The organism is Pseudomonas sp. BIC9C, assembly GCF_034541995.1.
Classification (GTDB): domain Bacteria; phylum Pseudomonadota; class Gammaproteobacteria; order Pseudomonadales; family Pseudomonadaceae; genus Aquipseudomonas; species Aquipseudomonas fluorescens_CC.
Genome location: NZ_JAWDGM010000001.1, coordinates 1,326,161 through 1,383,831 on the forward strand (window position 1 = coordinate 1,326,161; position 57,671 = coordinate 1,383,831).

Consider the following 57,671-nt stretch of genomic DNA (forward strand, 5'->3'; position numbering starts at 1 on the left):
ACCGAGGACATGAACAGCACCGTGATCAATGGCACACCGCGCCAGAACTCGATGAAGGTCACGCAGACCACGCGAATCGCCGGCAGGTTCGAACGACGCCCCAGGGCCAGGACAATCCCCAGCGGCAGCGCACCGGCGATGCCGACGGTGGCGATCACCAGGGTCAGCATCAGGCCGCCCCATTGGCTGGTCGCGACGTTGGTCAGGCCGAAGATGCCGCCATGCAACAGGAAGTAGGCAAAGATCGGGTACAGCACCAGGAAGCCCAGCCCGTACACCGCTTTATGGTGAAAGCGCGAGATGAACAACGGCGCCACGCCGACAATCGCCAACCACACCGTCAGGTCCACACGCCAGCGCAGTTCCGGCGGGTAATAGCCGTACATGAACTGGCCGAAACGCTGCTGGATGAACACCCAGCAGGCGCCTGACTGGGTGCAGTCGGCGCGGGTCGTGCCCACCCAGTTGGCGTCGAGGATGGCCCAGTGCAGGATCGGCGGCACCACCAGGTAGATGAGGTAGAACGCAAACAGGGTCAGCAGGGTGTTGAGCCAGCTGGAGAACATGTTCGCGCGCATCCACGCCACCACACCGATGCTGCTGCTCGGTGGAGGCATGTCAGGTTTGAAAGTATGAGTACTCATGCGCTTTTCCTTACCGCTCGATCAGCGCAATGCGCTTGTTGTACCAGTTCATCAGCAGGGAAATGCTGATACTGATCGCCAGGTACACGCTCATGGTGATGGCAATCACCTCGATCGCCTGACCGGTCTGGTTGAGCACGGTCCCGGCGAACAGCGAGACCATTTCCGGATAACCGATACCGGCCGCCAGCGAAGAGTTCTTCGCCAGGTTCAGGTATTGGCTGGTCAGCGGTGGAATAATCACGCGCAGGGCCTGCGGGATGATCACCTTGCGCAGGGTCGGACCGTTGCGCAGGCCGAGGGAATGCGCCGCCTCGGTCTGGCCATGGCTGACCGACTTGATGCCCGAACGCACGATCTCGGCGATGAACGCCGCGGTGTACACGGTGAGGGCCAGCGTCAGCGCCAGCAGTTCCGGGATCAGCACCCAGCCGCCGACGAAGTTGAAGCCTTGCAGCTTTGGCATTTCCCAATGCAGGGGGGCGCCGAAGATCAGTGCGCACAAGGCCGGGATCACCAGGAACAGCGCCAGGCCGACCCAGAACTTGTGGAACGGTACACCCGTCTCTTCGAAGCGCTTGGTGGCCCAACGGCTCATCAGCACGATGGCGACGATGGCCACCACGACGCTGACCACGAATGGCCAGAAACCATCCGCCATCAGAGCGGCGGGCATGTTCAGGCCGCGGGCGCTGACGAAGAAGGTGTCGCCGAAGTTATGGCTGTTGCGCGGCCCCGGCATGGTCAGGAACACCGCGAAATACCAGAACAGGATCTGCAGCAATGGCGGAATGTTGCGGAAGACTTCCACGTACACCGTCGCCAGCTTGGCGATGATCCAGTTCTTCGACAGCCGCGCCACACCGACGATGAAGCCGAGGATTGTCGCCAGGATCACGCCGATGAAGGTCACCAGCAAGGTGTTGAGCAGGCCGATGACAAACACCCGGGCGTAAGTGTCCGCTTCGGTGTAGTCGATCAGGTGCTGAGCGATGCCGAAACCGGCACTACGCTCCAGAAAGTCGAAACCGGAAGTAATGCCCCGGTGTTGAAGGTTGGTTTGCGTGTTGTCGAACAGAAACCAGCCTAACGAGACCACCCCGATAATCGTGATGATCTGGAATACCCACGCACGCACTCGTGGATCGCTGAGGCTGAGCCTCTGCTTTGGTGCGCCGATTGAATTTTGCATGAAGTGCCCCGGAAATAATGGAACAGAACATCACCCGGTGGTTGGCCCACCGGGTGATAGAACCATCAGCGCACTGGTGGTGCGTATTGAATGCCGCCAGCGTTCCACAGAGCGTTCAGCCCGCGGTCGATTTCCAGCGGAGTGCTCTTGCCGAGGTTTTTCTCGAACACTTCGCCGTAGTTACCCACTTGCTTGATGATCTGCACGACCCAGTCTTTCTTCACTTTCAGGTCTTTGCCGTATTCACCGTCGGTACCCAGCAGACGGGCAACGTCAGGGTTCTTGGTGCCCTTGGCTTCGGCTTCGACGTTCTTCGAAGTGATGCCGGCTTCTTCAGCGTTGAGCATCGCATAGCCAGTCCAGCGCACGATGGCCAGCCACTCGTCGTCGCCATTACGCACGACCGGGCCCAGAGGTTCCTTGGAAATGGTTTCCGGCAGAACCACGTAGTCCTTCGGCGAAGCCAGCTTGCTGCGCTGGGCGAACAGCTGGGACTTGTCGGAGGTCAGTACGTCGCAACGACCGGATTCCAGCGACTTGGCGCTTTCGTCGGAGGTGTCGAAGGTGATTGGGGTGTACTTCAGGCCATTGCCGCGGAAGTAGTCGGAAACGTTCAGCTCGGTAGTGGTACCGGCCTGGATGCAGATGGTTGCACCGTCCAGCTCTTTAGCGCTTTTCACGCCCAGCTTGTTGTTTACCAGGAAGCCGATGCCGTCGTAGTAGGTGATGAAGCCTGGAAACTTCAGGCCCATGCCCGCGTCACGGGAGCTGGTCATGGTGGTGTTGCGCGACAGGATGTCGATTTCGCCGGATTGCAGCGCGGTGAAGCGCTCCTTGGCGTTCAACTGGCTGAACTTGACCTTGGTCGCGTCGCCGAAGACAGCAGCCGCTACTGCACGGCAGTAGTCAGCATCGATACCCACGATCTTGCCGGTGGAATCCGGAACCGAGAAGCCTGGCAGGCCATCGCTGACGCCACACTGCACGAAACCTTTCTTCATCACTGCATCCAGGGTTGCGCCCGCCTGGGCAAACCCGCTGACACCGAGTACTGCGGCTGCAGTCACGATAGCCAGGGTGGATTTCAACATCTTCATTCAAACCTCCAGTTTTGCTCTTGTTGTGTCGGAGCGTGAGTCCTGTCGCACCCTTTTGAGGCGTAGTCGACCCGTGTTGGCTTGTTTTGGGGTCAACCGACGTAAGACGTTAGCTATGAGTCTAGTAGGAGAAAATCCACATCATGGAAAACTCACTCTCACCAGTCGGCCGAACGGGCTGTAGCCCTTTCACGTTCGCGAAGCCCCGTAGCGGCCTTTGGCGAACATCCATCACCGGATTCATTGCTATCCCACAGTCGGCAGTACACTGATAGTGTTACCGCCGGGCGCGAGATGAGTTGCACGGTTTCCCCATAGCAAAGCCCGTACCACACCGCCCGCGGAAGCGGTTCAGCTGCAGGTCAATAGCAAAACTTGTACCCTTGCGACACTTTCTTAACGGATCAACCTGACGCGCACTTGGATCACGCACTTAATGAGCGCGCACGCACAACATTGGAGCAGCCATGACCAACCCCTTGATTCTAGAACCCGTCAAGACCGCAGACGCCTGCGTCATCTGGCTGCATGGCCTGGGCGCCGACCGCTATGACTTCCTGCCGGTGGCCGAAGCGCTACAGGAAAGCCTGCTGAGCACCCGCTTCGTTTTGCCCCAGGCACCGAGCCGCGCCGTGACCATCAATGGCGGTTACGAAATGCCGAGCTGGTACGACATATTGGCCATGAGCCCGGCGCGCGCGATCAATCGCGAACAACTGGAAGAGTCGGCCAACTGGATCATCGAATTGGTTGAAACGCAGCGAGCCAGCGGAATAGACGCCTCGCGGATTTTCCTGGCCGGTTTTTCCCAGGGTGGTGCCGTGGTGTTACACACCGCTTTTCTGAAATGGCAGGGACCACTGGGTGGCGTAGTTGCCCTCTCTACTTATGCACCCACCTTCAGCGAGGAACTGGAATTGTCCGCGAGCCAGCAACGCATCCCGGTGCTATCGCTGCATGGTCAGTACGATGACGTGGTGCAAAATTCGATGGGACGTACCGCTTACGAGTATCTGAAGCAACATGGTGTCACCGTGACATGGCAGGAGTACCCAATGGCCCACGAAGTGTTACCCGAAGAAATTCGCGACATCGGCACCTGGCTCGCCGAGCGCTTGCGTTAAACGTTTTATGCGGCTCTTTTTGTTTAAAGGGCGCCCTTTGATCCATCCCCCTACGCCGCGCCCGATTCTTGCATTACACTGCCCGGCGTACATTCCTTAACCAATTGATGAGATGACCGTGCTCAAAGCACTCAAGAAAATGTTCGGTAAAAGCGAGACTGAGCAACTCGCGCCAGTCCCCAGCGCTCCGTCTCACGCTCCCGGCCACCGCACCGATGGCAATCAGTCTGAACGAGCCGCCACCACGACGGCACCCAAGCATGAGCCGAAGACCCTAGAAGCAGCCCAACCTGCGGCGGTCACAGCCCCGGAGCAGCCGCGCAGCGACACGCCGAAACCCGCCAAACCGCGCCGCGAACCCAAGCCCAAGGCGCCGGTCATCCCATGGAAACTCGAAGACTTCGTCGTCGAACCCCAGGAAGGTAAAACCCGCTTCCACGATTTCAAGCTCGCCCCTGAACTGATGCACGCCATCCAGGACCTGGGTTTCCCGTATTGCACGCCGATCCAGGCACAGGTGCTGGGCTTCACCCTCGCGGGCAAGGACGCCATTGGCCGCGCCCAGACCGGTACCGGCAAAACCGCTGCGTTCCTGATCTCGATCATCACCCAGTTGCTGCAAACGCCGCCGCCGAAAGAGCGCTACATGGGTGAGCCACGGGCGCTGATCATCGCGCCGACCCGCGAACTGGTGGTGCAGATCGCCAAGGACGCCGCCGACCTGACCAAGTACACCGGTCTCAACGTCATGACGTTCGTCGGCGGCATGGACTTCGACAAGCAGCTCAAGCACCTCGAAGCCCGCCACTGCGACATCCTCGTGGCCACGCCGGGCCGTCTGCTGGACTTCAACCAGCGCGGTGACGTACATCTGGACATGGTCGAAGTGATGGTGCTGGACGAAGCCGACCGCATGCTCGACATGGGCTTCATCCCGCAAGTGCGCCAGATCATTCGCCAGACGCCACCGAAGTCCGAGCGTCAGACGCTGCTGTTCTCCGCGACCTTCACCGAAGACGTGATGAACCTGGCCAAGCAATGGACCACCGACCCTGCCATCGTCGAAATCGAAGTCACCAACGTGGCCAACGAAAACGTCGAGCAGCACATCTACGCGGTGGCCGCTGCCGACAAATACAAACTGCTCTACAACCTGGTCAACGACAATGGTTGGGAGCGGGTCATCGTCTTCGCCAACCGCAAGGATGAAGTGCGGCGCATCGAAGAACGCCTGGTGCGCGATGGCATCAACGCCGCGCAACTGTCCGGCGACGTGCCGCAGCACAAGCGCATCAAGACCCTGGAAGGCTTCCGCGAAGGCAAGATCCGCGTGCTGGTCGCCACCGACGTGGCGGGTCGCGGCATCCACATCGACGGCATCAGCCACGTGATCAACTTCACCCTGCCGGAAGTGCCGGACGATTACGTGCACCGCATCGGCCGTACCGGACGTGCCGGCGCCGACGGCGTATCCATCAGCTTTGCCGGTGAAGACGACTCCTACCAGCTACCGTCCATCGAGGAAAAGCTGGGGCGCAAGATCAGCTGTGAAACACCACCGACGCATCTGTTGCGGGCGGTTGAGCGCAAACGTCCGCATTGAGTGACGTTGCAGGAACAAGCGCAGCCGGAAACGGACTGCGCTTTTTTTTCGCCCGGATATTGCCCGACAGAACTAAAAGTCCATAATGGACAAATTAGTTTAATTAAAATCCCGGAGCCGACCATGTCCAGTACGCCCCAAGTGATCACCCAAGCCCAGGCCCGCGAGTATTTGGCGCGAGTCGATGTGCCGCAGATCCTGCGCAAACTGTTCCGCGACCTGGCCGCCGGGCAAGCGGTGCAACCGGCGCAGCAACTGGTGGAGTTCCCGCAGGGCGCCGGCGACTTCATCAATTACCTGGGCGTGCTGGCCGAAGACGGCGTGTACGGGATCAAGACTTCGCCGTACATCGTCCGCGAACAAGGGCCATTGGTGACGGCGTGGACGCTGCTGATGTCGATGCAAACCGGGCAACCGCTGTTGCTGTGCGATGCCGGAGAACTGACCACGGCCCGCACCGCCGCAACCACCGCAGTGGCGGTCGATGCCCTCGCACCGCTCACCGCCAATCGCCTGGCCATCATCGGCAGCGGCAAAGTGGCCCAGGCGCACCTGCATTACGTGAAAGGCCTGCGCGACTGGCAGAGCATCAGCCTGTACTCGCCGAGCCTGAACGAAGATGCCGAAACCGTGAGCCTGCTGAAAAACTTCGAGCCACGCCTGAACATCGTCGACAGCCGCGAAGCGGCGGTTCAGGACGCCGACGTGATCATGCTCTGTACCTCGTCCGCCGGTCCGGTGATCAACCCGTCAAGCCTGAGCAAACCGGCGCTGATCACCTCCATCAGCACCAACGCGCCGCGTGCCCACGAAGTGCCGCCACAGAGCCTCAAAGACATGCAGGTGTTCTGCGACTATCGTCTGACCACCCCGGGCTCTGCCGGTGAAATGCTGATCGCCGTCGAACAGCACGGCTGGGACAGGAGCGCGATTGTCGGCGACCTGCCGGACCTGCTCAGTGAGAAGGTGCAGCGCCCCGACTACGACCGTCACGTGTTCTTCCGCTCCATCGGCCTGGGCCTGGAAGACATTGCACTGGCCAATGCCATTTATCGCCAGCAGCAGTGACAACTCAGACCCTGTGGGAGCGGGCTTGCTCGCGAAAGCGGTTTGTCAGACGCCATCCTGGCTGAATGTCAGACCCTATTCGCGAGCAAACCCGCTCCCACAGGTGACCACTACAATTTCGGCATTGTGCTTCACAGGAGACATTCATGAGCCAGGCAGATTTCATCATCATCGGCGGCGGGATTGCCGGTGCTTCCACCGGTTTCTGGCTGTCGCAGCACGGCCGCGTGATCGTGCTCGAACGCGAATCCCATCCGGCCTATCACTCCACCGGCCGGTCGGCGGCGCTGTACAGCGCGGCCTACGGCACCCCGCAAGTGCGGGCGTTGACCCTGGCCAGCCGGGATTTTTTCGACAACCCGCCCAGCGGTTTCAGCGAACACCCGCTGCTGACCCCGCGCGGCGAAATGACCGTGGACTTGACCGGTGACCCGGACGAATTGAACCGGCAGTACCAGAGCGCAAAAACCACGGTACCGGAGATGCAATTGCTCGGCATCGACGAGGCTTGCGCGTTGGTGCCGATCCTGCGCCGGGAAAAGGTCCACGGTGCCATCTACGATCCGACTGCCAGCGACATCGACACCGATGCCCTGCATCAGGGATACCTGCGCGGCATCCGTCGCAACCAGGGCGAAGTGCATACCGACAGCGAAGTCATCAGCCTGAGCCGCGACGGCCAAGGTGTATGGCACGTCCAGACCGGCACCCGGACCTTCAGCGCCCCGATCATCATCAACGCCGCTGGCGCCTGGGCCGACAAGATCGGCGAACTGGCCGGTGCGAAGCCGCTGGGCCTGCAACCGAAACGCCGTGCCGCGTTCATCTTCGCCGGCCCGGAAGGCGTGGACATCCACCATTGGCCGATGCTGGTCAGCCTCGACGAATCCTTCTACATGAAACCCGACGCCGGGATGTTTCTTGGCTCGCCGGCCAACGCCGATTCGGTCGAACCCCACGATGTGCAGCCCGAGGAGCTGGACATTGCCATGGGCATCTACCAGATCGAAGAGGCCACGACCCTGACCATTCGCCGCCCGACCCGGACCTGGGCCGGCCTGCGCAGCTTCGTCAGCGACGGCGACCTGCTGTCCGGTTTCGATCCACAGGTGCCGGGGCTGTTCTGGGTCGCGGCACAAGGTGGTTATGGCATCCAGACGTCGCCGGCCATGGGCCAGGCCAGCGCGGCACTGGTGCGCGGTGCGGCGTTGCCCGAGTCGCTCGGCCGTTTTGGCCTGAACGCCGAAATGCTCTCCCCCGCCCGCCTCGGCCGATCCTGATCCTGATCCTCAGGTGACGTGCCCACACGATTACGGCACACTTTCAGCGCCCCTTTGATGGGGCGTTGACGCTGCCTGGAGTTCCATCAAATGAACGCCCCCGAAAAAGACTCGGCCCTGGACGACACGTCCCTGGATAACTTCCACGCGATCGCCGACGCCATTGCCACGTTGTTTTTCCCCCACGCCGAAGTGGTGCTGCACGACCTGCGCACGCAAAAGGTCGACTACATCGCCAACAACCTGTCCAAGCGGGAAATCGGCGACGACTCGGCGCTGGAAGACATGCTCAGCGACGATGTCAGTGAACGAAACATCGGGCCGTACGAAAAGCTCAATTGGGATGGTCAGAAGATTCGCAGTCTCAGCACCGTCCTGCGCGACAGCGAGGGGCATCCGCTGGCCGTGCTGTGCATCAACCTGAATATTTCGCTGTTCGAGAATGCCAAGGCCGCCCTGGATCTGTTCCTGTCACCGACCAAGCTGATCCCGCAACCGGATGCCCTGTTCCGCGATGACTGGCAGGAGCGGATCAACACCTTCCTCCACGCCTGGCTGCGAGAGCGCCAGTTGAGCCTGAACCTGCTGACCCGATCACAAACGTGAGCTGGTGCTGGCGTTGCACGCCGAAGGCGCGTTCAAGGGCAAAAGCGCCTCGAACTACGTGGCCAATGTGCTGAACATGGGCCGGGCGACGGTGTACAAGCATTTGAAGGAATTGAAGGGTTAAGGCCCCGAGATTTGTATTGCTTGATCTGGCCTCTTCGCGAGCAAGCCCGCTCCCACATTAGACCTGCGAACACAGAACCATTGTGGGAGCGGGCTTGCCCGCGAAGACGGACTATCAGTCGCCGTAGATGTCGGACTTGAAGTACTTCTCGGAAATCTTCTGGTACTCACCATTGGCACGAATGCCATCAATGGCCGTGTTCAGCTCGCTGACCAGTTCGGTGTTGCCCTTGCGCACGGCAATCCCGGCTCCCTCGCCTACATATTTCGGATCTTTCAGCTCCGGCCCGACAAAGGCATAACCCTGGCCACGCGGCATCGACAGAAAATCATTGAGCGGAATGGTGTCGGCAAAAATCGCGTCGAGGCGACCGGCTGCCAGGTCCATGTAGATTTCTTCGTTGTTGCTGTAGCGCTTGACGTTGATGCCCTTGGGCTCGAACACCTCGGTGGCGTAACGGTCGGTAGTGGTGGCACGCTGCACGCCGACGGTCTTGCCCTTGAGGCTGGCGTACTGGTCATCCACCACCGCGCCGTCCTTCATGACCAGGCGCGACGAGGTGAAATAGTACTTGTGGGTGAAGTCCACCGACTTCTTGCGGTCTTCGTTGATGGTCATGGACGACAGCGCCATGTCGATTTTCTTCACCTTCAGGGAAGGAATCAGACCGTCGAACTCGCCTTCGACCCACACACACTTGACCTTCATCTGCGCGCACAGGGCATTGCCGATGTCATAGTCGAAACCGACGATTTCGCCTTTGTCGGTTTTCGAGGCGAACGGTGGGTAAGCGGCTTCGATGCCGATGCGCAGGGTTTTCTCGGCGGCAAACACAGAACTGCACGCCAACAGGCTCAGGGCCAGACCGGTGATGAGGGGGAACTTCTTCATGTTCGTTTCTCGCGGGTTGTTGTTGGTTTGGCAAGACAGAAGAAAAAGCCGAAACGGGTGGAAACCTTTTTTGTACTTATAATTCCATATTGGACTTTTATGTATTGTCCGTCAATGAGGCAAATGCAGCCCGTGCCGGCCGATGGTCGGGTGGTGAATCAAGAGGTTCATGGGTGAAGCAGATGGCCTCTTCGCGGGCAAGCCCGCTCCCACAGGGATTTTCAGTGAATACCGATTCTGTGTACGACACATAACCTGTGGGAGCGGGCTTGCCCGCGATGACTGATTTTTCAAGAACGCAGCAGAAATTACTGCTTCCAGCGATCCGCCGCCGCATGATCGCTGTCACGGCCCTCGACCCAACGCGGCCCGTCGCTGGTGTTTTCTTTCTTCCAGAACGGTGCGCGGGTTTTCAGGTAATCCATGACAAAGGCGCAGGCGTCGAATGCCGCCTGACGATGGGCGCTGGCCGCGCCGACGAAGACGATCGGTTCGCCCGGTTCCAGGGCGCCGATACGGTGCAGCACTTCCAGCTTGAGCAGCGGCCAGCGCTGTTCGGCCTCGAGGGCGATCTTGCCGAGAGCCTTTTCAGTCATCCCGGGATAGTGCTCGAGGAACATCCCGGCCACGTCGAGGCCGTCATTGAAGTCGCGCACGTAGCCGACAAAACTCACCACAGCCCCGACGCCAACATTGGCATCGTGCATGGCGTTGACTTCGGCACCCGGATCGAACGCGGTGGACTGCACGCGAATCGCCATGCCTCAGCCTCCGGTCACGGTCGGAAAGAACGCCACTTCATCGCCATCGCTCACCGGCTCGTCGAGCTGGCAGAGGTCTTCGTTGCGGGCACACATCAGGTTTTGCTCGCTCAATACCTCGGCACCGTCACGCTGGGCCAACAGTGCGCGGACGTCGTCGACGGTGGCGAAATCGCCTTGGACCTTCACCGAGTCCAGCCCCAGCGCTTCACGATAACGGGCGAAAAACTTCACGGTCACGTTCATGGCTGCTCCGCCTGGAAATCTCCGCTCTTGCCGCCGACCTTCTCCAGCAGACGCACGCTTTCGATGGTCATGCCGCGGTCCACGGCCTTGCACATGTCGTAGATGGTCAGCGCGGCGACGCTGGCGGCGGTGAGGGCTTCCATTTCGACACCGGTTTGCCCGGACAGCTTGCAGCGCGCCACGATACGCACCGAGTCATCGCCTTCGGCACTGAGCTCGACCTTGACGCCGGTCAGCATCAGCGGATGGCACAGGGGAATCAGATCGCTGGTTTTCTTCGCCGCCTGGATACCGGCAATGCGCGCCACGGCAAACACATCACCCTTGGGGTGACCGCCGCTGACGATCATCTGCAGGGTCTCGGGCAGCATGCGCACCAGCGCTTGGGCCGTCGCCTCACGGAATGTCACGGCTTTTTCAGTGACGTCGACCATGTTGGCGCGACCTTGGGAATCGAGATGAGTCAGCACGGGATTACTCCTGATCAGGAGCATCGATTGTAAACCTGCGGGTCAAATTTTCGCACGCACGATTATCGGCCCACAAACCAATGTGGGAGCGAGGCTTGCTCGCGAAAACGGTGCTCCAGTCAGCATATATGTCGACTGATCCACCGTTTTCGCGAGCAAGCCCGCTCCCACAGTTTTTTCATACGCCCATAAAAAACGGGCGGCTGTAGAGCCGCCCGGTTTCGATGAAGCGATTACAGATGCGATTCGGCGTATTCGGCCAGGATCGAACGTGGCACCCCTTGCAGGGTGATGTGCACCCCGTTCGGGAAGTCCTTGAAGCGTTCAGTGAGGTAGGTCAGCCCGGAGCTGGTCGCGGACAGGTAAGGGGTATCGATCTGCGCCAGGTTGCCCAGGCACACCACTTTGGAACCGGCGCCGGCACGGGTGATGATGGTTTTCATCTGGTGCGGCGTGAGGTTCTGGCATTCGTCGATCAGGATCAGGCTCTGCTGGAAGCTGCGGCCCCGGATGTAGTTGAGGGATTTGAACTGCAATGGCACTTTGCTGAGGATGTAGTCGACGCTGCCATGGGTGCTTTCGTCATCCATGTGCAAGGCTTCGAGGTTGTCGGTGATGGCGCCCAGCCAAGGCTCCATTTTTTCTGCTTCGGTACCGGGCAGGAAGCCGATTTCCTGGTCCAGACCCTGCACGCTACGGGTGGCGATGATACGGCGATAGCGCTTGCTGACCATGGTCTGCTCAATCGCAGCGGCCAGCGCCAGGATGGTTTTACCCGAGCCTGCGGCACCCGACAGGTTGACCAGGTGGATGTCCGGATCGAGCAAGGCGTACAACGCCAGGCTCTGATAGATATCACGCGGCTTCAGGCCCCAGGCCTCCTGGTGCAGCAGCGGTTCCTGGTGCAGGTCGAGGATCAGCAAACGGTCTTCTTCAATCTCCTTGATCCAGCCGACAAAGCCCTGCTCATCGATGATGAATTCATTGATGTGCACCGCCGGCAGGTTGTCGATCAACTGCACCTGGTGCCAGGTGCGGCCGTGGTCCTGACGGGTTTCGACCTTGCTTACGCGGTCCCAGAACGAGCCGGTCATGTTGTGGTAGCCATTGGGCAGCAAGGACACGTCGTCGACCAGTTGGTCGGTGCTGTAGTCCTCGGCCTCGATCCCGCAGGCCCGCGCCTTGAGGCGCATGTTGATGTCTTTGGTGACCAGCACCACGGGCTTCTTCGGGTCGCGCGCGTGCAGGTCGATCAGTTGGTTGATGATTTTGTTGTCATTGAGGTGCTCGGGCAGAATCAGGTTCGGCTCGGCATTCCTGATCATCAGAATTGACAGCAAACCCTTGGGTCCGCTTTTGCCACGCTGGATCGGCACACCCTGCTCGACGTCCTCGGGTGAGGCATCGCCCAGTGTCTTGTCGATCAGCCGGATGGCCTGGCGGCATTCTGCGGCAACGCTGTGAGGCCCGCTCTTGAGCTTGTCGAGCTCTTCAAGCACGGTCATCGGGATCGCGACGTGGTGTTCTTCGAAGTTGAGCAGCGCGTTTGGATCGTGAATCAATACGTTGGTATCGAGTACATAAAGGATTGGCTGGTTGGAAGAAGAGCTACGTCCGTGATCATCCATACTCGGTCACCTTTGTGGGAGCCAGTCGACGCAATACCTTGACGGTGCTGCGCCTCGAAGTGACTGCCGAATACACCTGCGGGGACTCAAGTGTTCTGCATACATGCGGGGTCTTGGAAGACGCCACCTGTGTTGCAGGTTTCGGCGGTCTGTCTTCGTAATACTCCAAAACGTGTGACAGAAAAAAGTACTTTGACGCTTTTTTGAAGTTTATTTTTCAGAGTGACCAATAACACTTGGCGGACTGCCATCACCCGTTTAAAGTCGGAAGTCCCCTGCAACGAATCCCCTTCCAAAATCGCCATAAACCCAATGTTTACGGGCTTTCGCCGCTTTCAGCGAAACGCATCCTGGCAATCTTCCCAGCCGATCCCGACAGGCGCCGTTTGCGTGACCAGCCACGGCAACGCCGTTTTCACTCCATCCTGCTTCGCATTGAAATTGATCACCCCATGCCGCCACAGCAGCATCAGGGTCAGCACCCGTTGCGCACTCTGGTTGCCCTTGAGTCTGCCGGCGCCGTCCTGGGCGTCGATGTCCCATAGGGCTACTTGCAAACCCTGAGCCTTGAAGAAGCCTTCGGCATCGGAACGGCGCTGACCATCGGGCGGCCGAAACAGTGGCACGTAGCTCTCCGGCAATTTGCTCTTGACCAGTTCGGCGCTGCGGCGCACTGAGTCCTGCCAGTCCTGCCAGTGGCTGTGGGAACGGAACTCCCAGCCTTGCACGCCGATGCATTGGGTCGAGTAGGTTGCTTGCAGGTTACTCACCGAATGCTCTGCCAAACGGGCCTGAATGTCCTTGCCGAGGACGAAGAACGTCCCGTTCATATTCGACTTGCGCAGGTACTCGGTGACCCAGGCCGTATTGTCCGGCGCGGCGTTGGCGGCGCTGTCGAAGGTCAGAAGAAACAGCCGGTCATGCATCTCGTCGCCGGTGCGCTCATAGTCGCCAAAACGATCGACTTCGCTGCTGGTTTGCGGGAACAGCGCAGCCTTGCGCAACTGTTCGTCCAGGTACTGGGTGTGAAACACACGGCTCGGCTCGGCCCACTTGATGTAGTAGCTGTCTGCGCTGACCTGGAACTTGGTGGCCTGTTCGCGCAGGGTAGGCATGTCCTCGACCAGAAAACAGAAAGAGGCATCCTGGTCGCAACTCTGTTGGGCGTAGTTGTAGTTGGTCAGCAGCCGTTGCCACATGCGCTGGCGAACCCGGTTGACCGACTCCAGATTGATCGTGCGCAGGCCCAGGCGCTGGGCCAGGGCGACTTCATCCAGCGATTCGCTGGCCAACAGAACACTGGAAAACATGAGGATCTCGGCCCTCGACGCCACGTCGAACAGCGTCGGGTTGCCGAGTTTTTCCGGCCAGGTGCTGCGATCGAGCGTCGCCACATCGCCCGGCGCCGCGATGGCGCCGAAGCTCAGTAGCCAGACCGAGATGAGAAAAGCGATACGCAATGGGATGTCTCCATAACAAAACCCGCGCGGCACTATAGCTGATCCAGATACAACTCCCGCAGCAACAACAAACCATTGTGGGAGCGGGCTTGCTCGCGAATGCGGTATGACATTCACCGAAAATGTCGACTGATACACCGCTTTCGCGAGCAAGCCCGCTCCCACAGGGTTTTGTGCAAGACCGCCGATCATCACCTATGGACGCGATAGCTGGAGTCAACGCCGGCAACCCCCTAGAATCGCCGCCACGATTAAAGGAGACGACTTCATGCTGATGGTGATTTCACCCGCCAAGACCCTCGACTATGAAACACCGCCGGCGACCCAGCGCTTCACCCAGCCGCAGTACCTCGACCATTCCCAGGAGTTGATCCTGCAATTGCGCGAGCTGTCCCCGGCGCAGATCAGCGAATTGATGCACGTTTCCGACAAGATCGGCGGGCTCAACGCCGCGCGTTTCGGCAGCTGGACGCCCGCGTTCACCCCGGAAAACGCCAAGCAGGCGCTGCTGGCCTTCAAGGGCGACGTCTACACCGGGCTCGATGCGCAAACCTTCAGCGAAGCCGATTTCGACTATGCCCAGCAGCATTTGCGCATGTTGTCCGGCCTGTACGGACTGCTGCGCCCGCTGGACCTGATGCAACCCTATCGCCTGGAAATGGGTACCAGACTGGCCAACGCCCGGGGCAAGGACTTGTATGCTTTCTGGGGCACGCGCATCAGCGAATGGCTCAACGAAGCCCTGGCCGATCAGGGCGATGACGTGCTGCTCAACCTGGCGTCCAACGAGTACTTCTCGGTGGTCAAACGCAACGCCTTGAACGCACGAATCATCAATACCGAATTCAAGGACCTGAAGAACGGCCAGTACAAGATCATCAGCTTCTACGCGAAAAAGGCCCGCGGCATGATGAGCCGCTTCGTCATCGAAGAACGCATCAACGATCCGGCGACCCTCAAGCAATTCGACGTTCAAGGCTATCGCTACAGCGCCGAACATTCCAAACCGGACAATCTGGTGTTCCTGCGCGATCACGCACCAGAGTGATGCATCCAGTCGGCGCACGACTTCCCCAACCCTCGTGCGCCGACCCTGGATTCACTTCAGACTTTCCCGCCATCTTCGCCATTTTTATGGCGCCAGAAATACACCACTCAGTTTCTTAACTTTAGTTTCACTCGACTTCAATCATTTTTTTGCGTAGTGGCACTGACTTTTTTTAACAGTAGTGGCAAAAAACTATCCACCCCAATTATCCGCCTATATATAAAGGGCGAAACGGCAAGTGCTATCAGTTTGAGAGCAGTGCCATCTTTCTCAATATTTCAAAAAATTTCAGATTTCGCGTCAGGTGGACTGGAACTATGTCCAAACTCACCGCTCATACCACCGGTAACGATTCTCGCCGAGCGTGTACGAGATAACTTACGCAGATAAGCGATTCGTGTAGCGAAGTTGTAATAATAACTTGAGCCGACTAATCACTGATTTGGACAACAGCTAGCGGACAGGAGATAACGCGATATGACTATCCCCTACAAGGCCAAGGCAGCGCCCCTACAAACGTGCTCACCCGAGCACCAGACCGCTTGATCCACGGGCTTTCGGCCTGAGATCAAGCGTGCATGACCTTTGCACCTGGATCTTTTGAAAAGAGGATCGGCTGCATAACAGGGCAAATCACAAGAACAAGGCCTAGTTGCGCACATCTTGAGTGCATTTATTTAGACACTCGTAACTTATATGCCAGCACACGGCATCGTTGCGCCTGCAAGGCGCACTTGCGAGTGCACTTTCACCGCTGAACACCATTAACTCCGGCCATTTTAATGGCTTGATCAATACAGAGGTAATTGCGATGCGCATCAGCATTTTTGGTTTGGGTTACGTCGGCGCAGTATGTGCCGGTTGCCTGTCTGCACGGGGTCATGACGTCGTTGGCGTCGATGTGGCCAAAGACAAGATCGACATGATCAATGCCGGCAAATCGCCGATTGTTGAACCCGGCCTGGGCGAACTTCTGGCCCAGGGCATCCAGACCGGTCGCCTGCGTGGCACCACCAACTTCGCCGAGGCGATTCGCGACACCGACCTGTCGATGATCTGCGTGGGCACGCCGAGCAAAAAGAACGGCGACCTGGAGTTGAACTACATCGAGGCGGTGTGCCGCGAAATCGGTTTTGTCCTGCGTGACAAAGCCACCCGCCACACCATCGTCGTGCGCAGCACCGTGCTGCCGGGTACCGTGGCCAACGTGGTCATCCCGATTCTCGAAGACTGCTCCGGCAAGAAGGCCGGTGTTGATTTCGGCGTGGCCGTGAACCCTGAGTTCCTGCGCGAAAGCACCGCCATCGCCGACTACGACCAGCCGCCAATGACCGTCATCGGCGAATTCGACAAAGCGTCCGGCGACGTTCTGCAATCGCTGTACGAAGAGCTCGACGCCCCGATCATCCGCAAGGACATCGCGGTCGCCGAGATGATCAAGTACACCTGCAACGTGTGGCACGCCACCAAGGTCACCTTCGCCAACGAAATCGGCAACATCGCCAAGGCAGTCGGCGTCGACGGTCGCGAAGTGATGGACGTGGTCTGCCAGGACAAGACCCTCAACCTGTCCCAGTACTACATGCGCCCGGGCTTCGCCTTCGGCGGCTCGTGCCTGCCGAAAGACGTGCGTGCCCTTACCTACCGCGCCGGTTCCCTGGACGTGGAAGCCCCGTTGCTCAACTCGCTGATGCGCAGCAACGAATCCCAGGTGCAGAACGCTTTCGACATCGTTTCCAGCCACGACAAACGCAAAGTCGCCCTGCTGGGCCTGAGCTTCAAGGCCGGCACCGACGACCTGCGCGAAAGCCCGCTGGTCGACCTGGCGGAAATGCTGATCGGCAAGGGCTATGACCTGAGCATCTACGACAGCAACGTCGAGTACGCCCGCGTTCACGGTGCCAACAAGGACTACATCGAGTCGAAGATCCCTCACGTTTCGTCCTTGCTCAATTCCGACTTCGACGCAGTCATCAACAACTCCGACGTGATCATCCTCGGCAACCGCGACGAGAAATTCCGCGCGCTGGTGCAGGACGTTCCGCACGGCAAGCAAGTGATCGACCTGGTCGGCTTCATGTCCAAGGCCACCAGCACCACTGGCCGCGCCGAAGGTATCTGCTGGTAAAGCAGCCGCAAGCTTCAAGCTCCAAGCCGCAAGTTCAAAGCTCCTCGCTTGGGGCTTGAAGCTTGGGGCTTGCAACTGACTTTAGGATTCCGATTATGCACAGGCTAAAACACGGCCTACTCCAGGCCGCCGGTTGGCTGTTCTACCTGAGTTTACTGATGGGCCTCGCCATGGCGTTGCCCGTGTCCACGTTCGACTCCGAGTCGAAGGACTTCATTTTCCTGATTGGCGCCGTGGGTATCTGGCGCTACTCGATGGGTGCCACCCACTTTGTGCGCGGCATGATTTTTCTGTACATCGTCTACCCGCACCTGCGGCGCAAAGTGCGCAAGCTGGGCAAAGCGGCTGACCCGTCCCACGTGTTTCTGATGGTCACCAGTTTCCGCATCGACGCCCTGACCACTGCGCAGGTCTACAGCTCGGTGATCCGCGAAGCCATCGACTGCGGACTGCCGACCACCGTGGTCTGCTCCATCGTGGAAATGTCCGATGAGCTGTTGGTGAAAAGCCTGTGGAACCGGATGAACCCGCCGTCCCGGGTCAAGCTCGACTTCGTGCGCATTCCCGGTACCGGCAAACGCGATGGCCTGGCCTTCGGTTTCCGCGCCATCTCCCGGCACCTGCCGGACGACCGTGCCGTGGTGGCCGTGATCGATGGCGACACCGTGCTCGGCGAAGGCGTGGTGCGCAAGACCGTGCCGTGGTTCCAGCTGTTCGGCAATGTCGGCGGCCTGACCACCAACGAGTTCTGCGAAGTGCGTGGCGGCTACATCATGAGCGAATGGCACAAGCTGCGTTTCGCCCAGCGTCACATCAACATGTGCTCGATGGCCCTGTCCAAGCGCGTGCTGACCATGACCGGGCGGATGTCGGTGTTCCGCGCCACCGTGGTCACCAACCCGGAATTCATCGCCGATGTGGAAAGCGACTCGCTGCAACACTGGCGCCTGGGTCGCTTCAAGTTTCTCACCGGTGACGACAAGTCGAGCTGGTTCAGCCTGATGCGCCTGGGCTACGACACGTTCTACGTGCCCGACGCGGCGATCAACACCGTTGAACACCCGCCGGAAAAGAGCTTCATCAAGGCCAGCCGCAAACTGATGTTCCGCTGGTACGGCAACAACCTGCGGCAGAACTCTCGCGCCCTGGGCCTGGGGATCAAACGCCTCGGCGTGTTCACTTCGGTGGTGCTGTTCGACCAGCGCGTGTCGATGTGGACCTCGCTGTTGGGCCTGACCGTGGCACTGATCGCCAGCTTCAAGTACGGCACCGCGTTCATCCTCGTGTACCTGCTGTGGATCGGCATTACCCGCCTGATCCTGACCGTGCTGCTGTCCTGCTCCGGACACCGGATCGGCCCGGCCTACCCGGCGATTCTCTATTACAACCAGATCGTCGGCGCGCTGGTGAAGATCTACGTGTTCTTCCGCCTCGACCAACAGTCCTGGACTCGCCAGCCCACTTCCCTGACCCGTGATCTCGCCAGCTTTCAACGTTGGTTCAACACCTGGTCGTCTCGGACCATGACCTTCTCTGCCGGCAGCATCTTTGTCGCCGTGCTGCTGTTGATGGTCTGACCGCCCCCTTATTGAATTAACCAGGAAATCGTCCTTATGAATACCGCCGTCAACGCCAACGTAGTGCATGAATCCGAAGCCCAGCGCCAACACGCCCGCGTGAAAATCCCGGCCAAGTTGCGTTTCTTCGGCCCTGACCGGACACCGGTCGAAGCGCGAGTGATCGACCTCTCCGCCGGTGGCCTGGCCTTCAATGCCGGTCAACTGCCGCTCAAGACCGGTGACGTGTACAAGGCCCGCCTGCAATTCGTTATCGACAACCTCGGCCTGGCCATGGACGTCGAGTTGCAGGTCCGCTCCTTCGATCGCGAGACCGGACGCGCCGGCTGCCAGTTCCAGAACCTCGAGCCGCAGGACATTTCGACCCTGCGTCACCTGATCACTTCGCACCTGGCCGGCGACATTGTCAGCATCGGTGAAGTGCTGGCGACCCTGCAGCGCGACAACTTCACCAAGGCGCGCAAGGTCAAGGACGGCGGCCATGGCATGACCGCGTTCGGACGCATGAAAGCCGTGACCTTCAGCCTGGGGGTCTTCGTGGTTGGCCTGGCCGCGTTCGGCTTTGTTTTCAAATCGGTGTACGGCATGTACTTCGTCAGCCATGCCCAGGCCGGCCTGGTCAGCGTGCCCGGCGTGAACATCACCATGCCTCGCGACGGTACCGTGCAGAGCCTGGTGAAAGCCGACGGCGTGGCCGCCAAAGGCGCACCGCTGGCGACCTTCAGCACCAGCATGCTCGACGTGCTCAAGGGCCATCTGGACGAAGACCAACTGCAACCGGCCAAGGTTGAAGAGCTGTTCGGCAAACAAATGACCGGCACGCTGACCTCGCCTTGCGACTGCACCGTGGCCCAGCAAATGGTTGCCAACGGCCAGTACGCCAGCAAGGGCGACGTGATCTTCCAACTGGTGCCGCGCAACAGCGAAGCCAACGTAGAAGCGCGTTTCTCCTATCGCCAGTTCAGCGACGTGCGCCCGGGTACTTCGGTGCGCTTCCAGATCGCCGGCGAAGACCACACCCGCACCGGCAAGATCGTCAGCAGCACCAGCCTGAAAAGCGCCGACCTGTCCTCCGACATCCGCGTGCTGATCCAGCCGGACGAAACCCTGGACAGCTCCCTGGCCGGTCGGCCGGTGGAAGTGAACAGCGACCGTGGCCCGAACCTGAACTGGCTGATCGACAAAGCCATGGCTGTTGGTCTTTAAGCCGAGGACATGCCTGTGACTACTCCACCTATCCTGAACACACCGCAGCCCCTGTGGGAGCGGGCTTGCTCGCGAATGCGTTCTGACATTCAACATCAGTGCCGACTGACACACCGCTTTCGCGAGCAAGCCCGCTCCCACATGGGTTCTCTGTGTGCCGTTGCATTGGCGGTGAGCCTTGCCGGTTGCGCCGGCCTCCCCGACCAGCGCCTGGCCAATGAAGCGCTCAAACGCGGTGATACCGTCACCGCGGCGCAAAATTACCGGCAACTGGCCGACCTGGGCTACAGCGAAGCCCAGGTCGGTCTGGCCGACATCCAGGTCGACAGCCGTGACCCGGCGCAGGTGAAACAGGCCGAGGCGACTTACCGCGCCGCGGCCAGCGTTTCGCCGCGCGCCCAGGCACGCCTCGGTCGTCTGCTGGTGGCCAAGCCCGGCTCCACCGAAGCCGAGCAGCACGAAGCCGAAACCCTGTTGAAAAAAGCCGCCGCCGCGGGCGAAGGCAACACGCTGATCCCGCTGGCAATGCTGTACCTGCAATACCCGCACAGCTTTCCCAACGTGAATGCACAGCAGCAAATCAGCCAATGGCGTGCCGAAAACAAACCGCAAGCCGGTCTGGCGCAAGTGCTGCTCTATCGCACCCAGGGCACCTATGACCAGCATCTGGATGATGTGGAAAAAATCTGCAAGGCCGCGCTCAACACCAATGACATCTGCTACGTCGAGCTGGCCACGGTCTATCAGAAACAAGGCAAGCCTGAGCAACAGGCCGAGCTGATCAAACAGATGCAAGCGGCTCACGCTCGCGGCACCGTTTCGGCGCAGCGCGTCGACAGCGTCGCCCGCGTGCTCGCCGATTCGACCCTGGGCAAGACCGACGAGAAAACCGCCCAGTCGCTGCTCGAGCCGATCGCGCCGGGCTACCCGGCCTCGTGGGTCTCCCTCGCGCAACTGCTCTACGACTTCCCCGAACTGGGTGACGTCGACCAGATGATGAAGTACCTGGACAACGGCCGCGCCGCCGACCAGCCCCGCGCCGAACTGTTGCTGGGCAAGCTCTACTACGAAGGCAAACTGGTGCCGGCTGATGCCAAGGTCGCCGAAGCGCACTTCCAGAAAGCCGTCGGCCGCGAAGTCGCCGCCGATTACTACCTCGGCCAGATCTATCGCCGTGGCTACCTGGGCAAGGTCTATCCGCAGAAAGCGCTCGACCATCTGTTGACCGCTGCGCGCAACGGCCAGAACAGCGCCGACTTCGCCATCGCCCAACTGTTTTCCCAAGGCAAGGGCACCAAGCCTGATCCGCTCAACGCCTATGTCTTCAGCCAACTGGCCCTGACCCAGAACACTCCGCAAGCCACCGAGCTTGCGCAAACAATCCAAACGCAACTGCCGCCTGACCGGCTGGCCGAGGCCCAACGCCTGTTGAAACAAGAACAGGCCGTGCGCGGTGCCCTGAGCCGGAACACGCCGGAACTGAACGCCCTGCAAGACGAAGGCGGCGAGGAATCCCTATGAAGTTGAATCCATTCATGAAGGCCGGTATCGGCCTGACATTCGCGCTGATCTGGTCTTGCCCGACGCTGGCTGCGATGACTGAAACCAAGAACTTTGGCCTCGAAGTGAAAATCACCGGTCAGTCCGAAGACGACAGTGATCTGGGTACCGCTCCTGGTGGCGACGTCAATGGCGTCGGCCTCGACCTGCGCCCGTGGGTCTATGGCGAAAGCGGCGCGTGGAGTGCCTACGCCATGGGTCAGGCGGTGACGTCCACCGACATCATCGAGACCGACACCCTGCAACAATCCGATGGTGCCCAGACCACCAACAACGGTGATCGCAAGGCCAAGAAAAACTACCTGGCCATGCGTGAGTTCTGGGTCGGCTACAGCGGCTTCACGCCCTACCCCGGCGAGATCCTCAAGTTCGGTCGCCAGCGCCTGCGCAACGACGACGGTCAATGGCGCGACACCAACATCGAAGCCCTGAACTGGACCTTCGACACCACCTTGCTGCGGGCCAACGTCGGTATCGCCGAACGCTTCAGTGAGTACCGTACCGACCTGACCGAACTGTCGCCCAAGGACAAGGATCGCCTGCACGCCTACGCCGATGCCGCCTATCAGTGGACGCCCGGCAACTGGGTCGGCATTCGCGGTCATCACACCCATGACAACGGCAAGCTCGACTACCCGCAGCCAGGTGTACCGGCCGATTCGCTGGACAAGAAACAGAACGGCGACATCAGTTGGATCGGCCTGACCGCTGACAGTGACGCCTATAACTGGCGCAACACCAACACGGTCAACTACTGGGGCAGCATCACCGGAATGAGCGGTGACATCGACAAGGTCAACCCGCTGAACGCCGATGGTACGTCGCCGGCCGAAGCCAAGCGCGGTGAAAACCTCAACGGCTGGGCCACCGAAATCGGCGTGCGCCTGCGCCTCGATCCGCAATGGCAAGTCGGTGCCGCCTATGCCCGCGCCAGCGCCGAGTACGAACAGAACGGCCTGGAAAGCAACCTCTCGAACTACACCGGCACCCGCTCGCGGGTTCACCGTTTCGGCGAAGCCTTCCGTGGCGAAATGCAAAACATGCAGACCGCGACTTTGTTCGGCTCGTGGATGCTCAACGACGAATACGACGCCAGCCTGATCTACCACAAATTCTGGCGCGTCGACGGCAACAAGCCGATCGGCAGCAATGGCATCAACGCGGTCGAAAACAACACCGACGACGCCACCGGCGCAATTCTTTCCACCACGTCCCTGCCGCTGAACGATGGCGAAAAAGACCTCGGTCAGGAGATGGACCTGGTGGTCACCAAGTACTTCAAGCAGGGTCTGTTGCCGGCTGCGCTGAGCCAGTCCATCGATGAGCCTTCGGCTCTGGTGCGCTTCCGTGGCGGTGTGTTCAAGCCGGGCGATGCCTATGGCAAAGAAGTCGATTCGTACATGCACCGCGCGTTCATCGACGTGATCTGGCGCTTCTGATGCAAACCGCGAAGGGAGTGCCCGACATGAACAATTCGAAGCGAGGTTCGCTCACCTTGTTGGCCGGCGCGATGCTGCTGGCAAGCTCGGCCGCCTTCGCCAATGTAGAGCCGGCCAACGTGGAGCCGGCGGCACCCGCTAAACCGGCACGTGCGGCCACCATCGCCAAGGAACTGCAACAGGCCAAGACCTACACCATCAGCAGCGCACCGACTGCGCCGCTGGAACTGGCCACGCCGAAACTGCCGGATGTCTCGGGCTACACCGCCGAAGCCGTCGCCGCGAAAATCGTGCGCAGCAAGGCCGGAAAAATCAGCGTGCGCCGGATGATGCAGGAAGACGCCCTGAAGGACTTCATCGGCGGCGACAACAAGATGGCCGAGTGGGTGGTGCGTCAGCACGGTATCCCGCAGGCGATCTTCGTCGACGACGGCTACATGAACCTCAAGGACCTGGCGAAGAAGCAACCCAAATACGTCATCGAAACGGCGCCTGGGGTTTACCTGGCGAAGTTGCCGATCGTGGTCGGTCGCCACGGCATCCTGGAAATCGACAAGCAGACCCAGGAACTGCGCCTGTCCCAGGAGGCTGGTTCGTTCCTGGTCAACGACGGTCAGCTGTTCGTGCGTGACACCAAAATCACCGGCTGGCGCGAGAAGGACAACGGCCCGGCGACGTTCAACTCGCCGAAGGAATTCCGTCCGTTCCTCCTGGCCTGGGGTGGCACCGAGACTTACATCGCCAACAGCAAGATCGCCAGTTTCGGCTACGCCAACAGTAAGTCCTATGGCGTGAGTATTTCCCAGTACACGCCGAACATGGCCAAGGTGCTCAAGCGTCCTGAACCGACCGGCTGGATCGTCGGCTCCGAATTCTCGGACATGTGGTACGGCTTCTACTGCTATGAAACCCGCGACTTCGTGGTCAAGGGCAACACCTACAAAGACAACATCGTCTACGGCATCGACCCGCATGACCGTTCCCACGGGCTGATCATCGCCGACAACACGGTGTTCGGGACCAAGAAGAAGCACGGGATCATTATTTCCCGTGAGGTCAACGACAGTTTCATCTTCAACAATCGCAGCTACGACAACCACCTCTCGGGGCTGGTGATCGACCGTAACAGCGTGAACAACCTGATCGCCCACAACGAGATCTACCAGAACCACACCGACGGCATCACCCTCTACGAGAGTGCCGACAACCTGCTGTGGGGCAACCGCGTGCTGAGCAACAAGCGCCACGGCATCCGCATTCGTAACAGCGTGAACATTCGCCTGTACGAAAACGTCGCCATGGCCAACGGCCTGACCGGCGTCTACGGGCACATCAAGGACCTGAGCAACACCGACCGTGACATCAAGCTCGACCCGTTCGACGCCCAGGTGTCGCTGATCGTGGTCGGCGGTGAGCTGGCGGCCAACGGCAGCGGGCCGCTGTCCATCGACTCGCCGCTGAGTGTCGAGTTGTATCGCGTGTCGATGCTCGCGCCGGCCAAATCCAGCGGCATCAGCTTCACCGGCATCCTTGGCGAGCGCCAGGATGAAATTCTCGACCTGCTGGTGCGCCAGCAGAAAGCCGTGCTGATCGACCCTGTCGAACGCCAGACCGAAATGCGGGACTGAGGATAATCTTATGCACCCACACTTGATCAAACTACTCAGCCTGTCGGCCCTGACCGCCGGCATTCTCGCAGCCAGCGGCGGTGTTCGCGCCGATGAGGTCAAAGCACCGAGCTTCACCGCAGAACCGTGCTGCAGCCTGTGCCCGGCCGCCCACGATGCGAAGAACTACACCACCCGTTATCAGCAGAACTTCACCACGCTGGTACAGGCCCAGGGCGACTGGTTGTTCCGGACCCAGGAAGACCTGCGCACCGAATTCGACACCACGCCCGCCGGCTACAAACGCATGAAACAACTGCACGATGCGTTCAAGAGCAAAGGCGTGGAACTGGTCATCGTGTACCAGCCGACCCGTGGCCTGGTGAACCGCAACAAGCTCAACCCGGCGGAGAAAGCCAGCTTCAACTTCGACAAGGCGCTGCAGAACTACAAGACCATGCTCGGTCGTTTCGCGCAGATGGGCTATGTCGTCCCGGACCTTTCGCCGCTGACCAACGAGTCATTGCCCGACACCCTGCCCGCCCACGATTTCTACTTTCGTGGCGACCAGCACTGGACGCCGTACGGTGCCCAGCGCACGGCGAAGATCGTCGCCGAGAAGGTCAAGCAGTTGCCTGAATTCGCCGACATTCCCAAGCGCGAATTCGAGACCCACAAGTCGGGTCGCATGGGCAAGACCGGAACCCTGCACAACATGGCCGGTCAACTCTGTGGCACCAGCTACGCGATCCAGTACATGGATCAGTTCACCACCGAGCCGAAGGGCGAAGCGGGTGATGGCGATCTGTTCGGCGACTCCGGCAACCCGCAAATCACCCTCGTGGGCACCTCCCACAGCGGCAAGAACTACAACTTCGCCGGGTTCCTCGAAGAGGCCATCGGTGCCGACATCCTCAACGTGGCGTTCCCCGGCGGCGGCCTGGAAGGTTCGATGCTGCAGTACCTGGGCAGCGACGAATTCCAGAAAAACCCGCCGAAGATTCTCATCTGGGAATTCTCGCCGTTGTACCGCCTCGATCAGGAAACCATCTACCGCCAGATGATGGCGCTGCTGGACAACGGTTGCGAAGGCAAGGATGCGCAGATGTCCGGCAGCGCCACGCTCAAGCCGGGCAAAAACGAGTTGATGGTCAACAGCAAGAATATGGACCTGCGCAACAGCAGCCACCAGGTCGACATCCGCTTCGCCGATACGTCGGTGAAAACCCTGCAAGCCACCCTCTGGTACATGAACGGTCGCCACGAGGACATCAAGATCGACAAACCGGAAACCTCCGAGACTGACGGGCGTTTCGCTTTCGAGTTGCGCACGGATGAAGACTGGGCCTCGCAGAACCTGCTGGCCGTTGAAGTCCAGGGCCCCGAAGCCGGTACCGCGCCTCAGAAAGTCGAAGCGAAAATCTGCAAACGCAACGTATTCCCGGGCGCCGAGCAGCGTACTGCTTCGGTCGGGCAATGAGGTCTGCCATGCGCTATCCGAAAATTTCAACACTGTTGGCACCGACGCTCCTGAGCCTGGCGATGTTCGCCGGGGCCACGCAAGCGGCTGCGCCACTGCGTCCACCCCAGGGCTATTTTGCGCCTGTGGATAAATTCAAGACGGGCGACAAAAGCGAAGGCTGCGATGCGATGCCGACGCCGTACACCGGCTCGTTGCAATTTCGCAGCAAGTACGAAGGTTCGGACAAGGCCCGCGCGACCCTGAACGTGCAGTCGGAAAAAGCCTTCCGCGAGAGCACCGCCGACATCACCAAGATCGAGCGCGGCACCAGCAAGCGCGTGATGCAGTTCATGCGTGACGGTCGCCCGGAACAGCTGGAATGCACACTCGACTGGTTGACCGCCTGGGCCCAGGCCGACGCGCTGATGTCCAAGGACTTCAACCACACCGGCAAGTCGATGCGCAAATGGGCATTGGGCAGCATGGCTTCGGCCTATATCCGCCTGAAGTTTTCCGACTCCCACCCGCTGGCCACCCATCAACAGCAAGCACAGTTGATCGAAGCCTGGTTCAGCAGGATGGCCGATCAGGTGGTCAGCGATTGGGACAACCTGCCGCTCGACATGACCAACAACCACTCGTACTGGGCGGCGTGGTCGGTGATGGCCACCTCCGTCGCCACCAACCGTCGCGACCTGTTCGACTGGGCGGTGAAGGAATACAAGGTCGGCGCCAACCAGATCGACGCCGACGGCTACCTGCCCAACGAACTCAAGCGTCAGCAGCGGGCCCTGGCTTACCTCAACTACGCCCTGCCGCCGCTGGCAATGATCGCCAGTTTCGCCCAGGTCAACGGTGTGGATCTGCGCCAGGAAAACAATGGCGCGCACAAACGCCTGGGTGACCGGGTGCTGTCCGGGGTGAAGGATCCGGACCAGTTCGAGAAGAAGAACGGCAAGGAACAGGACATGACCGACCTGAAAGAGGACATGAAATTCGCCTGGCTCGAACCGTTCTGCTCGCTCTACACCTGCTCGCCCGAAGTGCTGGCGAAGAAACACCAGATGCAGCCGTTCAAGACCTTCCGCCTTGGCGGTGACCTGACCAAGGTCTACGACCCGGCCAATGAAAAAGGTAAAGGCTCTTAAGACAAACACAGATCCCCTGTGGGAGCGGGCTTGCTCGCGAATGCGGTCTGACATTCACCATTGATGTCGACTGATCCACCGCTTTCGCGAGCAAGCCCGCTCCCACAGGGTCAGTGTCAGGTTTGAGTTTTATGTGTTGCCCCCCGGTTTTTTCATGGGGGGTTTGGGGGGGCCGTTGGCCCTTGACTGTTGGTTCAAACAAGGAGAGATCGGGATGGTTTTCTCGTCCAACGTGTTCCTGTTTTTGTTCTTGCCGATCTTTCTCGGCTTGTACTACCTGAGCGGGCAACGCTATCGCAATTTGCTGCTGCTGATTGCCAGCTACGTGTTCTACGCCTGGTGGCGTGTGGACTTCCTCGCGCTGTTTGCCGGCGTCACGCTGTGGAACTACTGGATCGGCCTGAAAGTCGGTGCCGCCGGGGTCAGGACCAAACCGGCGCAGCGCTGGCTGCTGCTCGGCGTGGCCGTCGACCTGTGCATCCTCGGCTACTTCAAGTACGCCAACTTCGGCGTCGACAGCATCAACGCAATGATGACCTCGGTGGGCCTGGAACCTTTCATCCTGACCCACGTGCTGCTGCCGATCGGGATCTCGTTCTACATCTTCGAGTCCATCAGCTACATCATCGACGTCTACCGTGGCGACACCCCGGCGACCCGCAACCTGATCGACTTTGCGGCGTTCGTGGCGATCTTCCCGCACTTGATCGCCGGCCCCGTGTTGCGTTTTCGCGACCTGGCCGACCAGTTCAACAACCGCACCCACACCCTCGACAAATTCTCCGAGGGTTGCACGCGGTTCATGCAGGGTTTCATCAAGAAAGTCTTCATCGCCGACACCCTGGCCGTCGTGGCCGACCACTGCTTCGCCCTGCAAAACCCGACCACGGGCGATGCCTGGCTCGGCGCGCTGGCGTACACCGCGCAGTTGTATTTCGACTTCTCCGGTTACAGCGACATGGCCATCGGCCTGGGCCTGATGATGGGTTTCCGCTTCATGGAAAACTTCAAGCAGCCATATGTCAGCCAGTCGATCACCGAGTTCTGGCGGCGCTGGCACATCAGCCTGTCGACCTGGCTGCGTGACTACCTGTACATCACGCTGGGCGGAAACCGCAAAGGCACCCTGATGACATATCGCAATCTGTTCCTGACCATGCTCCTTGGTGGTCTGTGGCACGGCGCGAACATCACCTACATCGTCTGGGGCGCCTGGCACGGCACCTGGCTGGCGATTGAAAAAGCCATTGGCCTGAACACCTCGCCGCGCACTTTCAACCCGATCCGCTGGGCACTGACCTTCCTGCTGGTGGTGATGGGCTGGGTGATCTTCCGTGCGGAAAACCTGCACGTCGCCGGGCGCATGTATGGCGCGATGTTCAGCTTCGGTGACTGGTCGCTGTCGGAACTCAACCAGGCCAGCCTCACCGGTCTGCAAGTGGCAACGCTGATCGTGGCTTACGTGACTTTGGCGTTCTTCGGCCTGCGCGACTTCTACACCAATCAGCCACCGGTCAAGACCAAGCCTGCCGTGAACGTCGACGCCGACGGCCCGGCCGCCGCTACAGCGGGAACGATCAAGGCCGTGCCTGGGGATAACCCGGCGAGCATCCATCAGCCTGGCTACACCGTCGGCGTCGAAGCCCAGGTGCAACCGGCCTACTGGACCGCTGACTGGTCGCGCTACGTGATGCGTGCGCTGGTGCTGCTGCTGTTCATCGCCTCGATTCTCAAACTCTCGGCGCAAAGTTTCTCGCCGTTCCTTTACTTCCAGTTCTGAGGGATCTGACCATGACCCGCTCATTACGCGTCTTCTACATCGCGCTGTTCCTGGTGACCTTGCTGGTGCTCGGTCTGTGGTCGGTGCGCAGCTTCTTCGGCTTCAGTACCAACGCCGATGCAACGGTGCTCAACGGTCGCTGGACCAAAGCCGTGGAAACGCACTACGACGACGAATTCCCGATCAAGCGCCTGGGCACCAACCTTTGGGCCGCGCTGGATTTCAAACTGTTCAACGAAGGTCGTCCGGGCGTGGTGCTCGGTCGCGACCAGTGGTTGTACAGCGACGAAGAATTCCACCCGGTAGTCAACGAAGAACTGAACCTGCAAGGCAACTACGCGCTGGTCGAAGGCGTGCGCCAGACCTTGAAGGAAAAAGGCGTGCAACTGGTGATGGCCGTGGTGCCAGCCAAGGCGCGCCTGTACCCGGAACACCTCGGTGAAGTGAAACCGGCGAGCATCCACGCCAACCTCTACAAGGACTTCCACCAGCGCCTGGCCGCCGACCGGATTCCCGCCCCTGACCTGCTCGGCCCGCTGCAACAGGCCAAACAGAATGGCCAGCAAGTGTTCCTGCGCACCGACACCCACTGGACCCCGGAAGGCGCCGAGATCGCCGCCAACCGCCTGGCTCAAACCATCGCCGACAAGTACCCGCTGAGCGGCGAGCCACAGCGTTTCGTCACCGAACCTGCAGAGAAAATCACCCACAAGGGCGACCTGCGGCTGTTCCTGCCGCTCGACCCGTTGTTCGAAAACCTGATGCCGGCACCAGAGTCGCTGCAAAAGCGCAACACCGTGGCAGCGGATGACCAGTCGGCCGGTGACGATGCCCTGTTCGCCAACACCGAAGTGCCGGTGGCCCTGATCGGCACCAGCTACAGCGCCAACCCCACCTGGAACTTCGTCGGTGCGCTCAAGCAAGCCCTGCACAGCGACGTGGTCAATTACGCCGAAGACGGCCACGGCCCGATTCTGCCGATGCTCAGCTACCTCAAAAGCGATGCCTTCAAGAACAGCCCGCCACAGGTGCTGATCTGGGAGTTTCCTGAACGATATCTGCCCGTGAACTACGAAATCGGCGACGCCGACCCGCAGTGGGTCGCAGAGCTTAAACAAGCCGGCGCGCGCCAACAAAACGTAGCCATCAACAACAAATCCGAGACGCCCGACCGGGCGCAAAACTGAAAGAGAGGTACACCATGACTTTCACTACTACTCCTCGCCGTCTCGCTAAAAGCTTTGCCCTGGTTGCCGGCCTCAGTGTGCTGTCGATTCAGGCCTTCGCCGGTGGCGACGCAGCACTCTACGGCCCGACCGCACCGAAAGGCTCGACCTTCGTGCGCATCTACAACGCCAGCAACGCCGAAGTCAGCGCCACCGTCGGCAGCACCAACCTGAGTGATGTCGCGCCACTGTCCAGCAGTGACTTCAGCTTCATGCCGGGCGGTGACTACAGCGCCAAGGTCGGCAGCCAGTCCCTGCCGGTGAAACTGGCCGGCGACCACTATTACACCCTGGTCAACAACGCCAGCGGCGCACCGCAACTGATCGAGGAGCCGCCGTTCAAGAACAAGCAGAAATCCCTGGTACGCGTACAGAACCTCAGCGACAAGGCGCTGACCCTGAAGACCGCCGATGGCAAGACCGACGTGGTCCCGAACGTTGCGCCCAAGGGTCGTGGCGAGCGTGAAATCAACCCGGTGAAAGTCAGCCTGGCGCTCTATGACGGCGCAACCAAAGTCGGCGACGTGAAACCGGTCGCCCTGGAACGCGGTGAAGCCGCGGTGCTGTACGTCACCGGCAACGGCAGCAGCCTGTCGCCGGTCTGGGTGAAACGCCCGGTGTCGACGCGCTAATCAATTTTCCGGACTGACCCATGTCCCCTGTAGGAGCGAGCTTGCTCGCGAAAAACGCAAGGGCAACGCGCCTATCCAGACAGCCCGCGTTTTCGTTGACGTACATCGCGAGCGAGCTCGCTCCTACAAGGGACCGAGGCGTCAATCCGGACACGGAATAAAAACAAGAGTGAAACGACACAAACGCGGTAGCTCTAACCAATCGATATTCAAGGAGTAACAACATGATTCCGGTGATCTTGTCAGGTGGTAGCGGCTCACGTCTTTGGCCGCTTTCCCGTAAGCAATTCCCCAAGCAGTTCCTGGCCCTGACCGGCGAACACACCCTGTTCCAGCAAACCCTGGAACGCCTGGTGTTCGAAGGCATGGACACGCCGATCGTGGTCTGCAACAAGGACCACCGCTTCATCGTCAACGAGCAGTTGGCCGCGCGCAAACTGGAAACCCAGCGCATCCTGATGGAACCGTTCGGTCGCAACACCGCGCCGGCCGTGGCCCTGACCGCGATGATGCTGGTCAATGAAGGTCGCGACGAGCTGATGCTGGTGCTGCCGGCCGACCACGTGCTGGAAGACCAGAAAGCCCTGCAACGCGCCCTGGCCCTGGCCACCGTCGCCGCCGAAAACGGCGAAATGGTGCTGTTCGGCGTGCCGGCCACCAAGCCGGAAACCGGTTATGGCTACATCAAGTCGACCAACGACTCGCTGCTGCCTGAAGGCGTCAGCCGCGTCTCGCACTTCGTCGAAAAACCGGATGTGAAACGCGCCACCGAGTTCGTCCAGTCCGGTGGTTACTTCTGGAACAGCGGCATGTTCCTGTTCCGTGCCAGCCGCTTCCTGGAAGAGCTGAAAAAACACGATCCGGACATCTACGACACCTGCCTGCTGACCCTGGAACGCAGCAAGCAGGATGCCGACACCATCACCCTCGACGAAGCCACCTTCGCCTGCTGCCCGGACAACTCCATCGACTACTCGGTAATGGAAAAAACCCAACGCGCCTGCGTCGTGCCGCTGACCGCCGGCTGGAGTGATGTCGGCTGCTGGGCGTCGCTGTGGGAAGTGAATGCGAAAGACGCCAACGGCAACGTCAGCAAAGGTGACGTGGTGATCCAGGACAGCCGCAACTGCATGATCCACGGCAACGGCAAACTGGTGTCGGTGATCGGCCTTGAAAACATCGTCGTGGTCGAAACCAAGGACGCCATGATGATCGCCCACAAGGACAAGGTCCAAGGCGTGAAACAGATGGTCAACACCCTCAACGAACTGGGCCGCAGCGAAACCCAGAACCACTGCGAGGTCTACCGTCCGTGGGGCTCCTACGACTCGGTGGACATGGGCGGCCGCTTCCAGGTCAAGCACATCTCGGTCAAACCGGGCGCTTGCCTGTCGCTGCAGATGCACCACCACCGCGCCGAACACTGGATCGTGGTCAGCGGCACCGCCGAAGTGACCTGCGACGAGAACGTGTTCCTGCTGACCGAGAACCAGTCGACCTATATTCCGATTGCTTCGGTGCATCGCCTGCGTAACCCGGGGAAGATTCCGTTGGAGATCATCGAGGTGCAATCGGGGAGTTATCTGGGGGAGGACGATATCGAGCGGTTTGAAGATATCTACGGGCGGTCGACGCCGGTTGAGCGTGGGGTTTCGGTGAAGACTATCGCGCAGTAAGCTCCAGCAAAACAAAAGACTCCGTCCAACCCACTGCACTCCCCTATCCGCAGTGGGTTGAGCGGAACTTTTAACTCCAAAAGATCAACAATTAGAAACTATCAACCAGGCATTTGACTTCAGATCACTTATACACACCAAGTGCTTTATTTTTCTTATAAACCGCTAACGCCCTTTGGTATGAAACCTGCTTAATGTGGGGATACTCTTCCACATACATATCTCGCGCATAATCCGCCCACTCACTTTCACCTTCATATTGGCCAGCCATAAAATATATATACTGAAGCGCTTCCTCCTGACTTTCTGGTGGACGAGAGATAGGATTTTCCGCAAACGCAGCACTGGTTATTTCAGGATCAGCAGCATTCCTCATACGGGATAAAAATTGATCTCTCGCCCCATCCGGAAGACGTTTTTTTTGTTTATCTAAAATTTGCTCCGTCCACCGTTGCAAGTCAGATGTTACATTTTGAAGGCAGTAATTCTCAGAGTTCAACTCTCTACTTACATACGGAGTAAGAAATGAGAACAAATCATTTTTTTCTCTGGACTGGTTCACAATATCTCGTGGAGGACGATTAAAACCTTTTGACTTCTTTAGAATGTCTTTACCGGCTGAAAGTTTTCCGCCAGCTTCTATATCAATATAAAACGCCGACAACTTAATCATAACCTGATCAAACTGCTCCCCTTGCAACACCCTCATTCCCCCTCTCCCAGCCACCACTATATCAACCAGTCTCTCAACAATATTTATTACAAGCTCATTCTTGGGAGTGAGTTGCCGAGAGTTATTTGAACTTGAAGATCCCGTCAAACCTTCACGAGACACCCTAGCACTGTCAGACTTGAACGCTACCTCCTGAGTATATCCACTGTTATTACCTGCAAGCTGGTTTGATGCTTTCATCATCAACCCACTTTCATCAATGAGTATCACCGGGTTACCCCCTACCATCCGATAGAGATTTAGCCCATCAATCTCCCCCGCCGGATCCGGACTCAACCAGCGCTGCCACCTCACCACGTAATACCTGAACCCATAGTAATAAAGCCCCGTCGCATCCCGCTCTTTCCCCGAATAACGCACGGTTTTGTAACTTGCCTCCACCTCCCCGCGGCCGGCAAACCATGCGGTGGTGCCATACGGGTGATAACGCTCCTGGCTGATCACTTCACCATCCTCATCGAGTTCCAGGGTGCAGGAGCCCAGATGATCATTCAGGTGGTAGCGGTATTGATCATTGCCGATGCCTTTGGGCAGCTCAGTCTCCCAATGCAACACCCGTACGCTGCTGCGCCCGGCCTGGACGCTGATCACCTGCAACACTTCACCCGTGCCGCCGTGGTTACACAGCTCCAGGTTCGGCAGATAGCGGGTTTCAGCAAGCAGCGTCCGCACATTGGATTGGGTTTCGCGGACTTTGCGCACGCGCATGCCGTCGGCACCGTAGACATAACGCTCGCGGTCGTCGAGGCCGGAGTCGCGCACCACCGGCCGTACTTCGCGTAACTGGTTGCGCAGGTCCCAACCCAGGGTTTGCCCCGGTTGTAGACTGAGCAGATTGCCGTTGCCGTCGAAACCTCGGAGGAAGTCCTCTTCGTCCGGCTCAACGCCTTCCAGCACTGGCAGGCAACGGTTGCTGTGCACTGCGGCGACCAGCCGATGGCCATGGCTTTGCGGACCGTCGTGGGTCAGCTCCAGCAGATTGCCACCCGCATCGTAGTGATAGGTCTGGCGGTAATTCGCCCGGGGCGCGGGGTCGTCGAAGGGTGAAAACAGCGGACCTTTATTGACGGTACCTGCCTCCCAACCCGTGGCTTCAATCAACTGGCCCAGGCTGTCGTAGCGGTAACGGCTGACCGGTTCGATCCGCTGGTTGGCGAAGTAGCGAATCGGCAACGCGGCATCCTCGATGCTCAGCACATTACCCACCGGGTCGTATTCATAGTGCAGGTCTTGCAGGGCTGCGGTGCCGCGTTGGGCCTGGAGGCGGGTCAGGCGGCCATTCTGCGCGTCGTATTCCAGCGTGGTGATCACACCATTGCCGGCGACTTCCCGTTCGGTCTGGCCGTGGGCGTTGTAGCCGATGGCGCTGACCAGGTTTTTTGGCGTGGATGTACCGTTGAGTTGCAGGCGAACCTCGCGCAACTGGCCGTCAAGGGTCTGGCTGAACAACTGACGGTGACCCTTGGCATCGGTTTGCTGGGAGACCTCGCCCAATGCATTGAAGTGCGACCGGGTGATGGCCCCCTCACCCACCTCCAGCATCAACTCGCGATCCGCTACCGGCTCGGGCCAGTCCGGCAGCGACAATGCTTTCAGAAAATGCCGCGCCTGCTCCAGCCCTGCGCCGTGCAATCCAAACTCGCTAAATAACTGCGTGCCCGCCGGATCATCGTGGCGAATCAATTGCCCGCATTGGTTGCGCTCGGCAGAAGTCTGATCGCTCCCGCCGTAATTCAAGCGCTCCGTGCAAATCGCATCACCGTCCACCGCCTGCTCGAACACCGATACCGGGCGCAACTGAGTGTCATACCGCATCCAGCGCTGCGAACCCCGACTATCCCAGGCATGAACCGATTGCCCCGCCTCGCCCAACAGCGCCACACGCCACCCGGCATCGACGCTGTCCGTACTCAACACCGCGCCGGACAGAGCATGCAGCGTTTGCAGATTGGCCGGTGCCGAAGCGTCCGGAAACAGCCGCGGGTCCCACTGCGCAATCGCGCGTCCCGCCCAATCATGAGCCGTGCGGTTGACCCGTGCCTGCGCTGGCAAGCCTGGCGTGTCGCGCCAGAACTGCACCCCGCGCACCGTCATTGCGCGAGGGTCGCGGACAGTCAACAGCGGTGTTTGCCAATGAATCGATGGGTTGTTCACTGACTGGCCCCCACATTGCGCTTTCTTCATCGCCATCACCCGGTTCACGCCTTGGCCGTGTACTGGACCTGAACAATGATGTCGGTCAGGCTTTCCAGCTTTGCCAGTTGCTGAGTGTGATTGGGGAAGTGCAATAGCCAGCGGGAAATCGCACCAGTGCCCTCGAAGGGCAAGTAACGCTCATCGTTGAAATCAAAGACAAACAACCCGTCATCCGCCACACCGCCGGACAGCACCACTTGCTGACTGGCCCGCAGGTTTTCCTTGAGGCTGTCGCCGATCTGTACGGCGTTGTAGGTTTGTGTGAGGGTGGCGCGAATGTCTTCATACGGGCCCAGGATCACCGGCAAGGACACACTGATGCGTTTGATCCGCCGCAGGGTGTGTGTCGGGTAATCACTTTCGTACATCGCCCTGGTCAGTTCGAATGCCACTTCCCCCTCTGCCATCAAACGAAGCTTAATGGTGGGCCAGTCCTGGTTCATCTCTGAATCCGGGGTAATGTCCTTGAGCTGACGCAGGGACACGGTCCTGGTGATTTCCAGCAGTCGTTCATTGCGGCTGAAGTAAGCCGACTCCATTTTCAATAGCTGTAACTTCAATGACTCACCCGCCCCCAGGCCACGGTAGCTGTCCTTCCAGGCACCGGCCTGGATGAAGCGGCTGGTGTAGTCGGCGATTTCGAATTGCCAACAGGCTTCGGCGGCCAGGCACAGCGCCAACGTGGCGTCATAGGCCTGGTAATAGAAGGTCGCAAACTGGCCGTTGAGCCACTGATAGAGCTGCGCGTTGCTGAAGCGTGTACGCAGGAATTCATAACTGGCCAACGCCTGAACCTGAGCGGCGTGCGCCTGATTCAATTGCACAGCGGTGGCGCGAGCTTGTTCTTCCAGCACCTTCAACTGCGCATCGATCTGGGCTATTTCAAGCGAGGCCTGGTCACGAGCCTGCATCCATTCCTGGTGACGGCGACGAAAGTGCTCGGCGCGGTCCGTCGCCTCGGCAGCGCCGTGGCTCAGAGAGGCCAGGCCGAAAGCAACCGCCGCGACAGTCCTCGGTACGCCCTCCAGCCTCCAGCCGCCAGACGATGTTCCGGCAACAGCACCGTTGGACATACCCGCAATGCCACCGCCGACGCCCCCGGCCGCATTGGGTGGGAGCATCAGGCCACCGGCAACGGCATTAGCGGCGGAGCCTACTCCTTCCGCGATACGCCCCGCCAAATGCAGTCCTGCGGCAACGACTTCACCAACGTTCACCACTTCATCCGCCAACCGGGTGTAAAAGTCCAGGCGCCCCTGCACCACCGCCTTGCTTGCCTCCAGGGCCTTGCGCTGTTCGATGTCGATCACTTGCGCCTGACGCTGCAGTTCAACGGCAAACTGCGCGAACTCCCAGGCTTGCTGGCCTTGCAGCTCGTGGAGCTGCGCCTGCTCCTTGCGCTCGATCAACGACAGCAGCGTGTTGCCGAACTGGATCAGGGTCTCCACGGCACTGCTGGCGCGGTTGTGCATGACGCTAAAACGATAATGCGGCACGTCCTGGGCCAGCAGCCGCGCGGCACCGCCGGACGCTGCACCCTGGCCGTAGGCCGCCAGCAGGTCGCGTGGGTTCAACGGCGCGGCGAACAACGGCAGCATCAAGGGCTTGCCATCCAGGGTACGGTTGTTGCGCAGGTTATCCAGCCGCGCTTCGGCGATATCCCAGGTGTGCACCAGATGCTGGTTGATGGGCAGGCGCAAGTAATCGCTGTCCAGATCCATCAGGGTCGGGTCATGGCTGAAAGTGCGCAAGTGCAACGCTGGCTCGGCAAAGTCATAAAATGATTGACCGTCGTTGGCCTCGGCGCTGTCGGCACGCAATTGGTCCTGGCCGATCAGCCGCTGCTCGAACGCCCGCAGCTCGGTGCTGGTGGAATCGCTGAGGGTTTTCAGGGTGATGGGCAGCCAATGATCCACCAGCTTGATGTCCGGGCGCGACCCCAACAAATCCAGAACCCGCACGTACCACAGCTTGGCTTCGCCGAGGCTGTCGGGGGTCAATTGCCGGTAGGCCGCATCGCCCCGGTCCAGCAGGTTTTTCAGGTAGTGCAGGTAAATCGCCTTGCGGTAACGCACCGGATGACTGCTGGCGATACCGTCCGGGTCATCGGGTTTGCGGCTGACGTAATCCATCTCCACCGGGTCGTCCATCAGTGGCCGCACGTTCCAGTAGTCCGGGCGGCCGTTGCTGGCTTTCTTGCGTGCGGGGTCGAAGATGAAGCCCAGCCACTGCTCGGCCTCGTCGAATTGCAGTTCCAGGTTCAAGCGCTGGCTGACCAGAAACGGCAAGTGCAAAAACAGCTCCCAGAAGTACAGGCCATTGGCACCGTGGAAGTCCATGCGGTTGACCGCTGCCGGTGGCTGCAAGGGCGGCTCTTCGAGGTTTTGTGTGTCCCAGTCCAACAGGTTTTCCAAAGCGATGTTGGCCTTGTTGATCAGCTCGCGGGCGAACAGGGTGTTCATGCGGATGGGTTGGCGCGCGGCGGTATTGTCGTCGTTGCGAGCGATGCCCGAGCCGGTGAAATCGATGAATTCGGCAGTGCCAAGGGTTGGGCTGGGGCGGGTGTTGATGTAAGGGGCAATCAGTGTAGTTGTGATTCGGGGGACTAGTTCAAGCTCGATGAGGGTGAGTTTAAGTGCGTGCCCCATCTCCTGGTTGGCGCCGTTGAAAACCTTGATGCCATGTATCAGCGGGATTTTTTACGCCCACAGGCCAATTGCCATTCCAGTCTGGTAGCAGCGTTTCAGGATCGATAGCCATGGATATTGTTTGCGTATCGGGTGGACGTCTCTCCAAGAGCCCCCGAGTAATACAGCGAATGGTAGCCGGGATGAGCGGGGGTAAAATTGTTCAGATTTGTCGGTCTTAGAATAAGATTTTGGAAATTATAAGAAGCACCTCGTTGGAATTTTATACTTCTAAATTCGGTGTCACCAAAACTTGGGGTAGCAAGCCACCCCTTATAAATAAGTTCCGGATTAACTGATAGAAAATCCAGCGCCCTTCTATCAACCACCTTATCGACAAGCGAAACAGAGGTTCCATCAGGAACCTCCGGCAGTTCACAATAATCGACCCCTGGTCGATCCCTTATAAAAGCTTTGATAAGGTTATCATACCCCCCCGGCCTTATCTCCAAAGTAAACTCATACTTCCCGGCAATCGGAGCCGCCAGACTTTTAATCATTTCAAACGTCGAACCTGAAATAAGTTTCTCATATGGACCAGAGTCTGGATCGTTCGAGGTTATCAGTGTTAATCTCCAGCTATAGTCCAACCCGCCCGTCATTTCAAACAACCATGTAGTGATTAGCGGCGTCCAAGAGAAACTACTGGATATTTTTGAGTCAAATTCAAGACGCTGCGCAAGATTATTAAATCTCACATCAACATCCTTGACCGGAGTGTGAATTTTAGTTTGCCACCCTCGATAATTCCAGTTTCCCCCAGCAGTATTCGGCGAACTCGTCTCGACACTTTTCAGTGCAACTGCAAGCGCAGGCAGCCTAAACTGAAACCGCGACTTATTATCATGGGCATATATCCGCCCAACCCTTAATACATGCGGCGCCTTTACATCCGCCGCAGTTCCAACGCTGGGCACATACCCCCGACTGGGAAACAAATCCGTGACATTAAAATTCTTGTCAATCATCGCCGTTTTCAAAAAATCATACTGGTCCTGTGCGCCATCCTGACCAGCGCCAGCGGAATACCCGGCATACATCGCCACAAACATCGAGTCGGGAGAGGTCGAGCTGTCGTGCACCGCGATACTCTCGACCCACTTTTCCAGATCCTCGGTCTTGAACCGTGGCGCCTCGCTCCAGGCCTCGATGATGGTCTGCGGCACACTCCAGCTGTCGTCGTATTTCTTGTACACCAGGTTCAGGCGCAACATCGGATTGGCCTTGACCGTAGTCACCGGCGCGCCCGGTTCCGGCGACTTGCTGTGTTCTACCGTGACGGCCTGCGGGCTGTTGTCGATGCACTCGACCCAGAACACGAACAAGCGGTTGTTGAACAGCACCGGCCGAATCGTACGCTCGATGGCGCTGGCCGAGATCGGCAGGTTGGCCTTGTGCCAGTCCGACCAGGCGCCCGGCTGTGGGTAGTCGAATTTGGGGCGGTCGGGGTTGGTGCCATTCATGTCCTTGTAGGTACGCTGGGACATGTCCACCGAACGCCAGTAATACACGCTCTCGGCCCGGGACTTGCCGATGAAATAGTACATGCCGTTCTTGAAATCATCGGTGTTGATGTAGCCATTGATGATGGTCAGGTTGGCCACTTCCTCGAAACTGGCCAGGTAGGCAAGCACCGCTTCCTGAGCCGTGTCGATGTGAATCTTGTTCTGGTTGAGGTCGTTTTCCAGTTGCTGGAAATAGGCCGACTTGCTCATGCGCAATGAGGGGTCGATGTACACTTCCGGGTAGTAACGCAACTGCTGGTTGGCCGCCCAGACCGGATACTGGCTGTTGATCTCGCGCCACTGCGTGAGCAGGTGATCTTCCATCACCTTGACTTCATACCCTGGCTCCATGCCCATCAACGCGCCGTTGATGTACTGCTGCAAGCTGGCAATCGCCGACGCCACGGGGCTGCTGGGCACCGCCTGGCTGACCAGCACGTCCAACAGTTTGTATTCGTAGAGGTCGTTGGCGGTCTTGATCTTGTCGCTCAAACCGCTGTCGACAAATTCCGCAGCATTGGGTACCAGTTCATCCAGGTAGTAGGCCACCAGGGCATCGCGCAGGGTTTCATTGAGTTGACTGTCGAGGGTGCTGGACATGATTAGCTCCTTAAAGTGAAAAAACATCACTCAACGACTGGCGGCCACCGCCGCTTCGCCGACGGCTTGCCAGGCAGCAGGGGGACTATCTGCATGCAGCGCAGTAGCCGCCAACACATCCGCTGCAGCCATCCCGCTGGCCTTGCTGGCGCCCTGGCAACGCAATATCCAGTCCACCTCGGCCATGGAGCAGGCACGTCCTTGCGGCAACTCTTGAAACAGTCGGCTGACCTCTTGCACGGACCAACCCAGCAGGTTGGCCAACGCCTCGGCTGATTGATCGTTGACCGCGCTACGCAATGCCTTGCTCTTGAGACGAGCCTTCGCCGGGTTGGCCGCGATGAAGTACCCCAGCAAGGCTTCTTCAGCCTGACTCTGACTACCGAACCACTGGCTGTAGCGGCCCAGCAGATAGAAACTGGCCCACGACAACGCTATGCCCCCCTTGGCCCCCAGCCACTCGGGATGGATCAGGAACAGACGCAGGGCGCTGGCGCCCAGGCGCATGTGCAGCGCCGCCTGCGCATGACGCAGCAGCGAGCGAACTTGCTCCAGCAGGGAGGCCATTGGCGAGATGTCGGTATCGGCATCGATTTCCAGCACCGCCGACAACAACTCGTAGACCGAAGTCCCCGCCCAACGCACCACAACCTGGGTGCGGTCCATGGGCAAGTTGACCATTTCCTGAGTCAGACCTTCGATCAGGCGCAGTTGCCGGTCATGCCCGGCCAGGAGCAGCGTGCCCAGTTTCTCCAGGCTCCGGGCCCTGACCTCAGGCTCAAGTCTCAGGGGCTTGAGCGCCAACACCAGCGCAGCCGACAATTGCCCCTGGGTGTTTTCGATCAGCTCCAGCGGCAGGCTTTGACCAAGCCTTGCTCATCGAGCAGCGGCAGCAAAACCGTCCGCCAGTTGATAGCATCTTCCGGGCCACGCCCCTTGGCGGACGCCTCATGGGTGGGCAGGTTCAATGCCTCAATCTGTTGATCGGTGATGACTGCGGCCCGGGTGTCGTCAGCCAATTTCGCCAAGCGATCGATCAGGCCCTGGGGCGGCAGGTAATCCCCCGGATCAAGCCCCAGTAAACGTCGCACATCGGCGACGCTTTGCTTGCTGTCCTTGAGCCAGGTCACGGCCCAGTCCATTTGCATTAAAAGATCGAGAATGTCGGGCGGTGTCTGCAAAGCCTCGCCTGTGGTAATGCCCTCAACACTCAATAAGCGTCTTTGAAGCTCCCCACACCTCACCCGCAAGTATGGAATCGGCTTGGCTGGCGAGTCGTTTATCGCCTCCCAGCCAGCTCTGATGATCTTTTTGCCAGTCAATGAAAGGCTCCCCCCGGCCTCCACAGGGTCAAGTGTCAGTCGACTGTCGTCAGAATTAGTAAGAAACCATTCCACGCTGGGTTTAGGCACTTCAAGTTCAAGCGTAAACTCGCGAAGGGCGCTGACTGTATGAGCAAAGTCACTGCCCATCTCCACAGATAGCATTGACCCCGGCAGCAAGCGCGAGGAGTCTCCCTCAGCCAAAGGATCGAAAACCAGTGCCAAGGTGATATTTATCCTTGAATCCACAGCCTTGATATAAATCGGCTTGATTGAATGTCCGGATTGCGGGCTCAAACGCCCTGTGCACAGCAACCGCTGATGGTCCTGCCCCCCCAGCAAATCCACCAGGGTCCAGCCGTCCTCCGCCGACAGGCCAAACATCTGTGGGACGCGCGCCTGACGATAAACGGAGGAAACCGTCTCCAGATCACGCTTCAAAGGCCCGACATGCTGCTGCGTCTGCCCGGCCAGGCGTAAAAACGACAACTCCGTGGGCTGCAAGCCGAGGCCGGCACACAGTTGCGCCACGGTTCGTTTTGAGGCGACGTCCGTTCCCGTGGCATTGAACACCTGTTGATCAAGCACCAATGGCACGTCGAACAGCGTCACCTCGTTGAAGACCTGGTCAAACAGCGGCACATCATTGCCGGTCGCATAGGGCGTGAGGTCATGGAGAAATGCGGCGAACTCCAGTGGCTTGAGCTTGTATCGTTGAGCGAGATAACGATAAACGCCCAAGGCCCGCAAGGTATTGAGGTTCAGGTCCATGGTCAGGTTGTATTCGCCTTCGCTGCGGATGGCGCTGATGATCAGCGTGTCCAGTTCGGCAAACGGAAGGTCCAGCCAGCGTTGCAGGCGAATCATGCGCTGCAGGCGGTCGAAGCGGTTGGCTGAGGTTTTGGTCAGGAGCCAGGTTTTGCGAGCGCCCACCAGGACCTCTTTGAGGCCCATTGAGTTGTCGAATTGATCCTTACGGATCGATGTAGCGGTGGCAGGTGTAACACTGTCATAGCGACCCGAGCCGTGGCCATTGACGTAACACGCGCCAAAGTGGGAAGCATGGGGGTATGGCGTCCCGACTCCCGCCGCGCCGAATTGCGGATTGGTGCTTGGGCAGTTGGGGGAAAGACGGGGAAAATGAGTACGTTGCGATAACACCGCTTCGACTTGCTGCGCGTCCAGCCCGGTCTGCTGCATGAAGGTTTTGAGGTTGATCAGGGACTCATCGAGTTGAACCGGATTGGTCTCAAGACCGTAGTGTTTCTGGAAAAAACCTTGCTGCTCGACCGACCAGACAGGAACCTCATCCGAGATGAGGGTTACGCTGAACGCTGCCACGCCGATGGGGGCGGTCACAGAACCGCTGGTGGTTGTGAGGGTGAACGAAGCACGATATCCCGCTGAAACATCCCTGCTCCAACTGATACGCGGGCAGAGTGTCAAGTTCGTGGCCCCATGCAGATGATTGAGTCTCCATACATTCGAATTGGCAGGGGTGCCTGAATTGAATGAAACTTGTTGCAGAAGCTTTTCGGGACTATCCGCCTTGGAAAAATAGATGGTTGCTATGTTGGTTAACGAAGAGTCGTTGATCAAAAAATCCGCCCTTGGGTCGACAGCTTCAATGGAATCCTGTCCCGGCAGCAGTAAAAAGCCCACGCCCAGCGCTTTATGCGGCCTCAGGTGAGAAGTCCCCGGGCCTTTCCAGCCCGCCGCCAGCTCGGCCTTCGACAGATAAAACGTGGTAAACAGTGACGGCTCGATCAACAACTGTTGTTGCTGAGGGCTCAATCCCGATAACATCCGTTGCGCCTCGAGCGACGCATTCTGCACCGCGCCATAGACATTGCGATCACCTTGAGTCGCCGGCACCTCACGGCTGATCAGGTAATTCAACACCCCCAACCCAAGTTTTTTTTCAGCCAATCCAAGGCGGCATTGATGATGGGCAAAGTGGTACGGGAAAATGAACGGGTACCGTCGTTCAGCCAGTAGTTCATACACCGGCTTGTTTTCATCGGGTTTGCCCTGGCGGTAACGCCGAATATCTTCCTGCAAAATCCCGTTGACCAACTCCAGCATCGGCCGGGGGGTAAAGGTGCTTTGCTGGTCAATGACCAGGCTGGCGATGTCGGGTCGCCGCTTGCCCAATAAAATTTTCGGCCGGTCCCCCTGCCCCGAGGTTTCCAGCGTACGCGTGGCAAATTGGTACAACGAACTGAGGTAGGCCACCGGCGAGTCGAGCGCCGCGATCGCGCCGACCTTGCAGAACTCATCCCAGTTTTCCTTGAACAGGTTGGGGTAGCTGGGACCTACGTCCACCAAGGCACGCACACCCGTGCGCCGGGTCAGCTCCTGGGGCTTGCCACTGGACACTCGATGCTCACGATACAGCACACCGATCTGGACCGCATAACACATAGCATTGTCATAGGCCAACGCACCGTCCGCGTCACAGATCTCACCCAAGCGTTCGACAAACAGGGGCTTTGACTGGCCGATGATGTCAAACACCGACGTCATGCCCATTTGCTGCATCGCGGTGATGAAACTGACCTTGTCCGGCTGACTGCTCTTGTCACCGGGTTCGCTAACAAGGTTACGCAATAGCCGATTGTTCTTGTCTTGCATGTGAGTCACCGACAGGCCAGTGGATTGCACACCAACCTACGGCTTTTTGCGCGCGGAAGAACCTGTCAAACTTAACAGGTTCGCCACCATTTCCGACGGATGGTTAAGTTGGTATCCCTCACGGCTCGGATAGGATGAGTTCTTATCGCTAGCGAGGTTTCGCTCAATGTTCATCGGCGTCCTGCTGGTCATCACCTGGCTGATCCTGTTGCTGCGCTATCCGGCCAAGGCCTTGCCCGTTTCCATGGCCGCCGCCGTGGGGCTGGGCATTGTCGCTACCTGGGTCATCTGGATGGACCACCGCGAACTCAAGCAACTGCAACGCCTGGAGTTGCGCATCAGTTATGCGCCGCAGCAATGTCCCGCCGACCGGCCCTTGCAATTGACCCTGAACAACGGCAACGACGTGCCGCTGACAGAACTGCGCTGGCGGGTCGCGGCCTATGCACCGGGCGACACGGTGAACCTGGCCGACAATCAATACACCGCCCCGCGCTATCGTGGCCCCGGCGAATTGCAGGCCGGTGGTAACTGGGAAGATTGCTTGCCGCTGCCGCCATTGCGCCCCGGCTACCGTCCGGAAACCCTGGAGTTTCGCGCCGAGCGATTGCAGGGTAGTTTTTCCGACTGATCCCTCCCCTATTGTTTGCACAAGGAATGCGCCATGCCCGTTGCGTTGATTACCGGTTGTTCCAGCGGAATCGGCCGCGCCCTTGCCGATGCGTTCAAGGCCGCTGGCTTTGAAGTCTGGGCCAGTGCGCGCAAGGCCGAAGATGTCGCGACACTCTCCACCGCCGGTTTCACGGCTGTGCAACTGGATGTCAACGACGGCGCGGCGCTCGAAGCCTTGAGCGAGCGAATCAACCAACAGACCGGTGGCCTCGATGTGCTGATCAACAACGCCGGATATGGCGCCATGGGGCCGCTGCTCGATGGTGGAGTGCCAGCCTTGCAGCGCCAGTTCGAAACCAATGTGTTCGCCATCGTCGGCGTCACCCGCGCCTTGTTCCCGGTGCTGCGTCGGGCCAAGGGGCTGGTGGTGAATATCGGTAGCGTGTCCGGCGTACTGGTCACGCCCTTTGCCGGCGCCTACTGCGCCTCGAAAGCCGCCGTGCATGCCTTGAGCGATGCCTTGCGCATGGAACTGGCGCCGTTCGGCGTGCGGGTCATGGAAGTTCAGCCAGGGGCCATCGCTTCCAGTTTCGCCAAAAATGCCGGCCATGAAGCCGAGCAACTGATCAGTGAACAATCGCCGTGGTTCCCGCTGCGCGAAGGCATACGCGCCCGGGCCAGGGCGTCCCAGGACAAGCCGACCCCGGCCAGTGAGTTTGCTGCCGGATTGCTCAAGGCTGTGCAGCAGACCAAACCACCACGGTTGATCCGTATCGGCAATGGCAGCCGCGCGTTGCCGCTGATGGCAACGTTGCTGCCCAAGGGCTTGCTCGAATCCGGGCTGATGAAGCGATTCGGGTTGCGGGGGCAGCTCTGAGACCGAGTCATCGTTCTTCGTCGGAACGCCGCCCGGACCAAGCCCGCTCCCACAGGATTAGCGCCATTTCAAAGTCTGCGCATGACCTGTGGGAGCGGGCTTGCCCGCGAAGGCGTCAGAACAGACACCAGAGAATTCCAGGAAACAAAATGACCGACTACACCGAATACTTCGACGAAGTGATACAGGCCCACGTGGCCATCGAACAATGGCTGGCCGAAGAACGGAACGTGTCCGAACTCGAACAATTGCTGACACGTTTTTCGCCGCAGTTTTCCATGGTCTCGCCGCTCGGTCGGGTGCTGGATTTTGATGCGCTGAACGAATTGTTCACGTTGGCGGGCGGCAAGAAGCTCGGGTTTCGCATCGAGCTCAGCGAGTTGCGTGGCATCACGCTACACGACGGCGGCGCGACCGTGAGTTACCGCGAGCAACAGACCGATGCGACCGGGCTCCACTCCGATCGCCGCTCGACGGTAGTGTTCGAGAAGGTAGATGACAAGATTCTTTGGCGGCATTTGCAGGAAACGTTTTGCAAGGAGTGAACGCCCGACGCCTGTCTGACGGACCGCGTTGTACCCTTCGCGAGCAAGCCCGCTCCCACACTGGATCTTCAGTGAACTCAAAACTTGAGCACGAAAGAGATCAAATGTGGGAGCGGGCTTGCTCGCGAAGGGGGCAACTCGGTCTACCGGCTATGCCCCACCCTCCTGCTTCACCACCACCGTACACGTAATGCCCGCCGCCAACAGCACCCCCTCCGGCACTTCATCGATGTGAATGCGCACCGGCACCCGCTGCGCCAGGCGTACCCAGTTGAAGGTCGGGTTGACGTCGGCGATCAGCTCGCGGCTTTCCGGGTTGTCGCGGTCGTAGATGCCGCGCGAGATGCTTTCCACGTGGCCCTTGAGCACTTCGCCGCTCATCAGTTGCATGTCGGCCTTGTCACCCACGCGCACGTGGGGCAGCTTGGTTTCTTCGAAGAAGCCGTAGACCCAGAACGAGTTCATGTCGACCACGGCCATTTTCGCCTCGCCGATGCGCGCGTAGTCACCGCGATGCACGTTGAGGTTGGTCACGTAGCCGTCCACCGCCGCGCGCACTTCAGTGCGTTTGAGATTGAGCTCGGCGGCTTCCAGTTGCGCCTGGGCCTGCTGGTAATCGGCCAGGGCCGAGTCGGCGAGATTACTGGCGTCGTCGCGGTTTTCCCGGGAGATCACCAGGTTGTCCATATCGGCGCGACGATGGGCATTGACCTTGCGCATCTCCCAGGTCGCCTTGCGCGATGCCACCAGGCTTTGCGCCTGTTTCACCGCGAGGCGGTAGTGCTCGGGGTCGATCTGCATCAGCAAATCACCTTTTTTCACCAATTGGTTGTCGCGCACCGGCACGTCCACCACTTCGCCGGTGACGTCGGCAGCGACGTTGATGATGTCGGCTCGCACGCGGCCGTCACGGGTCCACGGCGTGTTCATGTAGTGCTCCCACAAGGAGCGGCCGATCCACAGCGCGAGGGCCAGCACCAACAGGGTCGCGAGCAGGCTGAAAAACTTTTTCATCGGGGCATTCTCAGTGATAGAGAGTCAACGGTAGACAGTCAGCGCCAACGCGCCGAACAGACAGGTAAACAGACTCAGGCGCAGCAGCGCCGGGTGCCAGAAGAAACGGTACAGGTCGAACCCGGAGAGGAACCGGTCCAGTGCCCAGGCAAGTAGAGCCGCAATGAAAAACATCAGGGTCATGGTCGGCATGTACACGCCGTGGAAGGCGATTTCACGAGGCATGTTCAAGTCCTTGTGGCTTGGCGCTGGCACTGGCATTCATGTAGCCGGCGAGCGGTGATTGCGGATCGAGCAAAGAGGTGCGGATGAAGTGCAGGTAGCTCTTCACCCGGCGCAACGCCGAGGTATCGAAGTGGGGGGCGAAGGGTTCGTCGGTGGACTGCACACGACTGATCGCGTGATCGACGGCGATCAGCGCACGCTCGAGGTTGCTGCCGTTCGGTTGCAAGAACAGCCGCACCAGCGCACGCCCCATCACCCGGATCGCCTGGCGCCATGGCTGGGATTCGGCATAGGCCGGATGCACAGGCAGTATCGCCTGCTCCTTGCGCAACTCGATGATCGCATGGCCGACTTCCAGCACCACGAACATCCAGCGCAGCAAGTCCCGCTGTACTTGCGGTTGACCTGCCGCGAAGCCGTAGGCCTGATGCACCAGATCGCGGGTGCGGCTTTCAAAACTCGACGCCAGCCCCTTGAGCTTGCCACTGATGGCGTACACCACCTGAGCTCGCAGGTCCTGCTCCAGCCGGCGCCACAACCATCGGCTGTTGGGTGGCAGAATGATCGCCCCGGCCGCTGCGCACACCAGCATGCCGAGGACCATGGCGATGTAGTCGTTGATGAAGGTGTAGGGGTTGTAGACCGTGAGGTTGTCCGGCACCGAGCCGGTGCTGAAAAAGATCAGCAAACCCAGGCCGACGCCGACGTATTGTGGCCGTGAAGTCAGGAACGAGCCCAGTACGATCACCGGCGCGAGCATCACGCACAGCAACGGAAATCCGTCGATCCACGGGAAAATGAAAAACATTTCGACGAAGCCGATCAGCGCCCCGAGCAATGTCCCGCACGCCATCTGAAAGGCCATGCGTTTCGGGTTCGGGGTGGCGGCGGACAAGCCCACGGTCGCGGCGGCGATCAGGGTCATGGTCGCGCCGCTCGGCCAGGCGGTTGCCACCCAATAGCTGCCCAATACCACCAGGATGAATGCTGCGCGAATCCCCGATGCTGCCGCTGCCATCCAGTTGGTTTGCGGGGTGAACGGCTCGTCCCAGCGCTCCCGTTCGTGACTGTGATCGGCCAGGGATGCGTGGGTCTGTGCATAACCGTGCAGGTCGTCGACAAAGCGATAAAGCAGCTCGTATGCGGTGTGGAAATCCAGTTGTTCGGCATCGCTCGGGTTGTTCTGCTGGAACGCTGCCCGCAGACAGCGCACTCGCGCCGGCAAACCTTCCTTGTAGGCGCTCAGCACTGTGACCAGACGCGCCGCATCGGCGCTGGTCAGGGCACGACCGCTGAAGCCGTCGAGCAACTCGGCAAGGTCCTGCAATCCCGGTTTGATCGCTGCTACAACCTGGTCCGCCGCGCTGTTGCGCAGGCGTTCGAGCAACTGGTGCAAGGCATTGAAGCGCGTGGTGATGCCCATGAACTCGCTGTTCAGGCGACTGAGCCGGCCATTGCGCCGACGCATGTGCGGATCTTCAAAAACAGTGACGCTGCGCAAGCCTTCCAAACCCACGGCTTCGGCGATGAAACGCACGTTACCGGCCTCGAATGCCTCACGCTGACTGCGGCCGCGCAAGCCGTCGGTGACGAACAGGGCGAATACGCCAAAGCGCTGATACAAGGCATTGCGCATCGCCGCGCTAGCCGATTGCGGCAGGATGGCGGCACTGACCAGGGTCGAACAGAGAATGCCCAACGAGATTTCCAGCACCCGCCAGACCGCCGCCATGAACGCCCCCTCCGGATGGGCCAGCGCGGGCAAGCCGACCATCGCCGCGGTGTATCCGGCGAGGACGAAACCGTAGGCGCGGAAGTTGCGGCAGCGGGCGGCGCCGGCCGTGCAGATACCGACCCAGATCGCCAGCGAACCGAGGAACAGTTCAGTGTTCTGCGCAAACAGCGCAATCAACGCGACCATCACCGATGAGCCGGCCAGGGTGCCGAGAAAACGATAGAAGCTCTTGGCGAACACGTGACCGCTTTGCGGCTGCATGACGATGAACACGGTGATCATCGCCGTGCGCGGTTGCGGCAGCTCCAGGCGCATGGCCAGCCATAGCGTCAGGAATGCCGCGAACAGCACCTTGAAAATGTACACCCAGGTCACGCCATCGCTGCGTGCCCAGTCGAAGAACCCCGGCGCCATTCCAGGGAATACAGCCAGCGCAAAGGGGCGGGCAAGGGAGTCATGAAATCCTGCTCAATAAAATTGTAGGAGCGAGCTTGCTCGCGATAGCGGTGTGTCAGGCGACATGGTTGCTGACTGAGACGCCCTAATCGCGAGCAAGCTCGCTCCCACAGGTCTTGTGTTCAACGCAAAAGGCTCGGGGTTTTCGGCACTTGAGTCTGTTCGGCGTTCGGCACGTCATTACCGGCACCCAAACCACCACCCAACGCCGTCACCAGTTCGGCATGGGCGCTCAAGCGCGCCGCCTGAACCTGCTGCTGCACTTGCTGCTGCTTGAACAGCAGGGTCTGGGCGTTGAGCACGTTGAGGTAGTCGGTCAGGCCACGCTGGTAGGCGATCATGGCGATGTCGTAGGTTTTCTGGGCAGTGGCCACCGACTCGGCGGCAAAAGCCTGCTGCTTGTCCATGGACTCGCGGCGGATCAATTGGTCAGAGATGTTTTTCAGGGCATTGACCAGGGTCTGGTTGTACTTCGCCACGGCGATGTCATACCCGGCCGAGGCTTCGCCCAATTCAGCGCGCAAACGTCCGCCATCGAAGATCGGCAACGAAATCGCCGGCCCCACGCTGTAGTTGAGCTTCTTGCCGGTCAAGAACTCCAGCGCCCCGCCGCCGGTGGCCATATAGCCGAGGCTGCCGACCAGGTCGACGTTGGGGTAGAAACCGGCATGGGCGACATCGATGCCCCGCGCCTGCGCCGCCACTTGCCAGCGGCTGGCGACCACGTCCGGGCGCTGCCCGAGCAATTGCGCCGGTAGCGTTGACGGCAGTTTCAGTGGCGCCCCCAGCGACAGCGTTGGCCGCTGCAACTGCGCGCCTTCCCCCGGGCCCTTACCGGCGAGGGCGGCGAGCTGGTTGCGGCTCAAGGCGATTTCTTCGTCGAGGGCATCGAGCTGGCGATGGGTTTCCGGCAACGGTGTTTCAGCCTGGCTGACTTCGAAATGCGTGCCGATGCCACCATTCAAACGTTTCTGCGCCAACTCCAGGATCTGCTGTTGTTGCTTCAAGGTTGCCTCAACGATGTCCCGTTGCGCGTATTGCAGCGAAAGCTCGATGTAGACCCGTACGATGTTGTCCTGCAACTCGAGCTGCGCCTGACGAGCCTCGGCGACGGTCATGTGCGCCATGTCCACGGCGCGCTCGGTGGCATTGCTTTCGCGGCCCCAGAGGTCGAGGGCATAACTGAAACCCAGCGCGGCGTTGTTGTCCCAGGTGGTGCTGTTGGCCAGCTCGCCGGGGCCATAGAACTGGTCGGTAGGCCAGTTGTGCCGCTTGAGGGTGGACTCGCTGTTGATCTGCAGCGACTCGGCGGCTTCCGCCACACCGGCCATGGACCTGGCCTGACGTACCCGGGCGGCGGCCATGGCCAGGCTCGGGCTGCCTTGCAGGGCGAGGTCGATCCAGCGGTTCAGTTGTGGGTCACCATAGGCCTGCCACCATTGTGCGGTGGGCCAGTGCGCATCTTGCGCGGCACTCTGGATCGCTTCGTCGGTGGCCAGTGAATTGGCCTCCAGCGCCTTGTCCTGCGGGGCAATACCTCCGGTTCCGATGCAGCCGCTGATTGCCAGGGTTAAAGCCAAAACACTGAGCGGCTGAAGCGCTCTGCTGATGCGACGCGGCACTGCTGCGATTTCCTGAAATAGGGAGAGGTACGAGATTTTCTGGAAACTGGAGTTCCGCTTTTGTGGGAGCGGGCTTGCTCGCGAAAGCGGTACACCAGTCGACATTGATGGTGAATGTCAGACCGTCTTCGCGAGCAAGCCCGCTCCCACAGGTTATGCGGTGGGTCGAGCCCCGGTTGCCCAAGTTGCGCAATTCTATGGGGCGGCCTGGAGGGCGATAAGCCGGGATTCCTGTGAATCTTTGTTACCGTAAACGAGATAATCTTTAAGTCTGGGGTCTCAGACTCTGAAACTTCGTGTCACAATTTGCCATCGCACCCGAGAGCCCCCCATGGACACTTTGCAAAACATGCGCGCCTTCAGTTACGTGGCCGAAGCCGGCAGCTTCACCGCCGCCGCCATACAACTGGACACCACCACGGCCAACGTCTCGCGCGCGGTCTCCAACCTGGAGGCCCACCTGCAAACCCGCCTGCTCAACCGAACGACCCGCCGCATTGCCCTGACCGAAGCCGGCAAGCGTTACCTGTTGCGCTGCGAACAGATCCTGGCCTACGTCGAAGAAGCCGAAGCCGAGGCCAGCGACGCCCACGCACGCCCGGCCGGGCAACTGAAAGTGCACACCATGACCGGCATCGGCCAGCACTTCGTGATCGACGCCATTGCCCGCTACCGCAAGACCCACCCGGACGTGACCTTCGACCTGACCATGGCCAACCGCGTGCCGGACCTGCTCGACGAGGGTTACGACGTATCCATCGTCCTCGCCCGCGAACTGCCGGATTCGGGTTTCGTCTCCCAGCGCCTGGGCATCACCTACAGCATCGTTTGCGCCTCGCCGGCCTACGTCAAAGCCAACGGCTGCGCGCAAAAACCCAGCGACCTGCTCAACCACGCCTGTCTGCGCCTGGTCAGCCCGGTGATCCCGCTGGAGAAATGGGCCTTCGACGGCCCTGATGGTCAGGAAATGGTCACCATCAACAGCTCACCGTTTCTGGTGAACTCCGCCGACGCGATGAAATCCGCGATCATCAGCGGCATGGGCGTTGGCGTGCTGCCGCTGTACGCCGCGATAGAAGGCCTGCGCAACGGTACGCTGGTGCGCGTGATGCCCAAATACCGCTCGCAGGAACTGAACCTGTACGCCATCTACCCGTCGCGCCAGTACCTGGATGCGAAGATCAAGACCTGGGTCGAGTATTTGCGTGGATCGTTGCCGGAATTGCTGGCGGCGCATCAGGCGGAATTGGCGGCGTATGAATTGAGCGGGAGTCTGGGTGGGGTTCGGGTGGCGAATTGAAAGTCTCTCGGCTGACAGATTGATTCTTGTGGGAGCGAGCCTGCTCGCGATGGCATTCTCAAATTCAACATCTTTTTGAGCAGATACACCGCTTTCGCGAGCAGGCTCGCTCCCACAGTTTGAGTTGTGGACATCCTTGAGAGGCTGGTCGGCTGACAGGCCGCCATCGCGGGCAAGCCCGCTCCCACAGGGTCGAAGTACACCCGCTCTGCTCCTCACCACTCAACAGGCCGAGCGTTAGCTCGCCTGCAGCTCTTGATCTTGATCCACCCGCCCCCTCGGCAGGCTGAGTGGAGGTGTTCATCCGGGGATGGGCGCGCAGCGCCGTTCGACGCAGTCGAACCCATTGCATGTAGGTCGAGCGAAGCCGACCGGAGGGCAATGCCCCCGGATGAATGCCGGAGCGAAGGAACCCCGAGCCATAGCGAGGGGCCGTACGTAAGGGGCGAGACCTTTGGTTCCTTTGGGGCGTTTGCCAAAGGAACTCGCCGTAAGGGCGAAACCATAAGCGGCCATTACCGAAGCAACGGATATGTACACAGTCCACTGCGCATCGGGCCACCAAAGCCAAACTGACAGCGCCGTCAGTTAGCCGTCACCCTCCTGACCGGCAAACAGGTTTATAAAGGAAACTACCTTACCCACCTACCGACCACCCAGCCCCGGCGCCCCACTCGCATGCGAATCCAGAAAAACCCCGCCCTGCTCGTCGCCCTTCTGATCGTCCTGGCAGCGCTGGGCCTGTGGTATGCCACCAAACCGGCCAAGGCCAAGCTCGCCGCCCCCACCGCCATCCCCGTGCGAGTAGTCGCCGTGGCAGAAAAAGACGTGCCGCGCTATGTCAGCGGCATCGGTTCGGTACTGTCCCTGCACAGCGTCGTGGTTCGTCCGCAAATCGACGGCATCCTCACCAGACTGCTGGTCAAGGAAGGCCAACTGGTGAAAAAAGGCGATCTGCTGGCCACCATCGACGACCGGTCAATCCGCGCCAGCCTCGACCAGGCCCGGGCGCAACTGGGTGAAAGCCAGGCGCAACTGCAAGTGGCGCAGGTCAACCTCAAGCGCTACAAATTGCTCAGCGTCGACGACGGGGTGTCCAAGCAGACCTACGACCAGCAACAAGCTCTGGTCAACCAGCTCAAGGCCACCGCCCAAGGCAACCAAGCCTCGATTGATTCCGCCGAGGTACAGCTTTCCTACACGCAAATACGCTCCCCGGTCAGTGGTCGTGTCGGTATTCGCACAGTCGACGAAGGCAACTTCCTGCGCATGAGCGACGCCCAAGGCCTGTTCACCGTGACCCAGATCGACCCCATCTCCGTGGAGTTCTCCCTGCCGCAGCAAATGCAGCGCCGACCTTGCAGGGCCTGATCAACGACCCACAGCACGCCCAGGTCAAGGCCTACATCGGCGCCGATACCGATGGCGAAACCGGCAACCTGCTCGGCGAAGGTCACCTGACCCTGATCGACAACCAGATCAACGCCAACACCGGCACCATCCGTGCCAAGGCCGAGTTCGACAATCCGGGGCAGAAGCTTTGGCCGGGCCTGCTGGTGACGGTAAAGATTCAGACAGCCCTGGACAAAGATGCGCTGGTGGTGCCGCCGACCGTCGTACAACGCGGCCTGGACCAGCACTTCGTGTACCGGGTCAATGGCGACAAAGTCGAAGCCGTGCAGGTGCAGATGGTCTATCAAGGCAGCGGCCAGGACATCATCAAAGGCGTGAAGCCCGGTGATGTGCTGGTCAGCGATGGTCAGTCGCGGCTCAAACCGGGTTCGACGGTGCAGGTGCTGACCGAGCCGTCGCAAGTGGTGCAATCGGAGGCAGCGCAATGAAGGGCCACGGTTCGGTATCCGCCTGGTGCATCGACCACCCGGTGGCCACGGTCCTGCTGACGTTCGCCCTGGTGCTGCTGGGCGTCATCGCGTTTCCGCGCCTGCCGGTAGCGCCGTTGCCGGAGGCAGAATTCCCGACCATCCAGGTGGCCGCGCAACTGCCCGGCGCCAGCCCGGAAACCATGGCTTCCTCGGTGGCCACGCCCCTTGAAGTGCAATTCAGCGCCATTCCCGGCGTGACCCAGATGACCTCGAGCAGTGCACTGGGCTCGACCAACCTGACCCTGCAATTCACCCTCGACAAGAGCATCGACACCGCCGCCCAGGAAGTGCAGGCGGCGATCAATACCGCAGCAGGCAAGCTGCCCAAGGACATGCCGAACCTGCCGACCTGGCGCAAGGTCAACCCGGCCGACAGCCCGGTGCTGATCCTCAGCGTCAACTCCTCGCTGATGCCCGGCCCGGAGCTCAGCGACCTGACGGAAACCCTGTTGGCCCGTCAGCTCAGTCAGGTCGACGGTGTAGGCCAGGTCGCCATCACCGGCCAGCAACGTCCGGCGATTCGCGTCCAGGTTTCGGCGGACAAACTCGCGGCCATCGGCCTGACCCTCGCCGACATCCGCCTGGCGATCCAGCAGACCAGCCTCAACCTGGCCAAGGGAGCGCTGTACGGGGAGTCGAGCATCTCGACCCTGTCCACCAACGACCAGTTGTTCCACCCGGAGGACTACAGCCAGCTGATTGTTTCCTACAAGAACGGTGCACCGGTTCATCTGCGCGATGTCGCCAAAGTCGTCAACGGTTCGGAAGATGCCTACGTCCAGGCTTGGGCAGGCACGCAACCGGGGGTCAACCTGGTGATCTTCCGTCAGCCGGGGCCAACATCGTCGAAACCGTGGACCGCATCCAGGCCGCCTTGCCGGCGCTGGAGGCGATGCTCCCCGCCTCGGTACAGGTCAAGACGCTGATCGACCGCACCCAGACCATCCGTGCCTCGCTGCATGAAGTGGAAATCACCCTGCTGATTGCAATCATGCTGGTGGTGGCGGTGATGGCGCTGTTCCTGCGCCAGTTGTCGGCGACCTTGATCGTCTCGGCGGTGCTGGGGTTTCGCTGACCGCCAGCTTTGCGCTGATGTACGTCATGGGATTCAGCCTGAACAACCTGACGCTGGTGGCGATCGTGGTGGCCGTGGGCTTTGTGGTCGACGATGCGATCGTGGTGGTGGAAAACATTCACCGCCACCTGGAGGCAGGCGACGGCATGCGCGAAGCGGCGATCAAGGGCGCGGGCGAGATCGGCTTCACTGTTGTCTCGATCAGCTTTTCGCTGGTGGCGGCGTTCATCCCGCTGCTGTTCATGGGGGCGTGGTCGGACGGTTGTTCAAGGAATTCGCCCTGACCGCCACCTCGACCATCTTGATTTCCGTGGTGGTGTCACTGACCCTGGCGCCGACGATGGCCGCGCTGTTCATGCGCGCACCGGTGCATCATGCCCACGACAAACCGGGCTTTGGTGAGCGTCTGCTGGCAGGGTACGAAAAAGGCCTGCGCCGCGCCCTCGCCCATCAGCGCTTGATGATCGGCGTGTTCTGCCTGTCACTGGGCCTGGCCGTTGCCGGGTACATTCTGATCCCGAAAGGTTTCTTCCCGATCCAGGACACCGGTTTCGTCCTCGGCACCACCGAAGCCGCTGCCGACATTTCCTACGGCGACATGGTGAAAAAACACTTGGCAATGGCGGAAATCGTCGCCGCCGACCCCGCGGTGGAAACGTTCTCGCACTCGGTCGGGGTTTCCGGCAGCAACCAGACCATCGCCAACGGCCGCTTCTGGATCACCCTGAAAAAACGCAGCGACCGCGATGTCTCGGCCAGTCAGTTCATCGACCGGATTCGTCCGCAACTGATGAAAGTGCCGGGCATCGTCCTGTACCTGCGCGCCGGCCAGGACATCAACCTCAGCTCCGGCCCAAGCCGTGCCCAGTACCAATACGTACTCAAGAGCAACGACGGCGGCACACTCAGCACCTGGACCCAGCGCCTGACGGAAAAACTGCGCGCCAACCCGGCGTTCCGCGACATTTCCAATGATTTGCAACTGGGCGGCAGCATTACCCACATCAGCATCGACCGCAGCGCGGCGGCGCGTTTCGGCCTGACCGCCAGCGACGTCGACGAAGCCCTGTACGATGCATTCGGCCAGCGCCAGATCAACGAATTCCAGACCCAGGTCAATCAGTACAACGTGATTCTGGAACTGGACACCCAACAGCGCGGCAAGGCCGAAAGCCTCAACTATTTCTACCTGCGCTCGCCCCTGAGCGGGGAAATGGTGCCGTTGTCAGCCCTGGCCAAATTCGAAGCGCCGACCATCGGCCCGCTGTCCATCGCCCATGACGGCATGTTCCCGGCCGCCAACCTGTCGTTCAACCTGGCGCCGGGCGTGGCGTTGGGCGATGCGGTGATCATGCTCAACCAGGCCAAGGCCGACATCGGCATGCCGAGCGCCATCAGCGGCAATTTCCAGGGCGCGGCCCAAGCGTTCCAGAGTTCGCTGGCCAGCCAGCCGTGGCTGATTCTGGCGGCGCTGGTGGCGGTGTACATCATTCTCGGTGTGCTCTACGAGAGCTTCGTCCATCCGCTGACGATCATTTCCACCTTGCCCTCGGCGGGCCTCGGCGCGGTGATCATGCTGTGGATTTGCGGCCAGGACTTTTCGATCATGGCCTTGATCGGCCTGGTGTTGTTGATCGGTATCGTCAAGAAAAACGGCATCCTGATGATCGACTTCGCCCTCGAAGCGCAGCGCAATGCCGGATTGTCGCCTGAAGAAGCGATCTTCAAGGCCTGTCTCACGCGGTTCCGGCCGATCATCATGACCACCCTCGCCGCCCTGCTCGGCGCCCTGCCGCTGATGCTCGGCTACGGCACCGGCGCCGAGTTGCGCCAACCCCTGGGGATCGCGGTGGTTGGCGGCTTGCTGGTGAGCCAGGCCCTGACACTGTTCACCACGCCGGTCATATACTTGTGGCTGGAGCGGTTGTTTCACAGGCCCAAACCTTCGCCAGTGCCAGCGCTGGCGA

Annotated in this window: 38 protein-coding genes and 4 pseudogenes (2 of these 42 running past the window's edge); 24 read left to right on the plus strand and 18 right to left on the minus strand. The window is 59.8% G+C overall.

What is annotated here, in order from left to right:
* From RS887_RS06215 to RS887_RS06225, 3 genes are all read right to left on the minus strand, one after another.
* Positions 1–644, minus strand: the 5' portion of a protein-coding gene (locus RS887_RS06215) for an amino acid ABC transporter permease (protein WP_322614761.1). It extends 454 nt beyond the left edge of the window; 644 of the gene's 1,098 nt are visible here — the first part of the coding sequence; its start codon is at positions 642–644; the stop codon falls past the left edge of the window.
* Positions 645–654: 10 nt separating this feature from the next.
* Positions 655–1,836 carry an amino acid ABC transporter permease gene (locus RS887_RS06220; RefSeq protein ID WP_322614762.1) on the minus strand — a complete coding sequence of 394 codons (1,182 nt, stop codon included), beginning with the start codon at positions 1,834–1,836 and terminating at the stop codon, positions 655–657.
* A 65-nt stretch (positions 1,837–1,901) separates the two neighbouring features.
* Entirely contained in the window at positions 1,902–2,933 is a 1,032-nt protein-coding gene (locus RS887_RS06225) for an amino acid ABC transporter substrate-binding protein (RefSeq protein WP_008018591.1), read from the minus strand.
* Positions 2,934–3,400: 467 nt separating this feature from the next.
* Between RS887_RS06225 and RS887_RS06230 the strand changes: the two genes are divergently transcribed.
* From RS887_RS06230 to RS887_RS06250, 5 genes and pseudogenes are all read left to right on the plus strand, one after another.
* Positions 3,401–4,057 carry an alpha/beta hydrolase gene (locus RS887_RS06230; protein WP_322614763.1) on the plus strand — a complete coding sequence of 219 codons (657 nt, stop codon included), beginning with the start codon at positions 3,401–3,403 and terminating at the stop codon, positions 4,055–4,057.
* Positions 4,058–4,169: 112 nt separating this feature from the next.
* Positions 4,170–5,660 carry an ATP-dependent RNA helicase RhlB gene (gene rhlB, locus RS887_RS06235; RefSeq protein WP_322614764.1) on the plus strand — a complete coding sequence of 497 codons (1,491 nt, stop codon included), beginning with the start codon at positions 4,170–4,172 and terminating at the stop codon, positions 5,658–5,660.
* Between the two features lie 123 nt (positions 5,661–5,783).
* Positions 5,784–6,728: an ornithine cyclodeaminase family protein gene (locus RS887_RS06240; RefSeq protein ID WP_322614765.1), complete on the plus strand. Its 945-nt coding sequence runs from the start codon at positions 5,784–5,786 to the stop codon at positions 6,726–6,728.
* 146 nt (positions 6,729–6,874) lie between these two features.
* Positions 6,875–8,008 (plus strand): FAD-binding oxidoreductase, encoded by a 1,134-nt coding sequence (locus RS887_RS06245; RefSeq protein ID WP_322614766.1) that lies wholly within the window; start codon positions 6,875–6,877, stop codon positions 8,006–8,008.
* Between the two features lie 90 nt (positions 8,009–8,098).
* Positions 8,099–8,738: pseudogene (locus tag RS887_RS06250) on the plus strand (helix-turn-helix transcriptional regulator).
* Positions 8,739–8,852: 114 nt separating this feature from the next.
* On the opposite strand, the gene RS887_RS06255 reads toward RS887_RS06250, so the two are convergent.
* The 6 genes from RS887_RS06255 to RS887_RS06280 form a co-directional block, all read right to left on the minus strand.
* Positions 8,853–9,629: an ABC transporter substrate-binding protein gene (locus RS887_RS06255; RefSeq protein ID WP_322614767.1), complete on the minus strand. Its 777-nt coding sequence runs from the start codon at positions 9,627–9,629 to the stop codon at positions 8,853–8,855.
* Between the two features lie 308 nt (positions 9,630–9,937).
* A complete protein-coding gene (moaE, locus tag RS887_RS06260) occupies positions 9,938–10,390 on the minus strand; it encodes a molybdopterin synthase catalytic subunit MoaE (protein WP_150733826.1) in 453 nt (150 codons plus the stop codon).
* 3 nt (positions 10,391–10,393) lie between these two features.
* On the minus strand, positions 10,394–10,636 hold the full coding sequence (gene moaD / locus RS887_RS06265) for a molybdopterin converting factor subunit 1 (protein ID WP_008018597.1): 243 nt from the start codon (positions 10,634–10,636) through the stop codon (positions 10,394–10,396).
* On the minus strand, positions 10,633–11,106 hold the full coding sequence (gene moaC / locus RS887_RS06270) for a cyclic pyranopterin monophosphate synthase MoaC (protein ID WP_322614768.1): 474 nt from the start codon (positions 11,104–11,106) through the stop codon (positions 10,633–10,635). Before moaC ends, moaD begins: the two co-directional genes overlap by 4 nt.
* A 233-nt stretch (positions 11,107–11,339) precedes the next feature.
* Positions 11,340–12,734 carry a PhoH family protein gene (locus RS887_RS06275; protein ID WP_322614769.1) on the minus strand — a complete coding sequence of 465 codons (1,395 nt, stop codon included), beginning with the start codon at positions 12,732–12,734 and terminating at the stop codon, positions 11,340–11,342.
* Positions 12,735–13,069: 335 nt separating this feature from the next.
* Positions 13,070–14,194 carry a polysaccharide deacetylase family protein gene (locus RS887_RS06280; RefSeq protein ID WP_322614770.1) on the minus strand — a complete coding sequence of 375 codons (1,125 nt, stop codon included), beginning with the start codon at positions 14,192–14,194 and terminating at the stop codon, positions 13,070–13,072.
* Positions 14,195–14,462: 268 nt separating this feature from the next.
* Between RS887_RS06280 and yaaA the strand changes: the two genes are divergently transcribed.
* From yaaA to RS887_RS06345, 13 genes are all read left to right on the plus strand, one after another.
* Positions 14,463–15,242 (plus strand): peroxide stress protein YaaA, encoded by a 780-nt coding sequence (yaaA, locus tag RS887_RS06285; protein ID WP_322614771.1) that lies wholly within the window; start codon positions 14,463–14,465, stop codon positions 15,240–15,242.
* An 811-nt stretch (positions 15,243–16,053) separates the two neighbouring features.
* Positions 16,054–17,370, plus strand: coding sequence for a nucleotide sugar dehydrogenase (locus RS887_RS06290; protein ID WP_322614772.1), 1,317 nt, complete (start codon positions 16,054–16,056; stop codon positions 17,368–17,370).
* 95 nt (positions 17,371–17,465) lie between these two features.
* The gene (gene alg8 / locus RS887_RS06295; RefSeq protein WP_416339938.1) at positions 17,466–18,947 is read left to right on the plus strand and encodes a mannuronan synthase; all 1,482 of its coding nucleotides are present in this window, start codon (positions 17,466–17,468) and stop codon (positions 18,945–18,947) included.
* Positions 18,948–18,983: 36 nt separating this feature from the next.
* A complete protein-coding gene (locus tag RS887_RS06300) occupies positions 18,984–20,153 on the plus strand; it encodes an alginate biosynthesis protein Alg44 (protein ID WP_322614773.1) in 1,170 nt (389 codons plus the stop codon).
* Between the two features lie 9 nt (positions 20,154–20,162).
* On the plus strand, positions 20,163–21,674 hold the full coding sequence (gene algK / locus RS887_RS06305; protein ID WP_322614774.1) for an alginate biosynthesis TPR repeat lipoprotein AlgK: 1,512 nt from the start codon (positions 20,163–20,165) through the stop codon (positions 21,672–21,674).
* The gene (locus tag RS887_RS06310; protein WP_322614775.1) at positions 21,671–23,152 is read left to right on the plus strand and encodes an alginate export family protein; all 1,482 of its coding nucleotides are present in this window, start codon (positions 21,671–21,673) and stop codon (positions 23,150–23,152) included. Before algK ends, RS887_RS06310 begins: the two co-directional genes overlap by 4 nt.
* A 26-nt stretch (positions 23,153–23,178) precedes the next feature.
* Positions 23,179–24,780, plus strand: a complete 1,602-nt coding sequence (algG, locus tag RS887_RS06315; RefSeq protein ID WP_322614776.1) for a mannuronan 5-epimerase AlgG — start codon at positions 23,179–23,181, stop codon at positions 24,778–24,780.
* Between the two features lie 10 nt (positions 24,781–24,790).
* The gene (locus RS887_RS06320) at positions 24,791–26,239 is read left to right on the plus strand and encodes an alginate O-acetyltransferase (protein WP_322614777.1); all 1,449 of its coding nucleotides are present in this window, start codon (positions 24,791–24,793) and stop codon (positions 26,237–26,239) included.
* An 8-nt stretch (positions 26,240–26,247) separates the two neighbouring features.
* Positions 26,248–27,369, plus strand: a complete 1,122-nt coding sequence (locus RS887_RS06325) for a mannuronate-specific alginate lyase (protein ID WP_322614778.1) — start codon at positions 26,248–26,250, stop codon at positions 27,367–27,369.
* A 214-nt stretch (positions 27,370–27,583) separates the two neighbouring features.
* Positions 27,584–29,149, plus strand: coding sequence for an MBOAT family protein (locus RS887_RS06330; RefSeq protein ID WP_322614779.1), 1,566 nt, complete (start codon positions 27,584–27,586; stop codon positions 29,147–29,149).
* Positions 29,150–29,160: 11 nt separating this feature from the next.
* Positions 29,161–30,336, plus strand: coding sequence for an alginate O-acetyltransferase (locus tag RS887_RS06335; protein WP_322614780.1), 1,176 nt, complete (start codon positions 29,161–29,163; stop codon positions 30,334–30,336).
* A gap of 14 nt (positions 30,337–30,350) precedes the next feature.
* Entirely contained in the window at positions 30,351–31,007 is a 657-nt protein-coding gene (locus RS887_RS06340) for an alginate O-acetyltransferase AlgF (RefSeq protein ID WP_322614781.1), read from the plus strand.
* A gap of 224 nt (positions 31,008–31,231) precedes the next feature.
* Positions 31,232–32,683 (plus strand): mannose-1-phosphate guanylyltransferase/mannose-6-phosphate isomerase, encoded by a 1,452-nt coding sequence (locus RS887_RS06345; protein WP_322614782.1) that lies wholly within the window; start codon positions 31,232–31,234, stop codon positions 32,681–32,683.
* A gap of 124 nt (positions 32,684–32,807) precedes the next feature.
* Here the strand turns inward: RS887_RS06345 and RS887_RS06350 are convergent, their stop codons facing one another.
* The 5 genes from RS887_RS06350 to RS887_RS06370 all read right to left on the minus strand — a co-directional run bounded on the left by RS887_RS06350 (position 32,808) and on the right by RS887_RS06370 (position 44,360).
* On the minus strand, positions 32,808–35,600 hold the full coding sequence (locus RS887_RS06350; protein ID WP_322614783.1) for an RHS repeat-associated core domain-containing protein: 2,793 nt from the start codon (positions 35,598–35,600) through the stop codon (positions 32,808–32,810).
* 14 nt (positions 35,601–35,614) lie between these two features.
* The gene (locus tag RS887_RS06355; protein WP_322614784.1) at positions 35,615–38,260 is read right to left on the minus strand and encodes a hypothetical protein; all 2,646 of its coding nucleotides are present in this window, start codon (positions 38,258–38,260) and stop codon (positions 35,615–35,617) included.
* Positions 38,261–38,355: 95 nt separating this feature from the next.
* Positions 38,356–40,404, minus strand: coding sequence for a neuraminidase-like domain-containing protein (locus RS887_RS06360; RefSeq protein ID WP_322614785.1), 2,049 nt, complete (start codon positions 40,402–40,404; stop codon positions 38,356–38,358).
* Between the two features lie 30 nt (positions 40,405–40,434).
* On the minus strand, positions 40,435–41,226 hold the full coding sequence (locus RS887_RS06365; RefSeq protein WP_322614786.1) for a hypothetical protein: 792 nt from the start codon (positions 41,224–41,226) through the stop codon (positions 40,435–40,437).
* A gap of 20 nt (positions 41,227–41,246) precedes the next feature.
* Positions 41,247–44,360, minus strand: coding sequence for a Tc toxin subunit A (locus tag RS887_RS06370; RefSeq protein ID WP_322614787.1), 3,114 nt, complete (start codon positions 44,358–44,360; stop codon positions 41,247–41,249).
* Positions 44,361–44,526: 166 nt separating this feature from the next.
* On the opposite strand from RS887_RS06370, the gene RS887_RS06375 reads away from it, so the two are divergent.
* From RS887_RS06375 to RS887_RS06385, 3 genes are all read left to right on the plus strand, one after another.
* Positions 44,527–44,991: a hypothetical protein gene (locus RS887_RS06375; RefSeq protein ID WP_007998302.1), complete on the plus strand. Its 465-nt coding sequence runs from the start codon at positions 44,527–44,529 to the stop codon at positions 44,989–44,991.
* Positions 44,992–45,024: 33 nt separating this feature from the next.
* A complete protein-coding gene (locus RS887_RS06380) occupies positions 45,025–45,849 on the plus strand; it encodes an SDR family oxidoreductase (protein WP_322614788.1) in 825 nt (274 codons plus the stop codon).
* A gap of 149 nt (positions 45,850–45,998) precedes the next feature.
* Complete coding sequence (locus tag RS887_RS06385) at positions 45,999–46,394, plus strand: DUF4440 domain-containing protein (protein WP_322614789.1); 396 nt, start codon at positions 45,999–46,001, stop codon at positions 46,392–46,394.
* A 150-nt stretch (positions 46,395–46,544) separates the two neighbouring features.
* On the opposite strand, the gene RS887_RS06390 is transcribed toward RS887_RS06385, so the two are convergent.
* From RS887_RS06390 to RS887_RS06405, 4 genes and pseudogenes are all read right to left on the minus strand, one after another.
* Complete coding sequence (locus tag RS887_RS06390) at positions 46,545–47,408, minus strand: HlyD family secretion protein (RefSeq protein WP_322614790.1); 864 nt, start codon at positions 47,406–47,408, stop codon at positions 46,545–46,547.
* A 24-nt stretch (positions 47,409–47,432) separates the two neighbouring features.
* Positions 47,433–47,633: a DUF1656 domain-containing protein gene (locus RS887_RS06395; RefSeq protein ID WP_008050113.1), complete on the minus strand. Its 201-nt coding sequence runs from the start codon at positions 47,631–47,633 to the stop codon at positions 47,433–47,435.
* A pseudogene (locus RS887_RS06400) lies at positions 47,623–49,826 on the minus strand (FUSC family protein). Before RS887_RS06400 ends, RS887_RS06395 begins: the two are co-directional and overlap by 11 nt.
* Positions 49,827–49,946: 120 nt before the next feature.
* Positions 49,947–51,446, minus strand: coding sequence for an efflux transporter outer membrane subunit (locus RS887_RS06405; RefSeq protein ID WP_322614791.1), 1,500 nt, complete (start codon positions 51,444–51,446; stop codon positions 49,947–49,949).
* 331 nt (positions 51,447–51,777) lie between these two features.
* Here RS887_RS06405 and RS887_RS06410 point away from each other — a divergent pair, with 331 nt between their 5' ends.
* The 3 genes and pseudogenes from RS887_RS06410 to RS887_RS06420 form a co-directional block, all read left to right on the plus strand.
* Complete coding sequence (locus tag RS887_RS06410) at positions 51,778–52,746, plus strand: LysR family transcriptional regulator (protein WP_057395863.1); 969 nt, start codon at positions 51,778–51,780, stop codon at positions 52,744–52,746.
* Between the two features lie 678 nt (positions 52,747–53,424).
* Positions 53,425–54,587 (plus strand): annotated as a pseudogene (locus tag RS887_RS06415) (efflux RND transporter periplasmic adaptor subunit).
* A pseudogene (locus RS887_RS06420) lies at positions 54,584–57,671 on the plus strand (multidrug efflux RND transporter permease subunit) (it continues 11 nt past the right edge of the window). Before RS887_RS06415 ends, RS887_RS06420 begins: the two co-directional pseudogenes overlap by 4 nt.

What these genes read in the sequence shown, in the direction of transcription:
- RS887_RS06240 (WP_322614765.1), top strand. Translation starts at nt 5,784, where the DNA reads ATGTCCAGTACGCCCCAAGTGATCACCCAAGCCCAGGCCCGCGAGTAT.
- RS887_RS06355 (WP_322614784.1), bottom strand. Translation starts at nt 38,260, where the DNA reads ATGGGGCACGCACTTAAACTCACCCTCATCGAGCTTGAACTAGTCCCC.
- RS887_RS06320 (WP_322614777.1), top strand. Translation starts at nt 24,791, where the DNA reads ATGCACCCACACTTGATCAAACTACTCAGCCTGTCGGCCCTGACCGCC.
- algK (WP_322614774.1), top strand. Translation starts at nt 20,163, where the DNA reads ATGCCTGTGACTACTCCACCTATCCTGAACACACCGCAGCCCCTGTGG.
- RS887_RS06390 (WP_322614790.1), bottom strand. Translation starts at nt 47,408, where the DNA reads ATGAAAAAGTTTTTCAGCCTGCTCGCGACCCTGTTGGTGCTGGCCCTC.
- moaE (WP_150733826.1), bottom strand. Translation starts at nt 10,390, where the DNA reads ATGGCGATTCGCGTGCAGTCCACCGCGTTCGATCCGGGTGCCGAAGTC.
- RS887_RS06275 (WP_322614769.1), bottom strand. Translation starts at nt 12,734, where the DNA reads ATGGATGATCACGGACGTAGCTCTTCTTCCAACCAGCCAATCCTTTAT.
- RS887_RS06360 (WP_322614785.1), bottom strand. Translation starts at nt 40,404, where the DNA reads ATGTCCAGCACCCTCGACAGTCAACTCAATGAAACCCTGCGCGATGCC.
- RS887_RS06380 (WP_322614788.1), top strand. Translation starts at nt 45,025, where the DNA reads ATGCCCGTTGCGTTGATTACCGGTTGTTCCAGCGGAATCGGCCGCGCC.
- RS887_RS06350 (WP_322614783.1), bottom strand. Translation starts at nt 35,600, where the DNA reads ATGAAGAAAGCGCAATGTGGGGGCCAGTCAGTGAACAACCCATCGATT.
- rhlB (WP_322614764.1), top strand. Translation starts at nt 4,170, where the DNA reads ATGACCGTGCTCAAAGCACTCAAGAAAATGTTCGGTAAAAGCGAGACT.
- RS887_RS06345 (WP_322614782.1), top strand. Translation starts at nt 31,232, where the DNA reads ATGATTCCGGTGATCTTGTCAGGTGGTAGCGGCTCACGTCTTTGGCCG.
- RS887_RS06225 (WP_008018591.1), bottom strand. Translation starts at nt 2,933, where the DNA reads ATGAAGATGTTGAAATCCACCCTGGCTATCGTGACTGCAGCCGCAGTA.
- moaD (WP_008018597.1), bottom strand. Translation starts at nt 10,636, where the DNA reads ATGAACGTGACCGTGAAGTTTTTCGCCCGTTATCGTGAAGCGCTGGGG.
- RS887_RS06340 (WP_322614781.1), top strand. Translation starts at nt 30,351, where the DNA reads ATGACTTTCACTACTACTCCTCGCCGTCTCGCTAAAAGCTTTGCCCTG.
- yaaA (WP_322614771.1), top strand. Translation starts at nt 14,463, where the DNA reads ATGCTGATGGTGATTTCACCCGCCAAGACCCTCGACTATGAAACACCG.
- algG (WP_322614776.1), top strand. Translation starts at nt 23,179, where the DNA reads ATGAACAATTCGAAGCGAGGTTCGCTCACCTTGTTGGCCGGCGCGATG.
- RS887_RS06375 (WP_007998302.1), top strand. Translation starts at nt 44,527, where the DNA reads ATGTTCATCGGCGTCCTGCTGGTCATCACCTGGCTGATCCTGTTGCTG.
- RS887_RS06220 (WP_322614762.1), bottom strand. Translation starts at nt 1,836, where the DNA reads ATGCAAAATTCAATCGGCGCACCAAAGCAGAGGCTCAGCCTCAGCGAT.
- RS887_RS06325 (WP_322614778.1), top strand. Translation starts at nt 26,248, where the DNA reads ATGCGCTATCCGAAAATTTCAACACTGTTGGCACCGACGCTCCTGAGC.
- RS887_RS06385 (WP_322614789.1), top strand. Translation starts at nt 45,999, where the DNA reads ATGACCGACTACACCGAATACTTCGACGAAGTGATACAGGCCCACGTG.
- RS887_RS06255 (WP_322614767.1), bottom strand. Translation starts at nt 9,629, where the DNA reads ATGAAGAAGTTCCCCCTCATCACCGGTCTGGCCCTGAGCCTGTTGGCG.
- RS887_RS06245 (WP_322614766.1), top strand. Translation starts at nt 6,875, where the DNA reads ATGAGCCAGGCAGATTTCATCATCATCGGCGGCGGGATTGCCGGTGCT.
- RS887_RS06310 (WP_322614775.1), top strand. Translation starts at nt 21,671, where the DNA reads ATGAAGTTGAATCCATTCATGAAGGCCGGTATCGGCCTGACATTCGCG.
- RS887_RS06335 (WP_322614780.1), top strand. Translation starts at nt 29,161, where the DNA reads ATGACCCGCTCATTACGCGTCTTCTACATCGCGCTGTTCCTGGTGACC.
- RS887_RS06300 (WP_322614773.1), top strand. Translation starts at nt 18,984, where the DNA reads ATGAATACCGCCGTCAACGCCAACGTAGTGCATGAATCCGAAGCCCAG.
- RS887_RS06330 (WP_322614779.1), top strand. Translation starts at nt 27,584, where the DNA reads ATGGTTTTCTCGTCCAACGTGTTCCTGTTTTTGTTCTTGCCGATCTTT.
- RS887_RS06290 (WP_322614772.1), top strand. Translation starts at nt 16,054, where the DNA reads ATGCGCATCAGCATTTTTGGTTTGGGTTACGTCGGCGCAGTATGTGCC.
- RS887_RS06395 (WP_008050113.1), bottom strand. Translation starts at nt 47,633, where the DNA reads ATGCCTCGTGAAATCGCCTTCCACGGCGTGTACATGCCGACCATGACC.
- RS887_RS06370 (WP_322614787.1), bottom strand. Translation starts at nt 44,360, where the DNA reads ATGCAAGACAAGAACAATCGGCTATTGCGTAACCTTGTTAGCGAACCC.
- RS887_RS06230 (WP_322614763.1), top strand. Translation starts at nt 3,401, where the DNA reads ATGACCAACCCCTTGATTCTAGAACCCGTCAAGACCGCAGACGCCTGC.
- alg8 (WP_416339938.1), top strand. Translation starts at nt 17,466, where the DNA reads ATGCACAGGCTAAAACACGGCCTACTCCAGGCCGCCGGTTGGCTGTTC.
- RS887_RS06410 (WP_057395863.1), top strand. Translation starts at nt 51,778, where the DNA reads ATGGACACTTTGCAAAACATGCGCGCCTTCAGTTACGTGGCCGAAGCC.